This is a genomic window from bacterium (assembly GCA_035370465.1).
GTDB lineage: Bacteria > Ratteibacteria > UBA8468 > B48-G9 > JAFGKM01 > JAGGVW01.
The window spans coordinates 12939-69189 of sequence record DAOOVW010000002.1; the positions used below are offsets into that span (position 1 = coordinate 12939).

Below are 56251 nucleotides of genomic sequence, written 5' to 3' on the forward strand. Positions count from 1 at the left end.
CAGAGAGAAATGCAGAGTTTTCTCTTAAAGTGATTGAAAAAAAAGACCCTGAAGAAAATGTAGGAATATTTGTAAATAAAAATGGAAAAAATGCAGTAATAGAATATATTGATTTCCCTGATGAGTTAAAAAAGAAAAAGGATAAAAACGGCAATTTAGTTTTTAATGCGGGAAGTATTGGTATTCACTATATATCTATTGATTTTATTGAAAAATTAAATAAAATTGGTTTTCCTCTTCCATATCATAAAGCAATAAAAAAAATAAATTCAATTTATGGAGAAGTTGAGGGAATTAAATTTGAGACATTTATTTTTGATGCAATTCCATTTGCAGAAAGAGTTTCATGTGTATTAACAGATAGAGAAGAAGAATTTGCTCCTTTGAAAAATAAAGAAGGAGTTGATTCTCCCGAAGAAGTAAAAAAAGCAATATCAAATCAGGGAAAAAAATATTTGAGATATGCAGGGATAAATGTCCCGGATGAAATATTAGTTGAAATCAGTCCGCTTTTTGCAATTGATAAAGAAGAAGTCAAAGAAAAAATACAAAAAATTAAAATAAACACAAAAGAAAAATTTATCTACCTTGAATAATTGTAAAAAGGGCAACTTTAAAAAATTAAAGGGTCTTACCTTTTTGTCCCGTCTGTTTTTCTATTTCAAGTAATTTTTTCCCATATTCAAAACCATCAATAACAGAAGGGTCATCACTCCTTATAGTCCTACTTTTAACTCTGTTTTTATTGTAAAAATCTCTCTCTTTAATAGTTTTTAAAAACCTGTTTTCAAAGTCGTCAAAACTTTCTCCATAAATGTGATATGAATCAGAAATATCTGTATATTGTCCTACTTCAACTTTTTCCCCTGTTTTTTCTGATATTTTATCTGCAATATATTTTTGTAGACATGTTAAACCAAAAATATTCATAAAAGCAGCCCTATATGCATCTCTTGAACGCCAATGACTGCTCATAATTAGATATTTTTTATTTTTAATATTTAAAATTCTACACCATATTCTTTGTAAACAAGGTGGGTCATAGGTAAAAACATCATAAAAAGGAATCCATGTAATTGCCTGCGCCCTTCTTGAATAATTACTTGTTGAAAGTTTTTCAATTATATATTCAATTTGATTTATTTTTTTATTATAATTTTCTTCTGGTAAATGGTAATTAAAAAGGCGGTCATGATATGTATATGTCCACTTATTTTCTTTTGGGTCTATCCAATGGTCATGAATTCCATTAACAACTTCCTGTCTATATTTTTCAAGGTCTTCAAAACCACCAGGGAAACCTAAATGAATTCTTGGTTCTGAAAATGGGTCTTTTATTACCATTATCATTGTACAATCTTTACTGGGTTGGTCATAATTCCTATCATATTCTGTTTTAATTTCAATTCCTTTTTCCCAAACAGCAAGAACACTTTTTTCCCATACAGAAGAAATATTTGCTCCCTCAATTTTTATAACAGGTACCATATTTTCTCCCATTTTATTCCTTATCTATTTAATGTCTTTTTACACAATAATTACCTAATCTTGTCCAGTATATCCACACACTCCTTCTCTTGGTGAATTAACGACTGGTAGAAAATTTTCATATCCACCTTCACATTCGTGTTTTTCAGCACATTTCTTACAAAAATACCCTTTATTAAGGTCAATACAGTAGGGACATACCAATGTTGCTTTTGCTCCACAAATACAACATGTTTTTGAAGGCATCTCATTTCTTGCTATTAACTTAATTTTTTTAATTTTTTCCTTATAATTTAATGAACTTATAACTTTTAAAGAAAGATGTGTAGTAGAACCAAAATCATATAAATAGATAAATTCTAATCCTGTAGATAAAATTTTGCCTACTTGAATATCCATATACAACTCTTTATGTTCTTCTGATGGTTCTATATCCATCCCATCTGAAAAAAATTCAAAATCCATAATTCTAAATAAACTTAAATGTCCACAACATTCAACCCAGATATTTCTTATAAAACTATCAAGGTCGGCAAGAGTGGAATTAAACGGAATTAAAATATGTAGCCAATAATCATATAAATGATGTCCTTCAATTATTAAATGAAATAGACATGGTTTTTGAGAAACTGGCGTTTCAATAAATCCCCTTTTTATCAAGCAGGTTTTAAGATGATTTGTCATTTCTTTTTTGCTATAAATTTTACCACATAAAAAACATTTTCCCTTTGATATTTCTCTTTTCATATTTTCCTCTTTTATAAAGAATTAATTTTTCTTAATAGAATATCAGGAGAATTTAATTTTAATATTCTTGTTGTATTATAACATACTAAAATAAAAAATATCATAAAATTTTTCTTTTTGAGCTTTTCAATTAAATTATCGTATGAATATTTATTGATAATATCAAAAAAGATATAATATTAAAATGGAAAAAAATGTAAAAGAAAAGATTGATGAACTTGTAAAATTGTTAAATTATTATAACTATAAATATTATGTTGAGAATAATCCAGTTGTAAGTGATTATGAATATGACCAACTTTATCATCAACTTATAGAACTTGAGAAAAAATATCCTCAATTTGTAAGACATGACTCTCCAACTCAACGAGTAGGCGGACAACCTCTAAAAGAATTTAAAACAATAGAACATAAAGTTCCAATGTTAAGCATTGATAATACATATTCAGCAGAAGAACTTATTGAATTTGATAAAAGAGTAAAAAAGATGGGAGAAGTTGAAGAAATTGATTATGTAGTTGAATTAAAATATGATGGTGTTGCTGTATCTTTGATTTATGAAAATGGAAAATTTGTTTTGGGAGCAAGTAGAGGTGATGGATATAGAGGTGATGATATAACAGAAAATTTAAAAACAGTTAAAACATTACCCTTACAAATTCCTTATAAAAAACCATTAGAAGTTAGGGGTGAAGTTTATATGAGGAAAGATGATTTTCAACGACTTAATGAAGAAAGAGAAAAAAGTGAAGAACCACTTTTTGCTAATCCAAGGAATGCTACTGCTGGTTCTTTAAAACTTCTTGACCCAAAGGAAGTTGCAAAAAGAAATTTGCAATTATTTGCATATCAGGGTATTTTAGAAAATGGGTATGAAACGCACTGGGATACAATGATGTTTTTAAAAAAAATTACATTCCCAGTAAGTCCTTATATGAAGCATGCAAAAAATATAGAAGAAGTAATTGACTATTGCAATGAGTGGCAGGATAAAAGATTTTCACTTCCTTATAATATTGACGGAATGGTAGTAAAAGTTAATTCTTTAAAATTACAAAAGAAACTTGGCACTACAACTAAAAGCCCAAGATGGGTTGTTGCATATAAATTTCCAGCAGAACAGGTTACTACTATATTAAAAGATGTTATTGTTCAGGTTGGTAGAACTGGCACACTCACTCCTGTTGCAATTTTAGAGCCAGTTCAAATAAGTGGAACAACTGTTTCAAGAGCAACTTTACATAATTTTGATGAAATAAAGAGATTGGGATTGAAAATAGGGGATAGAGTTTTTGTTGAGAAGGGGGGAGAAATAATTCCAAATATTGTTAAAGCAATTCCTGAATTAAGAGATGGAGATGAAAAAGATATCCCTGTTCCTACACATTGCCCTGTGTGTGGAAGTCCTGTTATTAAGGAAACAGGAGAAGTAGCAATAAGATGCCCAAATGTTAGATGTCTTGCACAGGTAAAAGAGAGAATAATCCATTTTGCATCAAAAAATGCTATGGATATAGAAGGACTTGGAGAAAAATGGGTTAACATTTTTGTTGATAATGGACTTCTTTCTGATTATGGAGATATTTATTACTTAAAATATGAAGATATTATAAAATTAGAGAGAATGGGGGATAGGTCAGTTAAAAATCTTTTAAAAGCAATAGAAGAAAGTAAAAGCAGACCATTTTCAAGATTGATTTTTGCATTAGGAATAAGACATATTGGTACTCATGCAAGTGAAATTTTAGCAGAAAATTTTTCTTCAATTGATGAACTTTCAAAAGGTACTGTTGACCAATTTTGTTCAATTCCAGAAATAGGACCTACTATGGCAGAAAGTATTGTTGAATTTTTTAAAAATAAAGAAAACTTAAAAGTTATAGAGAAGTTGAAAAAAGCAGGAGTAAAAACATCAAGGGAAAAAAAGGAGGTAGAAAAAAAGAATATTTTATCAGGACTTACTTTTGTAGTAACTGGAACATTAAAAAACTATACAAGAGATGAAATAACAAATTATATAAAAGAACTTGGCGGTAATGTCTCTTCATCTGTTTCAAGGAAAACTGATTATATTATTTATGGAGAAGAACCTGGCTCAAAATTACAAAAGGGACAAGAATTAAAAATAAAACTTTTAACTGAAGATGAATTTCAAGAATTAGTTAAAAACCTCCTTACAAAAAAATGATAAAAGATATTCCTATTTCTAAATTAAAAGATGAATTTTTATCATATCTTTATTTAGAAAAAAACCTTTCTGAAAATACAATTTCTTCATATAAAAATGATATAGAAAAATTTACTACCTTTTTAAGAGAAAAAAAATATAGATTAAAAGAAATTGATTTCTCAAAATTTACTGAATTTCTTTTACACCTGAAAAAAAAGAATTTATCTGTTTCATCAATTATAAGGATAATCTCATCAATCAGGAATTTTTATAAATTTCTATATGCAAGAGGAATTATAAATGACTATTTATTTATTGAAACACCAAAGTCAGAAAGGGACTTGCCAGAAGTTTTATCTAATGAGGAAATAGAAAAATTACTTTCTACAACAGAAAATTCAAAGAAATATAAAAGAAATATAGCAATCCTTGAACTTCTTTATGGGGCTGGTATTCGGGTCTCAGAACTTGTGAATTTAAAAATTGATGATATAAATTTTAATCAAAAATTTATGAGAATAAAAGGGAAAGGCAACAGAGAAAGAATTGCATTTCTTAATACAGTTGCTCTACAAAGAATTAATGATTATCTTCCTGAAAGACAACAAACTAAAAAAGGTAATCTTTCGCCATATCTTTTTGTTAATAATAGAGGAAATAAACTATCAAGACAGTTTATATGGAAAATAGTAAAAAAATATAGTTCACTTGCAAATTTGAATAAAAATATAAAACCACATACTCTTCGTCATTCTTTTGCAACACATTTACTTGAAAGTGGTCTGGATTTAAGAATTGTGCAAGAACTTTTAGGGCATAAAAATTTATCTACAACAGAAATTTATACTCATATTGATAGAAGACAAATAAAGAAAATATACAAAAAATATCATCCTCGTGCATAACCATATTGACAAATTTTTTTTATGATTTATTATATATAAAAAAGGTAACTATAAACATTAAAAAAATTATAAAAAGGAGGCAAAAGTGGCTGCATTAATTGGAGGTATTGTAGCGATTATTGTGGGAATTTTACTTGCAGGACCAGGACCTCTTGGGCAAGCAACTTTATGGTTTATTGGTGGTGGAATTGTTGTTTTTCTTGTATTGGGTGGAATAATAGCGATTGCTGCTGGAATAAGTGACATAAAAGATAAGATTGAAGAGGAAAAAGAAAAGAAAAAAGAAAAAGAGGAAAAGAAAGAGGAGGAGAAAAAAGAAGGAGAAATAGCATCTGGAAGTGAAGAGAAAAAAGAATAAGTATAAAATAGAAATATGCCCCGATTTGTTTTTTACAGATCGGGGCTTTTTTATAAGAATGTTCAGTTAATGTATTAGTTTAAAACAAAAGGTCAATATATAAAAAACATCACCTACACCAAAAAACTTAATAAATTTGTTATTTTGCATAACAAGTTTTTAGAGGATAAAAAAAGGCCGGGGTGGAAGATAAATTTTAATTACAAAGAACAAAACAAATAGAATAATAAAGAAAAAGTTCTTCCACATTGGGTTGGTTGTACTATTGCAATACAATATTTCGCACCAACCTTTTTGAAATAAGTAAGTATTTTACTTCATAAAGAAAAACAAAAAAATTACTATTTGAAAAAAGGAGATGAAATGAGTAAAAAGGAAATAAGAGAAAATTATTTAGAAAATGTTATTGGAAAATTAAAATCAGTTGAAAAACACCAGGTAAATAATTTCCGTAAAGCAGGAGAAATGATTGCAGATGCTTATCAACAAGATAAATTAGTGCATGTTTACGGTGGTGGTGGGCATACATGTTTAATGGTATGCGAAATGTTTTTTCGTGCAGGTGGTTTAGCAAATATTAATCCAATTATGGGACATGATATATCACCATTTTGCCAAGCATTAAAATATTTAGAAGTAGAACGAACAACAGGTTATGGTAGATGTTTAATAAAGTATTATAGAGTTCAAAAAGATGATATTCTTATTATTTTTCATAACATAGGAGCAAATCCAACAACAATAGATGCAGCAGACGAAGCAAAAATAATTGGTGCGAAAATTATTGCTGTTTCTTCAAATAACTGGCGAGAAAAATTACCAAAAAATCATCATATCAGGCATCCTAATAAAAAGCATCTTTTTGATTATGCTGACCTTTGTATTGACGATGAAAATCCCTATGGTGATGCTGATTATTATATTGAAGGATTTAATGTGCCAATAGGTCCAACATCCACAATAATTGATGCCTATATTGCACATAGAATTGTAATAGAAACAGTAAAGTCCCTTATTTCACGAAAAATAGAGCCACCTATTTTTCGCAGTGCAAATCTTCCAGAAGGTGATGAGTATAATTCTAAATTAATTGAAAGATATCGTAATAGAGTTAAGGATTTATAATTACAAAAAAATAAGGATAAAAAATGCAAAAAAATATAGAAAAAAATAAAAATAGTAAAACTCCTGCACAAAAATTTTTGGATTTAATTCGTAAAGATATTATAGAAATTCAAAATGATAAAGAGAGATTGATAGAAATGGCTGAAGAGATGTCAGATTCACTTTTAAAGGGAGGGAATATTTTTGCTCCACCTGTAAATAAAGCATGGACATCAGAATTTAGTGGAAGAGCAGGAGGATTGATGTGTCTTAAAGGAAAGGCAAATCACTCAAAGGATATAGCGTTTTTTGCATTACCTGACCCTCGCAATTGGGAGCCTCAAAAAGATAAAGTGCTAAAAACATTACTGAAAGGTAAAGCAAAACTTTTCGTAATAGGAAGAAAAGAAGATTTAGGAGATATAAAAATAAATAGGCAGTTCGCTGGTTTTACAGGTGGTGTTAGAGCAGATATAGGAATGTATAGATACAAAAACTTTAATCCTTTTGCTTCAACAAGAGAGTTTAAAATTTTTGTTAGAGGATGGATAACAACAGGTGAGATGATATGCGCATGTATTCGTAAAGGGAAAATGCCAATTATCTATATGAGTGTCTGGTTTGAAGGAGCAATACCTCGCAATAGTAGTTTTACATATACTGATTTTTCAAATTATTATGAACCATCTTTAACCAAACCAATTGTTCCTTTAGAAGTTTTTCATAAAAATCGTTATATTCCTCCTTTACCACCAGGATATGCTACTACTGAATTTCTCCAAATAGTAAAAATGTTAATTGATAAAATTGATAATCAAGCAGATCAAATTTCCAGAATAGGACAATGTCTTGCAGAAGCAAAACAAAAGGGAAAAAAAATTCATGTTGTTGCTGCTGGACATTGCTATCCAGGAATATTAGAATTACCAGATGATAATTCATATCCTTTAACATGGGGAGTTTCAAGAGCAGATTTAAAATATGCTGTTCCTTCTGATTTAAAAGATGGTGATGTAGCATTACATTTTGGTTATGGTCCAACAAGTATTTCTGATGCAAAAAAAATTCTGAAACGAGGAGTGAAACTAATTCATACATCTCCATATGGTCGGCGAATAGGTATACCAGAAAATGAAAATTTTTTATGGTTTGACCTCCCATGGAGACCTGGCGATGCTGTCATTGATATACCAGGATACAGTGTCCGTATGTTACCAAGTAGTAGTACTGCACACTCAATTGCTTATAATGCAATTCTTTGTGAAATGGCAGAAGTAATGGGATGGCAGTAATATATAGTAATTTAATATTAAGAAATTTTTAGATATTGTAATAAAACTAACTATTTTAATACTATATTAAATATTTTCCCTTTTACATATACTTTCTTTATAATTTCTTTGTTTTCAACCCACTTAGAAAATTTTTTATCGTTAATAATTTTTTCAAAAAGTTCTTTTTCATCTATTACTGTTGGAACATTTATTGTTCCCCTTAATTTTCCATTTATTTGAACAGGGACTGTAATTATATCTTCCTTTTCTGTTGTTTCTTTATATTCAGGCCATTTTTGATAATAAATAAATTCTTTTTCACCGTTTCTTTCCCATAATTCTTCGCTTATATGAGGGGCAAATGGCGAAATAATCTTTATAAAATTTTTCCATGTCTCTACAATTATTTTTTTAGAAGCACTTTTTTCTGATATTATTTTGCTGAAAAAATTTAAAAACTCCATTATTTTTGCAATTCCCGTATTGAAATGGAAATCATTTTCAATATCTTCTGTCACTCCTTTTATTGTTTTATTTATTGCAATTTCTACTTCATTGTTTTTTTCATTTTTCTCACCTTCATAATTTTTAATTTCATTGTTTATCCTCCAAACTCTGTTGATAAATCTCCAGCATCCTTCGATTCCTTTTTCACTCCATTCTAAGTCAAGTTCAGGAGGTGCAGCAAAAAGTATAAATAATCTTAAAGTATCAACTCCATATTTTTTAATAATATCTGTTGGGTCAACAACATTTCCTTTTGATTTTGACATTTTACTTCCATCTTTAACAACCATTCCCTGGCAGAGTAAATTTTCAAATGGTTCCTCAAAATTAATATATCCAATGTCTTTTAAAACCTTCACAAAAAATCTACTATAAAGAAGATGTAAAATAGCATGTTCTATCCCACCAATATATTGGTCTACCGGCATCCAGTAATTTACTTCCTCTTTATCAAATGGTTTATCTTCTATTTTTTCGGAAGCATATCTTAAAAAATACCAGGAAGAATCAACAAAAGTGTCCATTGTATCTGTTTCCCTTTCACTTTCTTGCCCACAAATAGGACACTTACATTTTACAAATTCAGGAATATTTTTTAGTGGTGATTCTCCCTTTCCCGTAATTTCAATATTTTCTGGTAATTTAACAGGAAGTTGTTCTTCTGGAACAGAAACAGTTCCACATTTTTTACAGTATATTATTGGAATTGGAGTTCCCCAGTATCTTTGTCTTGAAATACACCAGTCCCTTAATTTATAGTTTACTGTTTTTTTCCCTTTCCCTTTATTTTTAAGAAATTCTATTATTTTTTCTTTTGCTTTTTCACTTTCCTGTCCATCAAATGTTCCAGAATTAACCAATATCCCTTCTCCTTCATATGCATTTTCTAAATTTTCTGGTAAATTTTGCCAATCAGGGTTTTTTATAACAATTTTAATTGGGATATTATATTTTTTTGCGAACTCAAAATCTCTCTCATCATGAGCAGGTACTGCCATAATTGCTCCTGTTCCATATTCCATTAAAACATAATTTCCCAGCCAGATAGGAATTTTCTCTCCATTAACAGGGTTAATTCCATAAATTTCTGTATCAATTCCTTCTTTTTCTGTTTTTGAGGCATCAATAACTTTTATTCTCTGTTTCTTTGTTCTTTCTACAAAATTTTGTATTTCACTACTATTTTTTGATTTTTGAATTAATTTTTTAACCACAGGGTGAAAAGGAGAAACAACAAGGTAAGTGCAACCAAATAATGTGTCAGGTCTTGTTGTAAAAATAGTTAAATTTTCACCTAATTGAGGTATATCAAATTCAACTTCACCGCCAGTGCTTTTTCCTATCCAATTTTTCTGCATTGTAATTACTCTCTCAGGCCAGTTTTTTATCCCAGAAAAATCAAGCAATCTTTCAGCATAATCAGTAATCTTTATAAACCATTGTTCAAAATTTTTCTGTTCAACTAAACTACCACATCTCCAACATTTATCATCCACTACCTGTTCATTTGCAAGAACTGTCTGACATGATGGACACCAATTAGCAGGTGCCTGTTTTTTATATGCTAAATTTCTCTTAAAAAATTGGATAAAAAAATATTGATTCCATTTATAATATTCAGGAGAACATGTTATTACTTCTCTTTCCCAGCAGTATGAAATACCAAGTTTTTTCAATTGTTGTCTGATAGTATTAATATTTTTATATGTCCATTCCCATGGTTGAATTTTGTGTTTTATTGCAGCATTTTCAGCAGGTAGACCAAAAGCATCATATCCAATCGGATGCAATATATTAAATCCATTCATAACTTTATATCTTGCAACTACATCCCCAATTGTATAGTTTCTAACATGTCCCATATGAATCTGGGCAGAAGTGTATGGAAACATTTCAAGAATATAAAATTTTTTATTATCCTTTTGGAATTTTGCCTTAAATAAATTATTTTCTTCCCATTTTCTTTGCCATTTTTCCTCAATATTTTCATAGTCATATTTTTCCATATTTTTCTCCAATTCTCACTCACAGCATTTTGAAGTTTTTGTTTTGAATATTATGTATTATTTATATGTTAATAGAATATAACCCAAATTACTATTTTTTTCAATTTATTTTACATTTATTACATAAAAGGTATAATAAAAAAAATTTAAAGCCAAAAAAGGAGGGTATTGTGAAAATTGCAATTCAAATAGGACTCTTGCCGGGGAATACTCTTGAAGAAAAATTTTATAAAGCAAAAGAGATTGGATTTGAGGGTATTGAAGTATATGGAAGGGATTTACTTAATGATGAAAAAATTGTTGAGAAATATAAAAATTTGTCAAAGGAAATGGGTATCCAAATTTCTTCTATATGTGCCGGCTATAGAAAATTTCTTCTTGACCCAACACATGAGGAAAGACAACAATCAAGAAACGAAATAAAAAAATTGTTAGAATTTGGAAATTACCTTGGAGTTGTTGGGCTTATTCTTGTTCCAGTTTTTGGTTCACCTAAAATAACTGACCTATCTCCATACAAAAATGCATTTGAACTTGAAAAAGAACTTTTAATTTCTCAATTACCAGAATTAGTAGAAAAGGCAGAAAAAGAAAAATGTGCGCTTTTACTTGAACCACTTAATAGATATGAGACACATTTTATGAATCGTATTGAACAGGGAATTGAATTATGCAAAAGAATTAAAAGTGAATATTTAAAAACAATGGCTGATTTTTTTCATATGAGTATTGAAGAAGTTGATATAGCAAGGGCAATTAAAAAAGGTGGAAAACTTATTTCACATGTCCATTTAGCAGATAGTAATAGAATTTTGCCGGGGATGGGACATACTGACTTCAAAAAAGGGTTTAAGGCATTGAAGAAAATTGGATATGATAAATTCTTGGCACTTGAATGCGGAGTTCCTGAACCAAAAAAAGAAAATTTGGACAGATGTTTCCATTATTTAAAAAATATAATTGAAACTATATAAAAAAGGAGAAAAAAATGAAAAAATTAAAGGTTGGTATAATTGGGACTGGTGGTATTGCTCAGGTTTCTCATATTCCTAACTTTCAGAAAATTGAAGATGTAGAGGTTAGTGCAATTTCAGATATAAATAAGGAAAAATTAAATTATGTAGCAGAAAAATTTAATATCCCAAAAACATTTACAGACTGGGAGAAGATGCTTGAAGAAGATATTGATGCTGTTGTTATTTGTTCACCTAATTCTTTCCATTCAATTCAGTCAATTAAAGCAATGGAAAAAGGAAAACATGTTTTATGTGAAAAGCCAATATGTTTAAGTGTGGAAGAAGCAGAGAAAATTTTTGATACTGTTGATAAAACAGGAAAAGTTTTTATGGGCGCTTTCCCAAGAAGATTTTTAGGAGAAACAATTGTCTTGAAAAAAATGATTGATAATGGGGACTTTGGTGAGATTTATTATTTAAAAGCAAGTTATTTAAGAAGGAGAGGTATTCCTGGACTTGGAACATGGTTCACAAATAAAAAACTTGCTGGTGGTGGTCCTATGATGGATGTTGGGGTTCATGTGATTGATATGGTTCTTTATCTTGCTAATTTAACTGACCCGAAAATTATTATTGGGACAACATTTGAGAAATTTAAAGATAAAGCAGTAGATGGTGGTTGGCCTCCAATTGAAACAAGAAAAGGAGAAAAGGTAACTAATAAAATGGATGTAGAAGACCTATCTTGTGGTTTTGTTAAATTTTCAAATGGAGCAACACTTTTTGTAGAAGCAAGTTGGGCGGGAAATTCAGAAACGGGACTGAAAGCAAGTTTGTTTGGCACAAAAAATGGTGCACAATTGCCTGACCCTGAAAATAAAGAAAATCCGGTAAGAATATATTCTGAAATTGATGGAATTATTTCTGATATTACTCCTCAAATACCAATATTAGACCCATATCTTGAAGAGGCAAAACATTTTATTGAATGCATAAAAGAAAATAAATCCCCTATTACTAAAAAGGAAGAAATAATAAGTGTTGTTAAAATAATTGAAGGTATTTATAAGTCATCTGAAACAGGTAAGGCAATAATTTATTAAATATCAGATGGCTTTTTAACTTTTTATTAAACACAATTCTCTTCTTTTACTGAAAATTGTTTTTTTTTAAATGAAAAAAGGGATTGAAGAAAAAGTAATTAAAAAGAGTACTGGGGTTCCAATACTTATAAGAGAGGATATTGAGTATTTAGATAAAGGACATTCTGTTTTTCTTGCATATCACCAAGAAGTTGAAATTCATATAATAAAAGAAGGAAAAGGGTTTTATCTCATTCAAAATAAAAAATATATTTTTGATAAAAATACTGCAATAATTATTTATCCTGACCAGCAACATCTTCATAATATTTATCCACCTTATAGTATTAAAAAAATTTCTCTTTATTTCAATCCCGGCATTTTAAAAAAAATTAATTTTGACATAAATTCTTTACCACATTTAATAAAAATACCTGGTAAAAACATAGCAAAAATTCAATTAGTTGTTGATTTGATGAAAAATGAAATATCTGAGAAGAAAAAATTTTGCGAAGATACAACATATTCTTTACTCAATTTTATTCTTAATTTATTGAAAAGGTGGAAATACGAAAAAGAAATTCCTTATAAGCAAGCAGATCCACTAATTGATAAATTAATAGAATATTTAAATGAAAATTATTATAAGGATATTGACATTTTACATCTTTCAAAAATATTTTATAAGTCAGAAAGTTATCTTTCACACATATTTAAGAAATTTACAGGTATAGGAATAAAAGAATATATTATTCAAAAAAGAATTCTTGAATCAAAAAAAATTCTTGAAAATCAAAATGACATTAAAATTACAAAAGTTGGAGAGAAAGTTGGTTTTTCTTCATTTCCACTTTTCTATCGTGCTTTTAAAAAAATAACAGGTATCTCTCCTTCTTCATATAGGGACATTTTTTTAAAAGCAGAAAATAATATAAAGACAGCAGAAAATATAATTTAATTTTAATTCTTTTAATGTATAATTAACTTACTGAGGGAAAAAATGGAGAAAAAATTTAGTTGGTATGTAAGTGGTTGTCATGAAGCATATGCTTATCTTTCTGGATTAAAACTTGATGAAATTTATAAAGATTATTTTTCTTGTGCAAAAGCATTTGAGGTAGGTAGAAAAAAAATTAAAGAAATATTTGGGGAGCAGGTAGTAGTTGGTTCTCCTTCCTGTGCTCCAATTTCTTATGGTCATATAATATGTTTGGGAGTTCCTGTAAGTTTTCCAGAGGACTCGGAACCAGGTGTAAGGCCAATTTATAAAAATATTGATGAAGGTATTGACGCATTAAAAAAAGATGTTGATTTTAGCAAAAATGAATTATTTAAACATTATTTAGGTATGTGGGAATATTTAAAAAATAAGTTTCCTGATGAAAAAGTTTATTTTTCTGGATTTGGATGGGAAGGTCCAATAACAACAGCAGTTCTTTTAAGAGGAACTGATTTTTATATGGATATTTTTGATTGTCCAGAAAAAGTCAAAAATTTTCTTTCTCTTGTAACAGAGAGTGTTATAAAATTCGTTTATTTCACAAGAAACATAAATAATGAGCCACCAATAAATTCTGAAAGTAGTGGGTTAGCCGATGACCTTTCAAGTTTAATTTCCCCTTCTTTATGGGATGAATTTGTAATTCCTTATTGGGAAAGATATTATAGTGGTTTAACCACTGGAAAAAGAACAATACATGTTGAAAACTTAAAACCAGAGCATCTTCCTTACCTTAAAAAAGTAAATATCTCTTATTATGACCCTTCTGTATCTCCTGCTTTAAGTCCAAAAATAATAAAAGAAAAAATAGATATACCATTTGAATGGCGACTCCCTTCATTTCAATTAAGAGATATGAAAAAAGGAGATGTAAGAAAATGGATTTATGAAATGATAAAGGAAGGGGCAGATACATTATTTCATATTATAGGGAAAGAATGTTGTTTAGGTAATAATCCTGATAAAGTAAAGGAATTCATTAAAACATGTAAAGAAATAGAAAAAGGAGAAGATTATGGGAAAATTAGCAATTGAAGGTGGAAAGCCGGTAAGAGAAAAACCAATGCCAGGAAGAATTATGTTTGGTGAAGAGGAAAAAAAGGTAGTTATGGAACTTATTGAAGGTGGGATAAAAGGAACAACAGAAAAATTTCTTGATAGATATGCAGGAGAAAATGTTAATAAATATGAAGAAGAATTTGCAAAATTTTTTGGTATGAAATTTGCAACAGCAGTAAGTTCAGGAACAGCAGCAGTTCATTCTGCAATCGCGTCTCTTGATTTAGAGCCAGGAAGTGAAATTATAACAAGTCCAATAACAGATCCTGGAACAGTCATGCCTATTTTATTTCAAGGGCTTATACCTATTTTTGCTGATGTTGATTTTGATACATTGAACATAACATCTGAAACAATTGAAAAAGTTATTACAAAAAAAACAAAGGGTATAATTCCAGTTCATTTAGCAGGAGTTCCATGCCAGATAGACAAAATAATGAAGTTAGGTAAAAAATATAAATTGAAAGTTATTGAAGATTGTGCACAAGCACATTTTTCAATTTATAAAAATAAATATGTAGGGACTTTTGGTGATATAGGTGTTTTTTCTTTAATGAGTGGAAAACATATGACAAGTGGAGGACAGGGTGGGATGGTTATAACTAACAATGAAAAATATTATTGGAATGCAAAAAGGTTTGCTGATAGAGGAAAACCATTTGGGATAAAAAATCCAAAAGGAAATATTTCTATTGGTTTAAATTATAGAATGACAGAATTAGAAGGTGCCATTGGGAGGGTCCAGTTAAAAAAGATAAAGGTAGTTGCAGAAAAACGATACAAAATAGTTGAGAAATTAAGAGATGGTTTTTCATCTTTCAAAACATTTTCTTTATGGAAAAAGCCCGATGAAAGCAAACCAAATTATTGGTTTTGCTTTGTTTGTGTTGATGATAAAAAATTAAAAGTTGATAAATGGAAAACAGCAGAAGCACTAAGAGCAGAGGGTATGCCAGTAGGTGCTCATTATGTTATTCCCATGTACGAAAATCCATTTATTAAAAATAGGAAAACATTTGGGAATAGCAGTTATCCGTTTAATCCATTTAATCCAAATATTAAGTATAAATGTCCTGTTGCAGAAAAAACATTAAATTCACATATAACTTTATACATACATGAATGTTTTACAGATAAAGAAATTGAAGATATATTAAAGGCATTTGATAAAGTTGAAAGTGCCTATCTAAAATAGGAGGAAAAAATGATATTTCACATGTTTAGAGTTGATTATCCTGATAATTGGGATAAATTAAAAGAATTAAATTTAGAAAAATTGGCAAAAATTAAGAAAGAGTTATACAAAGTAGATATTGAGTGGGTTGTTGGTTCATTTGGAACATTTCCTGGACAGGGATATATGGTAAGTTTTAATACACCATATTTTGAGAAGTATCCTGGACTTGGTGATTTTGATTATATAAGAGAATATCTCCCTTACGCAAAAAAATATGGAATAAAATTGGTATCTTATTTAAATCTTCACTGGTTTTCTTATGAATTTGCTTCAAAACATTATGATTGGCAACAAATAACTTATGATGGGAAAATTTATGGGGAAAAATATCCTTTATATGGAAATGGAACTACATTTTGTATAAACTCTCCTTTTAGGGAATGGGCGTTAAAGATGATGGAAGAAGTTATGAAAACAGGAATAGATGGTGTTTTTCTTGATGGTCCTGGAATTTTTCCTGAAAGTTGTTATTGCGAGTATTGTAGAAAAAAATTTAAAGAAGAAACCGGCCATGACTTACCTGAATGGGAAAATTGGTCTGACCCCATCTGGAAGGAATTTTTACTTTTTAGAAAAAAGTCGTTTTTAAAGTTTATGGAAGATGCAAAGAAAGTTGTAAAAAGAATAAACAAAGATGGGATTATTTTTATAAATTCTTCACATCTTCCTGAATGGGGAATTCCAAGATATATTGGGGAACTTGAACAATATCAGGATTTTAACCTCTCTGAGGCATTTTATCATTTAGGGAGTGTTAGAGATTACTTTTTTTATTATTTTGTTGCAAAATACCTAAAAGTGAGTGAAAAACCATCTTCTGCTGCAATGCATCATGCTGCTGGTATCTGGCATTGGATACCTCTTTATCCCCAAGAAGTAAAAATGAGTATAAGTCAAAATTTATGTGTTAAAAATTGTTTATGGACTGCTGTTTTAAATGGAAATGATATTGAAAATCCAGAGTACTGGCAACCAATAAAAGAAGTAATGGAAAAAGTTGAGGATAAAAAGGAAATTTTTGATAAAGGCAAAACTTATGCACCAGTTGGATTATATGTTTCTTCTTCCACCGTTTATTTTTATATTTCAGAAATTAAAGGAATATACACAGAAGAAGAAAAGGTAAAAGAAGAAAATCTTGTTTTAAAAAGAGAGAAAGAAGTTAAGAAAGATAAGAAACATAAATGTGATGATATAACATATAAAGAATTGAGTGGATTTTTTGAAGTACTTGTTCGTTCCCATATACCATTTAAAATAATAAATGAGAATATCCTTGAAGAAAATCTCAAAAAATTAGATGTTTTAATTTTACCAAATACTACCTGTCTTTCAGAAAAAGAAATTTCTTTAATTAATGATTTTGTGAAGAAAGGCGGAAAATTAATAATGAGTTTTGAAAGTGGATGGTATGATGAATATGGAAACAAAAGAGAAAAAAATCCATTTATTGATTTTGAAATAGAAGATAATTTTCCTTTAAGAAACGCAGAGCAATATTGTATATTTGAGGTAGAAACAGGAAAATATAAAAAAGGAAGATTAGTTCCAAGACCTTCTTATTCATTAAAGATAAAAACAAAAGAGAAAGTAATTCTCTCATTTATAAAACCATCAAAAGGGACATATTCCTATTGTATAGAGAAGTCAGATTATCCAGCAATTATTAAAAAAATCGAAGGGAAAGGAAAGATAATTTATTTTTCTAATCTTCCTGGAGAATTTTATAATTCATTTCATCCTCTTGAATGGGAAAATATAATAAGTGAAATAATAAAAGAGAAAATTGAATTTGAAATAAAAGTTGATGCTCCTTCAACTACAATAACTGAATTTTATAAAGATAGTGATAACTGGATAATACATATTGTTAATTCAACAGGTGATATGAAAAGACCTGTTTCAGAAATTATTCCTGTTGATGTAAAAATAGAAATAAAAGGTAAATTTGAACTTTCTGAAAGAGTTTTTGAAGATGGAAATTTAAAAATTGAAAAGGAAAAAGACAAAACAAATATAACACTTGAAGGCATTTCTCTTTATGAAATTATTTATTTAAGGAGAGCAGAATGAAAGTATATATAATGACTGATTTAGAAGGAGTTGCAGGAGTAGTTGATTTTGAAAGTCAAACATATAACACAGGAAAGTATTATGAAATAGCAAAAGGACTATTAACAGAAGAAGTAAATTCCTGTTGTGATGGATTAGTAGAGGTAGGGGTTGATGAAATTTTTGTTAGTGATGGTCATGGGTCTGGGGGAATATTGCCTGAAAAAATACACCGAGAGGCAAAACTTTTACATGGAAGACCTCTTCCGAAATTTTGGGAAATTGATAAAAAATGGGATTGTATTTTTCTACTATCTCACCATAGTATGCATGGAACCAAAAATGGAAATTTAAATCATACATATTCAAGCAGGTCAATAGTAAAAATGGAATTAAATGGAGAAAAAATAGGAGAAATAGGAATTGGAGTATATCTTGCTGGTTGGTTTAATATACCGGTGGTTTTTATCAGTGGAGATGAAGCAGCATGTGAAGAGGCAGGAAAATATGTTCCTAATATAGAAAAAGCAATTGTAAAGTGGGGAATTACCAGAACTTCTGCAATTTCACTTTCTCCAATAAAAGCAAGAGAAATAATAAAAGAAAAAGCAAAAAAGGCAATAGAAAAAATTGATAAAATAAAACCAGTAAAATTTGAGGGAGAATGTGAACTTCTTATTGAATTTATTTCTACTTCTGATGCTTTTGGTTTTGTGAAAAGACCTTTTTTTGAAAAAGTTAATGAAACAACAGTAAAAGTTAAAGGTAAAAACTTTCTTGAACTTTTTGAAAGGTATTTTTATTAAGTGGATATAAAAATGTAATAAAGACAAATGGAAAAATGAAATTAGATTAATTAGAAATAGAAAGCTATCTTACAACACTTATAATAATAGAGAATTGAATCAGTGATAAAAATTCCAGATGAGATGATACGATAAAAGTCAAAAAGTGGTGAATACTCTGGGATAAGTAGTAAAATAAAAAGAAATCCTGGAGTAGATAGGTTATAAGTGAATTTTTCCTTGGGGCGAAAAAAAGGACCTCGTAAAGGAGATTAACAGGCACCTATAACTGAATATTCACTACAGGATATTAGAGCCTGAATAGGAGGATGGTGTTCACCAAGATATATCTCTACTCCGAAGGATAACAAAAAATGCAGGACAGAATGGGAAGATATATCGGAGTGGATTTGCATAAGAGGAGTTTTGCAGTATGTTATAGAAGTAAGGCAGGGGAGATAGAAGAGAAAGAGTATAGTATGACGGAGGCAGGGATAGAGGAATTCAAAAAGAGGATAAAGAAGACAGATGAAGTAGGTGTAGAAGCGACGAGGAATACAGGATATTTTATAGGAGAGATAGAGAATAGTGTAGGTAGTATAAAAGTAATAAATCCGACACAATTTAAAATAATAGCCAACTCAGTAAAAAAAACAGACAAAATATCTGCCAAGACAATAGCGAAGTATTTAAGTAAGGGGTTAATTCCGGAGGTAAGGATGAGAAGCAAAGAGCAGATGGAGACACTGGGTTTAATAGGGACGAGGGACAAATTGGTGAAATTAAGAACATCATTGAAGAACAAGATACACAATATATTAAATGCTAATGGGATAATCACCAAGAAAGAGATGTTCAGTTCAGATAAAGGGTTGGATAAGATATTAGAGATAGATTTAGATGAAGGATATTTATTTGAATTAAGATTGATAGTAGAACAGCTACATCATTTAAACGAGACAATAAAGACCATAGACAAGGAATTAGCCAAGAGAGGGAAGAAAATGAAGGGGTTTAAGAATATAACATCAATGACAGGAATAAGTAATACATCAGGGACAATTTTATTAAGTGTGATAGGAGAGAAAAATGATTTTGAAAGAGATAAGAAGTTATCAGCATTTTTATGGTTAGTTCCGATGGTATATGCATCAGGGGATACAGTTCGCTATGGTATGATAACTAAAATGGGTAATAAGATAGGGAGAACAACAGTGGTACAATCAACATTGGTAGCAATAAAATATAATGAGTATTTAAGGAATTTTTATTTAAGGTTGAAAGCGAAGAAAGGGAGTGGTAAAGCAATAATAGCAACAGCAAGGAAGTATTTAACAATAATTTATAAAACACTGAGATATAATTTAGTTTTTGAGGATATTAATCATTTTAAGTTAGCAGAAAGTAGTTAAAAAATAACTTGTTGGAGTAGAGTTTTTTGACTCTTAACATAGGAAGATAAGATGGAATGGTGGAAAAAAGAACCTTTAAGAGTAATTGAAATTGCACATGGATATGAAATTAATGAAAAAATGAAGGTGTTAAAAGAATTGAATGCAAATATGGAGCACCTTACAAGATACAATGCTTCGGAGTTGTTTCCATCAGAAGAATTTAGTCTTCATAGTGGAATTTTATTAAAACCTGATGATTTTGATAAATACTTAAAAGAAGCACATACAATTGGAGTAAAAGTAGTATTTTATTATAATGTTCATGCTGTAAATATTCAATATGCTAAAAAACGGCCTGATTGGCAACAGATTTGTGAAGATGGAAAGGCAATTGATAATGTATATGAAACATATTCTTCTTTTTGTGTGAATAGTGGTTGGAGAAATGAAGTATTTGAAATGTTAAAGAAAATTTGTAAATTTGGATTTGATGGAATTTTTTATGATGGTCCGATATTTTTTGCTAATACTTGTTATTGCGAGAGTTGTAAAAGATTATTTAAGGGAAAATATGGTTATCAATTGCCACAAAAGACATCCTTAAGTAAAGATAGAGAAAATTCTCAATGGAAAGATATAATTGAATTCCAGTCAGATGCTATTGAGAGATTTTTAGAAGATTCAAATAATGTAATAAAAAGTGTAAATCCATCAGTTCTTTTCTATATGAACTGCAATACTCTTGCTCCAACATGGCCAACAGGAAGGAATAATAGAAAAATAATAAGAAAAACAGATATTCTTGGTGCAGAAGGCGGATTTTTATATTATGGGTTAAATGAACCAATTTATAAACCAGGTGCAACTGCAAAATTTCTAAATTCTCAGGCATATGGAAAACCAGCAGTAGTATTTTGTGCAGGGAAACAATGTCCCTGGAATTTTTCTATTTTACCAAAAGGAGAAATTACACTTTTTTATACTCAAACAATAACTCATGGAGCAAATGTCTGGCTTGCTTTATGTGTAGATGAAGATGTAAGAAAATATAAACAACAGGTAAATATAATAAAAAGATTTAATAAATTTATAAAAGAAAATCCATCCCCATTTATTGATAATACAAGTTCATGTGCAAAAACACTTTTAATTTTTCCTCAAAGGAGTTTAGATTTTTATGAGGGTTCATCAGTTCCATTAACTGATTTTACTAAAGAAATAAAAGGAGAAAAAGCAGGGAATTTAATTGAGGAATTTTATGGCTTTTATGATTCTCTTGTTAGAGTCCATATTCCATTTGATGTTAGTGATGAGGAAGGGATTTTAAATATTGAAAACGATAAATATGACCTTATAATTTTTCCTAATGCTGTATCTCTGGCTGATAAAGAAGTTGAAAAAATAGAAGGTTTTGTAAAAGATGGCGGTAATATAATATCTTCATTTGAAACATCCTCACATAATTATGGTAAGAGATTAGAAAAATTTAAACTTGGCAAAATTTTAGGTATAGATGACATTGGTAAGATATTTGGTCCATTAAGGTGGGATTCTATTTTTATAGATGGAAAAATTATTTTCTCTCCCGAATATGGAATTGAAATAAAAACAAAAGGGAAAATAATTTCTTATTTTGCAAAGCCCTTACCTGGCTCTTATTCAAAAAGACCAGAAATTTCAGAAATTCCATTTATAGTTGAAAATAAATATGGGAAAGGTAAATCAATTTATTTTGCAGGAACAATTGGCTCTTCAATATATAAATATCATTTTCCTGAATATTATAAACTCCTTTCAAGTTTTTATAATTCATTAAGTAGAAAAATTTTAGAAATAGAAAATGCACCAACTTCTTTGGAAATTTCAATAAGAGAGAATGAAAAGTTTTATTATATCTACTTTATAAATTTCACATCTGAAATGAAAAGACCAATAGAGGAAATAATGCCTATAAGAGATATAAAAGTTAAATTTTTTACAAATTCAAAAATTGGAGATGTTTATTCTTTATGGAATAAAGAAAAACTTACTTTTAAAAAAGCAAAAGGAAAGATAATTTTTAATATACCAATAATTAAAGAATATGAAATAATTAGGGTAAAAAAGGAGGAAAAATGATTGATTTTCATACACATATTGGTAAATGTTTTTATGGAAGGAAAATACTTACTGGGAAAAAATTAGTTAAGAAAATGGATGAATTAGGAATTGAGAAGTCGGTTATATTGCCTATTGAAAATCCAGAAGAAACGCAATGGTATTCTACAACTGATTATATTTTAAGGGTCTCTAAAAGATATAAGGAAAGATTAATTCCTTTTTGTAATGTTGACCCAAGGAGAGGAATGAATAATGGAGAAGACCCATATATTGGAAAAATGATTGAAGAATATGTAAAAAAGGGATGTAATGGATTTGGAGAAGTTCTTGCAAATTTGGAGTTTAATGACAAAAGGATGAAGTATATTTATAGAATTTGTGGTGAGTTAAAACTACCAGTTCTTTTTCATTTAGGTGGAGTTCCAGGGAAGTCAACAATTGGTTTAACTGATAAACTTGGACTACCATTTATGGAAGAAGTGTTAAGTGAATTTCCAGAAACACTTTTTATTGCACATGGTCCTGGCTGGTGGGCAGAAATTTCCTCAGATGTAAAAGAAAAAGATAGAGATGGATATCCAAAAGGAAAAATTGAGAAAGCAGGAAAGGTCTGCTATTTACTTGAAAATTATCCCAATATCTATGCTGACTTATCTGCTGGCAGTGCATATAATGCATTAACGAGAGATAATGACTTTGGAATTGAGTTTTTAAAAAAACATTATAGAAAACTTCTATTTGCAACTGATTATCTATCTGTTGGTCAGGAACTTGAAATTGTAGATTATATGAAAAATGTGAAAATTCCAGAAGAAATTAAAAAAATGGTCACAAAAGAAAATGCAAAAAAGATTTTGAAAATGGAGGGATGAAATGGAAAAATTGGCAATTTTGGGAGGAGAGAAAGCAGTAAAAAATGAGAATGAAGAAATTTTTAAATGGCCCATAGTTAATAAAGAAATGGAAGATAAGGTATTAGATGTTTTAAGGGCAGGAAAAATGTCAGAAACAGATATAACAATGGAATTTGAAAAAGAATATGCAAATTGGTATGGGATGAAATATGCATTAGGGACAAATAATGGAACTGCTGCTTTACATTGTGCATTTTATGGAATTAGGATTGGTCCAGGAGATGAGGTTATATGTCCATCAGTTACCTATTGGGCTTCATGTATACCTGTCTTATCACTTGGAGGAACAGTTGTTTTTGCAGATATTGACCCGGAAACATTAAGCGTTGACCCTGATGATATAGAAAGAAAAATTAGTGAGAAAACAAAATGTATAATTGTTGTTCATTATTGTGGGTATCCAGCAGATATGGATAGAATTATGAAAATAGCAGAGAAATATAAATTAAAAGTTGTTGAAGATTGTTCTCACTCACATGGTTCCTTATATAAAGGGAAATTAACAGGGACATTTGGTGATGTATCTGCTTTTTCAATAATGAGTGGAAAGGCATTTGCAGTTGGAGAAGGTGGGATAATGCTAACAAATAACAGAGAAATTTATGAAAGAGGGATTGTTTTTGGACATTATGAAAGACATAATGAATTAACAATTGACTATTTAAAAGATGGAGCAGGGCTTCCGTGGGGTGGTTATAAATATAGGATGCATCAGATGTCATCAGCGGTTGGTCTTGTTCAAATAAAAAAATATAAAAAGGAGATGGAAGAAATAGATAAAGCAATGAATTATTTTTGGGATTTACTTGAAGGAGTTGCTGGTATCAGAGCATTAAGACCGCTAAAAAATTCCTCTCTTACGATGGGTGGTTGGTATTCTGCAAAGGGAAAATATTATAGTGAAGAATTAGGTGGGTTATCTATTACAAAATTTTGTGAAGCAGCGAGAGCCGAAGGAGTACCTTTAAGTCCTGGATGTAATAAACCATTACATACTCATCCTGTTTTTCAAAACATAGATATTTATAATGAAGGTAAACCAACAATAATATCAAAAGCAGCAAGAGATGTAAGAAAATTATATAAATCACTGCCTATATCAGAAGGTATAAATAAAAAAGTATTTTCAGTTCCATGGTTTAAAAAATTTGTACCTGAAATTATTGAACAATATGCTTATGGAATAAAAAAAGTTGTAAGTAATTATAAGGAATTGTTGAAATATGATGAAGGGGACCCGGAAGAAATTGGTGGATGGAGTTTAACATTCCATAGGTAATTTATAATACAAGTTGAAAAAACACAAATAAAAAAGGAAAAAGTAGCAGGATAAGAAGATAAAAAATAAGTCATTAGGATGTTGTTATGGAGTGCTTGCTACTGAAATATAAGATGCTTAGGTAGTGTCAAAAATAGATGAAAAAGAGATGAAAGAGAAAAAACACTCTTCAAATCCCCCTCAATCCCCGTTGTGCCTATTGAAATACATTACAGCACCAACTCTGTGTGCTAAACTTTGCAACTTTAGTCAGTTTACTAAAGGGGGAAGTAATGAGGGAAATACTCCTTCCCTTTATAAGGGAAGGAGGGCTCGCCCGTAGGGCTATGCCCGAGGGGATGGATTTCAACTTTTCACATTTCACCTGTCTTTGTGAGAAAATGTAAGGTGAATTTGGGGAGATAATTTTGGCAATACCCAAATAAAAAGCAGGAGAGAAAAAATGAAAATATATATAATGACTGATTTGGAAGGAGTTGCAGGAGTACTTGATTTTGATAATTGGTGTAGTCCTGAAAGTAGATATTATGAGGTAGCAAAAGAGTTTCTAACAATGGAAGTAAATTCAGCAGTTGAAGGATTTTTTGAAGGAGGAATAAAAGAAATAGTTGTTGCTGATGGGCATGGTCCAGGTGGAATAAATCCAAAACTTCTTGATAAAAGAGTAAAACTTTTAAGAGGATGGCAAAAGTGGCCATTATTATTGGATAAGTCGTATGATTTTGTTGCTTTTGTGGGACAACATGCTAAATCAAGAACAGAATTTGCTCATATAGCACATACACAAAGTTTTTCATATTTTGAAATGAGAATAAATGATATAGCAATTGGAGAATTTGGGCAATTTTCTATGTGTGCAAGTGAATTGGGAGTAAGGACAATATTTGCATCAGGAGATAAAGCATTATGTAAAGAAGCAGAAGAACTTATTCCTGGAATTGTGACTATCACTGTAAAAGAAGGAACTACACCAGGAAAAGGTGATGAGTGTCCAAGAGAAGCATATCGCAGAAGAAATAATGCTGCTATTCATTTACATTCAGAGAAAGCAAGAGAATTAATAAAAAAAACAGCGTATAAAGCAATAAAAAAAGCAATTGAATATCCGGACTGGGGAATTATTCCGTTAAAAGCCCCTTTTAAAAGAGTTGTTATATTTAGACCAGACCAAGATTTTGGTAAAAGAATATCAATAGAGGAACATTCAAGTAGTGTTATAGAGGTAATGAACATGCCTTATAACCCAAAAAACTATGATGAAATTTAATAAAATAAATGGAATATTTTGAAAAAATATTAGAAAACGCTTTATTTTTATTAATAGTAATAAATCCTGTAAGTAAAATTTTAATAATAAATTCATTAATAGACGAAGGAAAACAATTTATAAAAAATATTTCAGTTAAGTCATCTTATACAGGACTGATAATTCTTATAATTTTTGCAGTTGGAGGTAATTTTATTTTAAGAAATATTTTTAGAATAAACATTTATTCCCTTCAAATAGCAGGGGGAATTATACTTTTTCTCTTTGGACTAAATGCCTTATTAAAAGGGGGATTTGGAATAGATGAGACAAAAGATACAGAAGAAATTGCAATGATTACTCTTGCTTCAATGATAGCAGGACCAGGGACAATAACTGCAACTATTTCTTTATCTGCTGTTTATGGAGTAATTTCAGTATGTATTTCAATTATTCTGGCTGTCTTTATAAATTTTATTTTGATGATATATTCAATTGAAATAGGAAAGTTATTAGGAAAAAATTTATTAGGTCCACTTGTAAGATTAACTGGTTTTTTTATCTCAAGTATTGGAATGAATATGGCTTTTACTGGAATTAAGGAATTTTTAAAATAAAAAGAAGCATCAAAACTTTTGAAAGGAGATTAAAATGGAAGAATTATTATGTGGTATAAGTAAAGTAGATATAACTCCACCGGTTGGATATTATCTTCAAGGTCATTCAGGTAGAAATAAGCCATCTAAAAAAGTCCATGACCCTTTATATTTAAAATTAGTTTGTCTTTCCGATAAGAAAACGACATTATATATTTTAAGTTCAGACCTTATTGGTTTTTCTGAAGAATTCGTCCATAATACAAGGGAAGAATTAAAAAATAAGTTAAAAATATCTCCTGAAAATTTTCTTTTTACTTCATCTCATACACATACAGGGCCATTTATTGAAAGCACTTATGGGGGTAAAGATAAAGTTGACCCTGACTACTTAAAAATTTTGCAGAAAAAAATAGTCGGTGCTGCCATTGAATCAAGAGGAAATATGGAAAAAGTAAATGTAAGGGTAGGAAAAGGCAAGGTTAATATTGGCATTGTTAACAGAAGGAAAAAAACAAAAAAAGGTGTATATATGATGCCAAATTTTGAAGGTCCAATTGATGAAGATGTCTCAGTAATAAAATTTGAGAAAAAAGATGGAACTTCAAAAGTAATTTTATTTAACTATACATGTCATCCAACAACTTTATCAACTAAAATATATGAAATTTCTGCAGATTATCCAGGTGTAGCACAAAGGGAAATTGAAAAATCTTATTCGGGCTGTCTTGCTATGTTCACAAATGGATGTTGTGGAGATGTCAGACCTGCTCTTGTTGAAAATGGTCAATTTATAGGGGGAAATTTTGAAGATATTGAAAGAATGGGAAAAATTTTATTTGGAGAGGTTATAAAAGTTAGCGAAAAAAGTATATCACTAAAAGAGGTTAAATTGAATAGTAAAATTGTTAACTTTAAATTTCAACTTGAAGATAAATTAATACCTAAAAATATAAAACATCTTGAAGAGATTGTTCAAAGTTATAAAAAACAATTTTCATATTTTGGACCTGATATAATAGAGGAGTGGAAAGAAGATATGAGAGGAAGAATTGAAAAGGGAGAAAAATTAAATAATTACATTGAAGGTTATTTACAATTTATCAAAATTGGGGATATTTTTATTTTAGGATTACCAGGAGAAATTATGGTAGAAATAGGAATTAAATTGAAAGAAAAAATAGGGAAAAATCTTATTATATTTGGCTATTCAAATGGGCTAATAGGTTATGTTCCAACTGCAAATGGAATAAAAGAAGGTGGATATGAAGCAGGGTCTTTCCTTTATCATAAATATCCAGCACCTTATTCAGAAAAAATGGAGAGCGATTTAATAAATGAAGTAATAAATCAGTTTAAGAAATTTTGAAAATTCAGATAATATTATCCAATTACAATAGTTAAAAATATAAGTGCATAGAATGGAAAGAAAGGGCATTGCTTTTCTGCAAAAAAAACATAATAAATTGTTTGGGAAAAATAAGTCATATCTTATAAAAGTGCCATTAAGAATATCCCCTCTTGGTGCTCATATTGACCATCAATTAGGAATTGTTTCCGGGATGACTATTGATAAATATATATTTTTTTTATTTAGCAAAAACAATAGTAAGAATGTTAAAATTTATAGTGAAAATTATAATGACTTTGTTGAATTTTCAATAAATAAAAATTTTAAAAAAGAAAATAGATGGTCCGATTATATAAAAGGTGCTGCTCATATTCTTAAAGAAAAATTTAGAATCAAAAACGGTATAAATGGAGTTGTTTATGGAGAAATATCAACAGGTGGTTTAAGTTCCTCCGCTGCAACCGGGATTTCTTATCTTCTTGCACTTGAAAAAGTTAATGAAATTGTAGTTGATAAAACAGAAAATATCTCATTGATGCAAAAAATAGAAAATGAATTTATCGGATTAAATAATGGAATTTTAGACCAATCAGTTATACTATTAAATTCCTTACATCCGCAATCTCTAATTTTTATTGACTGCAAATCTGGAAAATATAGGAATGTAATTCCAAAGAAGAAATTTGACTTTCAAATACTTATTGTCCACTCAGGGGTTAATAGAACCCTTTTAAATACAAACTATAATGAAAGAGTTAGTGAGTGTGAAGAAGCAGGAAAAATACTTTTAAAATTTGCAGGTAAAAAAATAAAAAAAAATATAAAATTAAGGGATGTTAAAAAAGAATATTTTGAAAAATTTAAAGATAAATTACCCGAAAACTTAAAGAAAAGGGCAACACATTTTTATTCAGAAATTGAAAGAGTTAAAAAAGGAGTTAAATACTGGGAGAAAGGAGAAATAGAGAAATTTGGCAAATTAATGAAAATGTCTGGTGAAAGTTCAATAAAAAATTATGAGTGTGGAATACCCGAAACAATCCAATTACATGACATTTTAAACTCTATTCCAGAAATTTATGGAGCAAGATTTAGTGGTGCTGGATTTGGTGGGAGTTGTATAGCATTAACAAAAGGTAATATTGAAAGGGAACAAATAATTGTGAACATTGAAAAAAAATATATACCAAAATTTCCTGAGTTAAAAGATAAATACAAGATATTTTTTACTAATCACGGGAGAAAACCAGAAATATTTGAATTATAATATAATTACTCCATCCATATTAACTTTGTTTTACTTCTTTTTTGTATAATTGGTCAATATCAGGAACTTTACCATTTTTTAGTTTGTATAACACTTCCCCTGCTTTTTCAACTACAAGTATTCCTTCATTTTCCCTGTTTTTATAATTTTCTCTGTCCAGAGTATCAGGATTAATATATCCCAAATTTATTTTCCGGCATATTTCTTCACTTATTCCTGTTGCAAGAATTACTTCAATTCTCGGTTTTTCAATTCCATCTATAAAAGTCCCTATTCCTTTAACATGTGTTGAATGAGCAAGAATACAACCAGGATAATTTTTAAATTTCTCCCATTGTTTTAGAAAATAATCTCTTGTATGATAACCAACTTCTTCTAAATATTTTCCGTGAGTATATGACACAACATTTATATGAGGAGCAAAAATAATAAGTTTTCCTCCATCAGCAACAACTGGTTCAAGTTTATACATACATTTTCCTGCTGTCCATATATCATCATACATAGGTGGTGCAACTGAAATTACCATATTAAATGGCATATCAACATATTTTATATTTATTTTTGAAGAAAGTTGTGCTGCTTTTTCCCAGTCATCTGTATCACCAGCAAAAACACCGTAAATTAAGTTTTCATTTACTACATAGTTTATTAAATGAACTTTTTTATTTATAAATGAAGCTGCAATATTTATTACATCTCGGACAGGTGTTTTTATTACTCCATTTATTTTAGGATTTGTTATTAAAGCTCCTAACCAGTGGAATTTATGTAAAAATTCAGGACCGCAAATTCCTGGAAAAAAATACTTATAACCACCTGAAAAACCAACAACTTCATGGGGAAAAACAGGACCGGAAATAATTATTTCATCATATTGAAAGATTTTTCTATTTATTCTAACAGGAATATTTTCATTTAAAAGGGTGCTTATATATTCTCCCATCTGTTGTTTATTTATTATACCGATTTCTTCAAGTGCCTCTGAATTATTCCACTGGTGCTGGAAAATTTCTGTTTCTTCATTTCCTTTTATATCTAAAAATTCTCTTATTTTTTCATCAGACATTTCTGGATGTGTTCCAAGTGCAATCATAAAATCAATTTTTTTTACTTTCTTTTTTAGAATATCTAAAATTGAATGAAAAAAAAGAGCAGTTGGTCCTGACCTTGTTGTATCAGGAATTATCACAAGGACCTTTTTATTAGAAAAATCATTTTCTTTTGTTAAATAATTTTCCAAAATTTTTCTTATTTCCTCTTCACTAATTATTCTATTTACCTCTCCTTTACCTGTTCCCATATCTACCTCGTTTTTATTTAATATGGTACTTCCAAAAATCTCGTCTTATTTGCAATGTTTTGTGGTTAATCTTTGGGCGGATATAAAAATCCCCCTCACTCCCGTTGTACTATCTGAAGGACAATAACACACCAACTCTGCTTTGCTAATCATCCCCTCTTTTGTCGGGCTGTCAAAGGGGGAACATTTGTCTCCTTCCTTTATAAAAGGAAGGTGGGGATGGATTTCCTGTAATTTCCTTAAATCCCCCTCTCTCCCCGTTGTGCTATCTGGAAAATCTCCCCTAACCCCTCTTTACGAAAGAGGGGTGTATTTTGGAATAACGCACCAACTCTGCTTTTCTACCCTTTGCTTCTTTAGTCGGTTTGTTAAAGAGGAAATACACCTTCCCTTAAGAGAAGGAATGCTCGCCCGTAAGCTCCTCGCTTTTAGCTACGCATCCTAATTTATTTAGTTATTTCTTTTTCAGGTCTTCCTGGTAATAACCACTCAGTATGAAATTCCCTTATTTTTCCATTTTCTGTTTCTAATATCTCAGGACTTTCTTCTCCGCCAATTTTAAAATATCCATGTGCTCCAAAGTAATCTCTCTGTAAAGCAGTTACCTGACAGGCAAACATAATTGGTGAAGTTAATTGTAAAATATAATCATAGGAATTTGCCAATCCTAATGCAGGAACTCCGACTTTATGAGAAATTTCAACCAACTTTCCAAGTTTCCATAAATTCTTTTTAATAAAATCAGAAAATTTACTGTGTGCAATCAAATTTAAAAGTTCAGGATTCTCTAAATATGCCTTTGTAATTTCATCAAGAAATTGTGCTCTTATAATGCATCCTGCTCTCCATATTTTTGCTATTTCTCCTAAATTTAAGTTGAATTTATAAAACTCAGATGCAGATTTAAGAAGTGCAAAACCCTGAGCATATGAAGAAATTTTACCTATATAAAGTGCATCATGAGCAATATCAATAATATCTTCCTTTTTCTCATTTAGTTCTTCTCTGATATTAAGAGGTAGAATTTTACTCATTTTCAATCTTAAATCTTTTTCCCCAGACATTTCTCTTGAAAACACAGCAGAAGATATTGTTGGAACAGGAACAAGTAATTCCAATGCACTTTGAACTGTCCATGTTCCAGTCCCTTTCATTCTTGTAATATCTGCCACAATATCAACAAGATATACTCCTTCGTTTCTTTTATCTTTTTCTTTCAAAAGGTCCGATGTAATTTCTATAAGATAAGATGATAATATATCATTTTTGTTATTCCACTTTTCCATAATTTCACCAATTTCTTCGCCTTTCATACATAAAGCATTTTTAAAAAACCAGCAAACTTCTCCAATAAGTTGCATATCTCCATATTCAATTCCATTATGTGTCATTTTTACAAAATGCCCTGCTCCACCAGGACCAATAAAAGATACACATGGAGAACCATCATACGCTTTTGCTGAAATATCAGAAAACATTTTTTCAATAAGTTGATATGCTTCTTTTGAACCACCTGGCATAATAGAAGGACCTTTTAAAGCCCCTTCCTCTCCACCAGAAACACCAGTTCCGATAAATAAAATTCCTTTTTCTGTTAAATATTCATATCTCCTGATAGTATCTTTAAAATATGAATTTCCACCATCAATTATAATATCTCCCTTTTCAAGAAATGGAATAAGTTTTTCAATAAAATCATCAACTGGTTTTCCTTCTTTTACCATCATCATTATTTTTTTAGGTTTTTTCAATAGTCCAACAAAATCCTTTATTTCATATGCTGGAATAATTTTTTTCCCTTTTGCCTGTGTTTCCACAAAATTTTTTGTTTTCTCTCCTGTTCTATTATAAACAGCAACAGTATAACCCTTATCTTCAAAATTAAGGGCAAGATTTTTACCCATAACCTCCATTCCAATTATTCCAATATCACATTTTTCCATTTTCATCTCCTTTTATTTTAATTTTTAATGGACATTTTACCTTCAAAATCAAATTTTTCAAGTTTATTAATTCCTGATGGTCTTGGATTTATTTCAAGAAAAACAGGAATGACTTTCCCCTCTTTAAATTCAAGTAAGAAGTCAATTCCCATAAAATTCAGTAATTCCTTTAATTTATAATTGAAAGCATAATAAACATTTAATACATCTTTTTTTATTAAATCAATATCATAACTTGTAAGAATTAATCTTTTGTATTCCTCTTTTTCCCTGTAAAAAACTTTTAAAAAAATATCTTTAAAACGAATAATTTTCCCCTCTTTTTCAACAGAAGTAATTGGTAAATTATCATTTGCTATTTCAACAAATCCATAGTCAGTCATAATTTCGTTATTAAATTTCCATAAAAGGACTCTAAAAACAATTTGTCTATATCCTTTTTCTTTTTCATTATAAAAAAAAACATTCCCTCTTTCTTCTTTTATAATTACTGACTGGCCCTGTAAAATTGTAAAAATTGTTTCAAGAACATTTTTTTTATTTTCAAAAAAATATTTACTTGTGAAAAAATATGTTTCTCTTCCTTCTGTTCCCCAATTCGGCTGTATATAAAAATTTTCAATTCTATTTTTAATAAGAAATTCTTTCAGGATTTTTTCAATTTCCCCTCTTTTTTCCCATTCCAGTAAAATACATTTAGGAACATTTATTCTATTTTTTTCTAATTTTTTTATAGTGTAATATTTATTATCTGCTTTCAGAGAAGAAGAAAAAGGATTCAATTGAAATATATTATTTTTTTTTAAAAAAGCAGAAATTTTTTTATGAACTTTTATTTCTTCTTTAGCAATAAGACTTAAAACTAAAACTTTTTCAAATTTAGGAGAGAATTTTAAAAGTACTTTTTCTACAATAAAATTATTGCTCATTTTTAAAATCTCTCTTTCAAAATTTTCTTTTGAATCCCATTTAATTCCATAAAACTCAATATTTCCCTTTCCCTTAAGACATTCAATATTAAAAAATAAGATAATTTTCTTTATATATTCTTCATCAGATTGATAAATTATTCCTATCTTTTTCACTTTCTTATTTTGACTCTAATCTTTCTTTATAAATTTTCGCTCTTTCTCCTAATGACTTAAATATTATAAAGACCCCCTCCCCTTTTCTTTCTGGCGGCAATTGGTCATTATGTGGTCTCCATAAACCTGCTCCTGGATTTGGTTCAATTTTATAAACAACAAGGGATGGTATTTCATTGCCTCTTTTGTCATATAATTTTCTTTTTTCTCCTTTTTCATTAAATAGAGGAATTGATAAAACCTTTTTATTTTTATCAACTCTTTTTATCTCTTTCATATTACTATCAAATATTTTTATCTTAGTTGGATTACCTTTTTCATCATATAGAGGTATAAGTTTTTCTTCTTTTTCATCAAAAATATATTTTAAATTATCATCTTCATCTATAAGAAAAACAGGCATATAATCCCCCATTTCATAAGGAATATCATTTATTTTAAAACCGGTTAAATCAGAGAAAATTTCATCATACTTTACTTTTGACATAAATTCTGGATAAATTTTTAAATATTCATTTAAAACATATTTCCAATTCTTTTTTAAATATTTTCTTTGGGATTCCATACTTGAAAATGCTGCTTTTGTTATTTGTATCCTCATGTCGTTTCTATATTTTGGATTAATAATATCATCAGTATATTCAAAAAGTAGACCGCCCTGTCCAACATTGGCAATACCTTGAGTACTTATAACAGTTATATGATGCGAAATTTTATAGTCACTTTTTTCAAAAACAAGAATCTGCCTGAAATATGAATACAATGGTGTCTGTGGTTCTCTATCAAGTAATACAGGAACCCCAATTCTTGCAAATCTTTCAACAAGTTTTTCTAAAAATTCTTTTGAATATAATTGCCTTACTCTTGATTCAAGTACCTGCTGAATTACAACATTATCTGTTTTAGAAATTTCAAAAGTTAATTCTACCAATTTATCTATATTTTCTTCAATATATTTCCCATTTTCTTTTACTGGAAGTATAAGTGATTTTCTTCCTCCTGATTCTTTTTCTGGTTTTACAATCAATGCATCATATTTTCTTGCCAATTTGTATATTTTTTCTTTAATTTTATTCTTTGACTTACCTCCATACTTTTCAGTATCTTTTATATACCAGTTTTCCTGCTCAGGTGTTTTAACCCCAGAACCTTTTAACATTTTGGGAAGTTCACATTTAAGGTGAGTTGCTGCTTCCCATATTAATGGCTGGATTATTGGTATTCTGTAAGTATCTATTTCAGACCTTAATGGATGAGTAAAATGGAAAAAAATTCCATGAAGTGTAATTACCCCTTTAAATGTTCCAAAGACCAGTCCATTTTCATTTTCACCAAATTTTTTATATTTCTCTCTGAGTTTTTTTATGTCATTTTGGTTTGGATAGAACATACCTTCTCTTATTGTAAGAACTTTTTTATCTTCTTTTAATTCAGGAATAGGAAATGAAGTTAAGAAAAGATTTATATTGGCATTTGTTGAAAGGATTGGTCCTTGTTGTAAAGCAACAGGAACCGTTGTATTGCCATAGGGATATATTATCCCAAGATTAACTCTTTCAGATACAGATAAGTCAGCAGGGTCAATCTGCATAATTATTTCTGGGTATCCAAAACCCTCATATTTTAAAACAACACTATCTCTTAGACGAACATAATGAAACCAAAAATCCTCGTCTTTATTCTCCCCTCTTATTCCAATCCCATAAATATTTTTATCAAAATTTCCAAGATATAAATCAGTATAATCAGAAGAAAATTTCTTCATAGATGTTTTTTCAGATATAAGAGACCTTAAATATGTATATAGATACCTATGATATTGACAGGCAAGTTGAAATTTCTTATCTCTTGGAATTTTTTCAAAAGTTGAGGACCTTTCTTTTGAATAATGGTAAGGGAGAGAATCAAAAATATGATTATTTACTGTTAAATCAAAAAATTTAGATATTTCAGTATTAAATTCCTCATCTGAATTGAGATTAATTGTTTTTTCAATTAAAAGTGAAATATCAATAAGTTCAAGTCCAGCACAGATTTCATTGTAAAATTCATAATTTCCTGTCTTTACATCAGCGGAACTGGCAAGATTTGTAACAAGAGATAAATAGTTTTTATCAGTTATCACATTTTCTGAAAATAAATTATTTATATCCTGTAATAAATTTTTCCCATTAAAAGATACAATCTCTTTATTAAGAAATTCAAGATATAATTTTGAAATCCGCAGATATTTTCCGAAATCATAGGGAGAAATAGTATTTGTCCCTTTTCCTATAATTTCTTTCGCCTTTCCATATATAAGAGAAAGATTTTTAGGATAATTTTCTATTACCTTTTCTACATCAAGGAAACCTCTTTTCTTTTCTCTTATGCATTTTACTCTTTCAATTTCTTTTTTTCTTTCTTCCCACCTTGCAAGTCCCTCAACTTTTTCTTCAACTGCTTTTAGAGAACCAGCAAGTCCTGTACTTATCTCTCTATACTTATATTGTTTAGGTGGATGATAAATAGACCTTAAAAAGTTGTTAACAATAAAATCTATTTCTTTTTGTCCATAACTTTCTTTACCTGAAACACCAAATAATTTTTTTAATTTTATTCTATATTTTTCTCTTAATTCTGAAATTTCTTCTTTTTCTAATTTCCCATTTATAATATAACTTCCTCCATAAATTATCCATTTCCCAAAATCAAATTCATTTAGTTTTATACCTTTTGAAATTTTTGCAAAAGTATCAGTTATATATCTATCTCTCAAATTCCATACGCCTAAATTTTTTGCATCTCTTTCCTCTCTTAAAACATCGTCAAATTTTCTTTCAATAAGAATATTCTTTTTTATTCTATTTAAAACCTCTCCTGCTTTTTCTTTGTTCTCATTTAATATAGCAGTTAAAAATTCCTCACTTAAACTTTTCTCATCATTTAATTGGTTTTTCCATTTTTCAATTGTTTCTTTTCCTATTCCAAGACAACCATAAACAACTTTTTCTTCAAGTGCAAAAAGTTCTTTTACTTTCCTTCTGCAGTTCGGATAATTAAAAGCAAATGTAGGTCTTCTTGCCCCAGAAGTTCCGTCTGCAAAAACCAACCCACTATTTGGCCTTCCTTTTTTCATCAAATAAAGCATCTTTGGTAAATTATCAACTAATTCTAATAGTTCCGGGTCAGGTATCCCCAGGTCAATGAAATCAATACCTTGAATTGCCTCTTCATATGAAGAAAAAGGTCCTCTTTTGTCAATAACAAGAAGATGGATTTTCCCTTCAAGGTCTTTTATTATTTTTTCTTTTTCTTTCTCTGTTCTATCCTTTATTCCTATCCACCTTTTTAAATTTCCTCCATATACAAGGCAATTTGTCCTTATAATATTTTCATCAATTCCAATATTTAATAAGTAATTCTCAACTTCATTTTTTATTTGTTCAAGTCCTGAATTAGGCACATGATTTAGAATATCTGAGCCAGTGCAACTGCCAACAATTCTAATATCAGCAGGTGGAATAAAATCTTTGAACATCTCTTTAATTATTTCTCTTCCTTCCGGGTCAATATCAAGAAGTATATGATTATCTGCAACATTAGAATATATTTCAAGTTTTCTGCTTCCTGCACTGAACCTCACATCAGAGACAGGTATCAATTTCCCATCTTTTTTCTCCCCTTCTTTATAATTTGCTGTCATAACGCCTATCAATTCACTGTCATCAACTAAATATGGATTTTTCTTCCTTGCCTGATGTATAAGTTGATAAATAAGTTTAACTTTTCTAAAAGGACCTGTTCTATTTATTTCTTCTAAACCCTGTGCTTTTTTGTTAACCCAGTAAGTAAATTTATATTCAAGTTCTTTTTCTTTATTTTCAATAAGCCCCATTTTCCCAAGTATCTTTGCAATTTGTGGTAATCTTGAAAGACAGATGGGCTTTCCAATTATTCCAAAATATTCAGGATATTTTTTGAAAAGATAAGAAGTTGCTTTTTCTTCCCATTCTAATTCAGAAGTAATTTCTGCTCGCCAACCAAGAACTTCTCGCAAATCTTTTATTATATGTTCCTGAATTTTTTCTGGTATTCCAAATGAAGATAATATCTGAGAAGATATTTCTCTATCAACACATGCTATAATTATTGCATAAAGAAGACTGAATTCCTTAGGAACACAAAAACCTCCATATGTTTCACCTGCTGGTAAGACCTTTCTATCACCTCTTGCATTCCATTGATTTCTGAAAAATTCAAAATCGCCCATTCCCAGTGTATCAAGATTTATACTGCCTGCTAATGAAAGATAATAGACACCACCTCTTGAAAAGAAATTTTCCCCTACTTTTAAAAATTCAGTTACTCTTGTAGAAGGAACAACAGTTGGACCTGCAATATTATAAAGGCGATATAATTCTTTCCCAGAATTTGCAGAAATATCATCTATACCACCTACCCATTTAGGAATATCTCTTACTGAAAAAACTTCTTTTGCTCCAAGGTCCACTCTGCTTGGAGTATAAAGTAAGTTATATCTTTTAAAAGGGCCTTCTGCTTCATATCTAAAAAGTGGATTTGAAAGTTCACTTATTAAATTTTCTTCAACAATAACTTCTTTTTGAGCATTAATAGTTGAATATGTTGGATTGAGATAATTTTTAAGAAACTCTTTTGTTTCTTTTTCTAGATTGAAATTTCTAATCATATCTTCTCTTGTTTTCTTTAAAATTTTCAGATTCTCTTCTTCCTTTATATCAATTAAATTTATATTTTCCAGACATTTTAAAACGCATTCTGGTTCTTTTACTTTAAAATCTTTTCTATTTAAATTTTCACCCTCTTTTTGCAACAGAATTATTATTTTTGATACTTCTTTTCCTATTTCTGGATAAGAAAAAAGACATTTTAATATTCCCTGTTCTCCTTCTCCTAACTTGTAAATTTCCCCTTCAAGATTGTTTTCTTTAATTATTTTTTCACCTATTTTTATTATATTTTGTCTCCATATTTCCATTTTTCCTTTTACTTTTTCTTCAAGTTTGTGTCTTCTTATAATATTGAATAAAAGCATACTTTCCTCAAGCCAGTTTTTTACATTAAGTTCGCTTTCACCCGGTCCAAGAGTAGTTAAAATATGAATAGAAGGAAGATTCCTTTTTGGATAATCTACAAGCGATAAATATTTCTCATGGAGTTCCAGAATACAATGTTCTTCAAGGAATTTTTCAAGTTGATTTTTTAATGATTTAATGCCTTTATAATTTTTCAAAAATTCTTTTACCAGATTACCTTTTTCCACTTCATTTATAGCAAGTGTTAATCCTTCAAATCTTAGCAGTTTCTCTCTTTCACATATTTCAGATATCTGCCTAATCATATTCTCATATGATTTTTCAATGAGTGCAGAAATATAGGCAATTTCCTTCTTTTTATTTCTTGTTCTTTCAATTAATTGTTTTTCATCCTTAAAATTTATCTTTAAAATTTTGGAGAGAATATTTCTTGCAAGAAAAACATTTTCTGTAAGCATAACCTCTTCTATATTTAATGCCCAGTTTTCAGCATTTGTTCTGTACATTTCCTCAAGAATATTTCTCTGAACCCATGCAGTGAACTTATAAGAACCATTTTCAGGTATTATTTGATATGTTGCATATGCAGGAAGTGCTTCTATCCAGTCATCACAAATTCTAAGCCAGTCCTTCATATCAGGTGTTACATAAATGTTTTCCCCCCCATTTGCAAGTAAATTTTCAATTTCAGGGTCCTCCCCAAAAAAAGGGTCAAGTAATTCATTTAAAAGTCCCATATATATTGCATCTATTGGAAAAACCCTCTGGAAAAATATCATATAAATAGGTGTTCTTGATGGAAATTTGTTTAATTCATTTTCAAATTTTTTTATTTCAACTCTGATATTGTCAAAAACTTTTCTATCCTGCATCATAAATTCTGCATTCTCATCAAATTTCTGGACAAGTTGAAATTCATAATTTCTTAATGTATCTTTTAAGTTTTTCAATCCACATTTTATCTGTGCAATAGAGACATCATTTTCTCCTGTTAAATTATCAAGAAATTGTATATCACTTTCTATTGGTAAAAAACTAATTTTTGACTTTGAAATTATTCTTCTTATTTTTTCTAAAAGGAGAGTTATTACATTTGAAGAGAGCAATTTTGAATTTGCTAAAAGTAAAGCATCAATATAAAAAGCACGACTGAATCTTCCACATACAATTCTTCTTCCCGATTCTTTTCTATCTAAAGCAATTTTCTCACAACATTCTCTGTCTTGTTTTTCATCATATGTTTCTCTTATTGCTTCATAAATCTGGCTTCTTAAATTTTCAAGGTCTTTTACTGTCTCTATAACATATTTAACTTTTTCTCTATTATAAGGCAAACCAAAGTTTTTTCTTGACAAAAGTAGCGCACACAATTTTTTTCTCTTTATTACATCTTTTTCTTTTTCCCCTTCCTCAAGAAAATTTATATACCATTGCCCATTTTTTTCCTTACTGAATATTTTTATTATTTTATTCCTTTGAGATGGAGAAAATTTTTCATAAATTGAAATGTAAGATAAAAGAACTTCCTTTTTCCCTTCTGCCTTCAAATTTTTAATAAATTTTCCTATTTTCATTTTATATAAATTCTGCACCGCTTGAAGAATTACAAATAAAAGATGATTCTGGTAAGTTTCTTTTATGGTAATACTTTTTATTTAGAATTTCAAGTGTTTTTTCTGCTTCTTTTTCTTCAACTAAAACTAAAACACATCCCCCAAGCCCTGCTCCTGTTAATTTTGCTCCTTTTACTCCATTGATTTTTTTAGTAGTATCTACAATAAAATCTAATTCTGGAGTGCTACATCTATATCCACCTGGCTGGTTATAGATTTTTGCCTCTTCTTTTCCTTTTTTTAAATCAGATATTAACTTTAAAAGATACTTATCTGTTACTCTATAATCCCATTTTTCTATTTTATTATTGTCTAAATGTTTTACAACTCTATCACCGTCATGTGAAATAAACATTAACTTCCCAAATTTTTCTATTTCATTGTTTTTTAAAAAATATTCACATATCCTTGCTCTTTCACATTCACTTATTCCATACATCAAAATATCTCTTAATCTATAACCTTTTTCAGGAGGTATATGCGTCTCAAATAGTACTCCAAGATTTTCTTCAGGCAATAATTTACAAATTTCTTCTCTTTTAGAAATTTCAGGAATTGAAAGCAAAATTTTATATACATTTTCCTCACTTTTGAGTATTTCTGGATTTACATCTCTTAAATGCACCAATTTGTTCTTTAATTCAGGAAAATTTTTCTTTATTAACTTAAAGCCTATTTCATAAGATGCTATTCTTTCATTAAATATATTTTTAGCATCTGTAGATTTTTTTGCTTCTATTAGTGAGTTACAACATATTACTTTATAATTTTCAGGAAAGGGTAGATATTTACTTGTAAAAGGGAAAAATCTTAAATGGACTATCTGCCCCTTTTTACCAAAAATCATTGCTGCATGGTCTCCACTTCCACCTCTTGTACCTACATACCATTCTGCTTCTCCACACATTTCAACAAGTTTTTCTTTTTCAATATCTATATTATTAATTTTACAGGCACAAAGCATTGTTGCCACAACTAAAGCAGAAGATGAACTTAAACCTGCCCCGATAGGAATTTCACCATAATAGAAAAGATTAAACCCTTTTAACGGAATTTCAGGAAATTTATTTTGAAGATATAAAATAGGTGCCTTTACATAATTTATCCAATCACCAGGAGTAATTTTAATTTTCCTTATAAAATCAATCCAGTTAATCTTTTTGGCTGGTAATTCATTTTTTATATCAAATTCTCTTGGTGGATATTTTTCGCTTTCTAAATTATAGGAAATTACTTTACTATCATTTCTCTTTCCTGCTACACAAAACAGTTCTTTGTCAATAGTTAAGTAATTTGTATAACCCCCTCTATGGTCAATATGCGTACCTAAAAGGTTAATTCTTGCAGGAACTTTCAGAATATCAATATCCTCATCATTAAACTTCTTGATGTATGACGCAATAAGTTTCTTTAAGCATTCATTATTTTCAATCCCGTTTAACTTTTTTGATGCTATCATTTAGACACCTGAAAAAGCATTAAAACCACCATCTATTGGGACAACAATTCCTGTCACAAATTTTGATGCATTTGAAGATAGATATATACAAATACCTATCAGTTCATCAGGATTTCCCATCCTTCCCATTGGTGTATGTGAAATTATTGTTTTTCCTCTTGGTGAAAGGTTTCCATTTTCATCTAAAAGTAAATATCTATTCTGCTGAGTAAGAAAAAAACCAGGTGCAATAGCATTAACTCTTAGATTTTTGTTATATTCAAAAGCAAAATGTGCTGCAAGCCATTGTGTAAAATTACTTACTGCTGCTTTTGCAGCAGAATAACCAGGAATTTTTGTTAAAGGCCTGAAAGCATTCATTGATGATATATTTATAATTGAACCTCCCTCTTTATTCTTTACCATTTCTTTCCCAAATACCTGTGCTGGTAAAATTGCTCCACCAAAAAGGTTAAGAATAAGAACCTTTTCAAGAGCAGAAAGAGGTAGGTCAAAAAAGGATAAGTCATCTGATGTTGTTGCCTCTTTCATATTTCCACCTGCTGCATTAACAAGAACATCAATCCTGCCATATTTATCAATTACTTTTTTACATGTTTTTTCAATTTCATCTTTCTTCAAAACATCAATATACATACTATCTACTTCAATCCCTTCTTTCTTGAATTCTTCTCTTTTTTCCTCAAATCCTTTAATATCACAAATAATAACCTTTGCTCCACTTTTTGAAAAACCTTTTGCAATTTCTCCACCAAGAATGCCACATCCACCTGGTATTACAACAACTTTGTTTTCTACTGAAAATAATTTTTCTACAAATTTCATTTTCTTCTCCTTTTTATATAACTGCGGGGGTTGAACTTTTGTTTTAATTACTAAAATTATTTTAAACCCTATTTTTTTTGATATCAAATTTTTTTCACAAGCAAAAAAGTAACTTATTTATTTTTTCTTCTGTTGATAATTTTCTATTATTATATCTCCAAATATTGGTGATAAATAAAGATGCCTTTTTCTTCACAACTTTATCCTTTTATAAAATTATTTTTTATGTATCTCAAAGGTAGTTCCTGTTGTTAAGTCAGATACAACGGTCCCCGGTAAAAATTCAATTTTTGTTTCTTCTTCTGAAATAGCTTTCCCTACTGAAATCTCCTCTACTTTCCAAATATTTTTTATCAATCCTTCAGGAGTCTTTCCTTCTGTTATCATCTTCATCGGAAACCAACAATCCTTACATACTTCTTTGTAGTCAAAGAATTCAACAGTATCTTCAATTTTGTTGTTCACGGTTCTTTCTATTAACACTGGACAGAATCCTATATCTTGTCCTAACCAAATGTTATAGCAAATGTCTCCTTCGCTTATTTTTACTAACCAACATTTATGTCCATCTATAACTTTTTGTTCTCTTGTAACTTTCCCTTTTTCTAAAGCATCATAAAGGAAATAAGAATTCTTCAAAAAAATTGGGCAATATGTCGTCTCTAATTTTATACCACTTAAGATCGGCCCCAATCCCATATCAATCTCACCGAATTTCTTATCACTTTGGGAAATGCTAATTTCCTTCCGAGTGCCAGAATTTCTTTCATACTTTCCTTTATATGTAAATTTCAATTCTTTTCCTTCAAAATGTTTGGTTTCCATAAAAAAACAATTTGGAGTTCGAACATACTGGGATATTATTTCCGAATTTTCTTTTTCGACATCTGTCAGAATTGTAATTTGACATTTCACTTTTAAAGCAGGATAACTCAAATTTTCTTGATTTTTCAAAGATGCCTTTATAAATTCTATAGTTGGAATTTCTTCTGCTTGTAATATACTTCCTGTTAAACCACAAATTATTAAAAACATTAAAACCAATTTTATATTTAATTTTTTTAACATATTTTTTTTCTCCTCGTATATCAGTTCTTTTCAGGCACAGTAAAAGAAATCCCTGTCCTTTCATCATAAACTTGTGTGCCAGGTGGAAAAGTTAAATTAAATTCTTCATCTTTTATCCCTTGGTTAACTTTTATATTAGAATATACCATTTTACCTTCTGCACTGATTTTTTTGGAAGAAGGATCATACCATTTTATAGAAACTCCTCCTGGGAACCATATATCTTTGTCTATACTAAATTTTTCAAAATTAATAGGACCTACACTTATTATTAAATCTTCCTGTCTGTATATTTCAATTTTTTTAGGCAAAAAACCTTCTTCCACAGAGAACCATATTTTATATCCTAAATAGGAATAATCATCCTTGCCATATCCTTTGAACTCTTTAAATCCAAAACTTGGAACTTCTACTACAAAACATTTACTCCCAGCAAAATATTCAGAATTAGATAGTATTTTTAATTTTTCATTTTGGAGAATTTCTTCCAAAGTAATACCCACAGGCCACAGATGAAATAGAATGGATGAAGGAACCCAAGTCGGTCTAATTTTTAGTTGAATATAATAAGGTGAATATCCCATAGTAACTGATGCAATTTTACCTTTCTCAAAGTTTATTATATAAGTGTTTTCAGGAGTGTAAATATAAATAATTTCATTTATATTTTTTGATTCATCCACTGCTTTAAGAAAAACTTTTTCTTTGCCATCTTTATAAAACCATTTTCCGCTTTTTATTTCCTTGCTATTTTTATAAGTTAGTTCAAATTCTACCGATGCATCTTGTATAAGAGACAGGTTATACCTAATTCCTTGTAAAACAAATTCTAATTCATCTTTTGGCTCACAAAATACAAAGTTAGTTTTGGTAATACAAGCATTTTGTAATACAAATACCAATATACTCAGAAAAATAATTTTTTTTATTTTGTCCATTTTCCCTCCTATGTTAAAAGAGGGTACTGCCAAAATTGGCTAATTAAATTCACTCCTCACTTTCTCACAAAGACAAATGAAATGTGAAAAGTGAGATGTGAGAAGTAGAAATCCCGTAAGCGTAACTTATCGCTTCGGCGTAGGGATGGTCTGTAAGCAAAACTCTAAACCCTTCTGTGTAAGACAATCCACCCCTGCCCTCCTCCTCTACTAAAACATTGGCGGACATGTTTTTTAAAGGAGGGAGAGTATTTTCCCCCTTTAGTAAACCGACTAAAGTTGCAAAGTTTAGCACACAGAGTTGGTGCTGTAATGTATTTCAATAGGCACAACGGGGATGAAGGAGGATTTTGAGAGGGATCTAACAAGCACAACGGGGTAGGGAGATTTTTATTTTTCATCTCTCTTTTATCTATTTTTTGACACTACCTGGGTCACAACCATAACATTTACTTTTAAAAAGATGTCCCGGACAACTAAAGTAATTATTTATATGATACCATTCTGTGAATCCTTCCAAAAATGTTTTCACTACAGTATTATATACCCCTTCTGGATATTTTTTTAAATACTCTTCCCATATTTTCTTTGCTTGTTCTTGACTTTTGTTTTCTTTATACATCATCCATAAAAAATAACAATTTTCTCATTTGTTCCCTTTTATATTATTTCTTTTCAGGCACGGTAAATATAGTATTAGTTATCCTATCATATACATTCATTCCAGGTTGAAATTCAGGTTCAAAAATTTTGTCAGAAATTTCGTTATTTACTTTTATGTTCGTATATTCTATTTCTACAACTGCATTTTTTTCTCCTTTAATATCAGTATATCCAATAAATTTTTGTGGAAACCATATATCACCTATTTTTGTATATGATATTATAGAAACTATTGTTGTAGTGGAACCTATTTTTGTTTCTATTTTTGCTGATAAAAAATTCTCTTCTGAAATCCAAAATGTATAGTCGATGTTTTTATAATCAGAAGGACGGTAAACCAAAGGATAACATTTTTGGTTATTAACATATTCAACCTTTTTCAATTCTATCTTCCCGGAAGAAAAAATTTTTTTTAACAGATACACCTGGCCAAAAATGAAAAAGTACAGAAGAAGGAGGAGTAACAGAATATATACCTAAATTTTGTATTCCAACAGGAGTAATCAGTATTTGTTTATCTTGTATTTCTACATATTTTTCTCCATCACAATAAATTTTGCCTTGTCCTTTTTCATATGTTTTCTTAATGTACTCTACAACTTCTTTGCCTCTCTTATATTTCCAGAAACAGTTATATGTTTCTTTTTTTTCTTTTGTGTATGGAACTTTTTCATAGTCCTCCTTTTTAAAAAACCCTGATTTTGAAACAGAGGGAGGATGTTCATACCATTTCTGTTCTTGTTTTATTGTATAATTGCACTCTCCTGATCGAATCATCTCAACAGCATATTCCCACCCTTTTAAAACAAACTCTTTTTTACTATTCTCTTGGCACCATCCTATGTTATTAGACAAAATATACCCTATCGGCACTATCCACATAACTATTTTTATTATTTTTGACATTTTAAGTGTCCTTTTTATCTTAATTCTTTTTATTTTGGCATTGTGGTGCATAACCGCAAGAAGGATAGTCTTTACTTAAAATAACTTATATAACTGCGGGGGTTGAACTTTTGTTTACCCCCCGCAGTTGAATTTAGGTTAAAAGGAAAAATCAGGGTGTGTAAAAGAAATTAGTTTTTTTGTATTTCCACATAAAACCCATAAATAATAAATTTGAAACTTTGGAGCAACTGCAACTGGATGATAGCCCTTAGGTATTGTAATAACTTCATCATTTTTCACTACAAATATATTATCCTCTGTTTCATCAAATATCCTCATAACTCCAAAGCCACTTTTAGGCTTTATCTTAAAGAAATATAGTTCTTCAAGTTTTGTTTCAACTGGTGGATTATCTTTATCGTGTTTGTGTGGGGGATAACTTGACCAGTTTCCAGGGTCATTTATTGTTTCTCCAAGCAGTAATCTCTCAGAAGAAGATTCCTCAGTTAATATATCTGTTATATTTCTAAAATATACTTCTTCCCCTACCCTTCTGAACTTAACATTTTTTTTATCAATAAATAAAGGAGTTCCTTTTCCCGTTGCTAAACAACTTAATACACAAATCTCTGTCTTGCCTATAAATTCAATTCTATATTCAAGAAAGGGAGGAAGATAAACTGCAACAGGTGGTTCATCAAAAACATTTGTTCTTTTCATTTTTCCAAATAATTTATTTTCTAAAAAGAAATTGCAGTTTCCTTCAGTTATAACAAAAACTGTTTCATTTTTCTTTGTATTATCTTTAAATATTTCACCCTCTGAAAATCGAATTATCCCACAATTTAAAAACTCTAAATCACTTGTTTCAGGTGTAATTATTTGTTGATAACCTTCAATTTTTTCAATTTTATAATGTTGTGCCACCTTATCCCTCCTTGTATTTTTCTTTTATATAAAATACCATTTAATCTAAACTATTTCAATTGAATAATACCCATTTAATTGATAAGTTGCTTCTATCAATATTCTGCCTTTTTGAGTTAAAGAATTGAATAAATTATTTTTAAAAATAAATTCATGAAATTCTGGATGAACTTTTACTTTTATTCTCTTTTCACCTTTTCTAAAAAGTAAATTATAGATATTTTCTTCTAATTCAATAAAAATCATATTAAAATTTTTTACATAGCCAGTTGCTTTACATATTTGACACTCATCATAAAAAAACTCCTTTAAACTTATTCCTGTCCTTTTTCTACTCATTTCAATTAATCCTAAGGATGAAAGAGAAAGCAATTTAACTTTTTCATCTCCAAGAAATTTTTTAAAGTTTTCAAAAATTTTCTTTTTCTTCTCCTGTCCTTTTATATCTATAAAATCAATTATTATAAGACCTGAAAGATTTCTTACCCTTATTTGCCTTGGAATTTCCATTGCTGCTTCAATATCTGTATTATAAATTGTCTCTGAATAACTTTTACTTTCAAAACTTCCTGTGTTAACATCAATTGCTGTTAAAGTACTTCCTTCTTCAATAAGTAAATAACCACCTGATGGTAAATAAGCTTTCTCATTGAGAAAATTCAATATTTTTTTGTTCAAATCAAATTTTTCAAATAGAGGGATATCATAATTATAAAACTTTAGTTTCCTTATAAATTCAGGACACCATTTTTTTATATACACTTTAATATCATTATAAAATTTTTCTCCTTCAACTATTATTTCTTCTGTCTTTTCATTTACGAAATCTCTTATTATTCTTGTATGTAACGGTAACTCTTGCCAGAGTGAATATGGAGCATGAAATTTTTTGTCTAATTTTTTTATTCTTTTCCACTCATTATATAAATATTTTGCTTCGTTAACAATGTATCTGGCATCTTTGTTTTCAGCATATGTTCTTATAATAAAACCATCATTTGATGGAATATATTTCTTTACCAGTGTCATTAATCTATTTCTTTCTTTTTTATCTTTTATTTTTTTAGAAATTGTTTTTATTTTTGAATCAGGAATAAAAACGAGATACTTACCTGGTAGTGTAATCCTTGTTGTAAGTTTCATCCCTTTTAATTCCTTTCCCGGTTTAGTAACCTGAACTATTATATTTTCTCCTTCTTTATGAGTTTTTGTTTCAGGTAATAACTGACGAAAATTTTCTTCTCCAAAATATACTTCTTTATCTCCAAAATGCAAAAAACCATTTTCTCTTTTTCCTATGTTAATAAAACTTGCATTAAGTCCCTTATGAATTTTTTCTATTTTCCCTTTATATATATTTCCAACAAAAATATCAGAAGGAATTTTATCAACAAAAAAATATTCAATCTGGTTATTTTCAACCAATACAACCCTTATAAAATAAGAATCACCTGTTATAATTACTTTCATATATTATGTTCCTTATTATTCTTTTTTGATTTCCAACTATTTCTAACAACTTTTTATGAGAAAAACCATTTATCTTTATAATAATTTCAAAAAAATTTTCACTTTTATTTATTTCTCCCAATTCTTTCAGTTTTTCTAAATCCAATTCATCTTTTTCAATTTTATAGACAGCCATTAAAGTTATTACTCCTAAGGAGTGGTTTTCTAAAGGAATCCAGAAACAATCTTTAAATAAAACGCCTTCTACAAGAAATTGATTTATATTTTTTAAAAATTCATTTTCATTTATTTTTTCATCAAAATAAATATCCATAATCTCATTCTCACCTTCAATATATACCGGTAGGGGAGGACCAAAACTTAATTTTGGATGTGGATTAAAACCTTCTGTATATTTTAAAGGTAAATTGGTTCTTCTTAAACACCTCTCAATATGTCTTAATAAATTTTTACTTGATATATACTTTGAAATACCCATTTTTTCATAAATAACTCTTAACCTATAAACATCCTTTGACATAAATTTCCTCTATATTATGAAGAACACCACCATAAACACTTGGTTTTAAATTACCAAACTTATTTCTTACTGCATAAATTACAAGTGGATTTACAGTATGAATAAGGGGTAATTGCTGCTGAACGATTTCCTGCCATCTATCGTAAATGACTTTTCTTTTATTTTCATTAAGTTCTTTTGCTCCTTCATCAAATAAAACATCAATTTCTTTTTCCCACTCCTCAAGAATTTTTTTCTGTCCCATATTCCACAGATGAAGTTGTCCATAACTCATCCATACATTTTTAGAAAAATGTGGTTCTATTCCTCCTGTAAAACCAATTATTACACCTTCCCAATCATTTGTAACATTTAATTTTGTAACAAGTGTATTAAACTCAACTGGCAGAAGATTAACATTCATACCCAATTTTTCAAGGTCATTAATTATAACATTTCCAATCTGGATTCTTTCAAAATTATCACTATTAGTTAATATAGTAAATCTAATCTGGTTATTCTCATTATCAAAAAGTTTTGTCTGTTTGTAGTGGAAACCACCTTTTAGAAGATATTGTCTTGCCTTTGATAGGTTATATTCATAATCAGGTAAATTTTTATTATAATAAAATCCACATGTGGAAGTCATTGGTCCTACCTGTGGAACTGCAAGTCCATTGAAAACATTTTTTATAATGTTTTTTTTATCAATAGAATGTGCAATTGCTTTTCTGAAATATAAATTTTTAAACCATTTAATTTTGTAATTATCAATTGGTGAAAAAACATTCTGATTAAAGGAGAGAAAATTTGAACTAAGTGAAGGTCCTATCTCATAAATTGTAAAATTTTCTTTATTTTGATATGGTTCTAAAACAGAAAAATCCTGCCCTCTTATTGAAATTATATCAATATCTCCTGTCCTGAATTTGAGAATTGTCATATTAGGGTCAGGTATAATAAGAAAAATAATTTTGGGGATATAAGGTAATCTATTCCCTTTCTCATCTTTTTTCCAATATTTCTCATTTTTTTCAAGTATTACCCATTCTCCTGGTCTATACTCTTTCATTTTGTAAGGTCCTGTTCCAATAATATTATTTACTTTTTCATTAACTCCCCATGTACTTGTTATCGTCCCATTTAAAACATTTTTTTCAAGTATATGTTTTGGGAAAATTTCTTGTGTCATTAATTTTAAGAAAGGAGCAAACTTTTCTGGAAGTTGGAATTCAACAGTATAATCATCAACTTTCTTTACATTTATCTTTTTCCCATCAACTGTGAGAACATCTTTGCTACTTGTAGGAATACTTTCATTATAAATCAAGTCATTATATGTAAAAATAACATCATCTGCTGAAAATTTTTCTCCATCATTCCAGTAAACATCATCTCTTAAATAAAAAATCCATTTTTTCCCACTTTTATCTATTTGCCATTTATATGCTAAAGATGGTTTTACTTCCAATGTTACACCATCCATTTCAACAAGCCCTTCAAATATAAAAGTTGTAATATTAGTTGTGCTTGTTTCTTTTGCAATAATAGGATTAAATGACTTTGGGTCAGAGGTAGTTGATAGAGTTATTTGATTTATATCTTTCTGAGTTTGATAAGTTGAACAACCTGAAAATAAAAGTAAAACAAAAATAAAAAATTTTTTCATTTTATAAACTCTTCCATATCTGCCAAAAGTTCATCCATAGATGAATACCTTAAATTCAAATCTGGATTTATTGCTTTCTCTATTATCTTTTTTAACTTATCTGGTATTGGCAAATCATAAGAAATTATTGGTGTTTTCCCAGTGTTTTTTTTATTTGCCCTAATATTTATTCTTTTTAAATAATCTTCATCATTATATCCTTCAATTTGCAGTTTACTTGTAATAACTTCATCAATTGTAACACCAAAACTATAAATATCTGATTGAAATGTCGCATTACCTTCTTCCTGTTCGGGAGCAACATAGGAGATAATTCCAAATTTTGTAACCGTTCCTCCTTTTGGAAAAATATCTTTTCTCCATAGTTTTCCTGGTAATTTTGCAATACCAAAATCAGTAATTTTAACAATCTCCAAATTCTTTGACACCAGAATATTATCTGGTTTAATATCTTTATGAATAATATTATGTTGGTGAATATAACTTAATCCTTTACCTGCTTTATAACAAATTTTTATTATTGTTTCGAATGGAAATTTTTCTCTTTCATATAATATTTCTTTTAGATTTTTCCCATCAACATATTCCATTATCATTGCATAATATCTATTAAATCTCCCGAAATTGAAAACTTTTACAATATTTGGATGGTCAAGTTGCATAGCAATTTCCGCTTCTCTTTCAAATTGACTTATTAGTTTTGATTTTTCAAAAATTCCCGCTTTTAAGTTGAGTATTTTAATAGCAACAGGATTACCATAGGGAGGATGGGCAAGAAACGAATATGCTTTATATACCTTTGTGTATCTTCCTCCTCCAATTACTTCTCCTAAACAATATCCTCCAAAATTTTTATCTCGCATTTTCTTCTTTTTCCTTTGTATTAAGTTTCCTGTTTAAATTTCAGAGCAAGTAGTGAAAAAAAACCTTCTCACTTTTCTTGTGCTTACTAATCTTTTTTATAAAATCCTCCTTCATCCCCGTTGTGTCTATTGAAATACATTACGGCACCAACTCTGTGTGCTAAACTTTGCAACTTCAGTCGGTTTGCAAAGGGGGAAGTATGTCTCCTTCCTTTGAAAAAGGAAGGTTGGGATGGATTTCTCTTTTTTACACTTTCAATTCGCTACTTTTCGGTCAACACAGTTGACTGAGTATTTATATCCCATTTAAATCAGGTAAGTCCAGAGAAACTAATTCAATATCATCAACATTTTTTATATCTTTTTCAAGGTCAACAATTGCTATTTTCCTTTCAACACCATATTCAGAAGATGTAAAAATTGTTAAACACCTTTTATCAAACATAACTTCTTTTGCCTTAGGGTCATGACTTCTTATTAAAACATTCTTTTTTAATTTGCCCATAACTTTTTCAAAATAATCCTTACCAAGTTTAGGTCTTCCTAAAAAACTACCCAGCAATTCTCCTTTTTTTTCAACAAAATCTCCCCATAACATTATAAACCATTTTTTTCCTCCAACTTCAATATTCTCAATATCTAATAATTTTTCAACATCTGGAATTGCTGCATGAACTCCAATTAAATTATTACCTGTAACACACCACGGTAATTTGAGAAATATCTCTTTATAATGATTAAATTCTTCTGGTGAAAGTGCCTCCCAGAAATTAGAAGGAGAGCACTCACAAATAGGATACACCTCATGATTTCCAGCAAGCAAAATTAAATTATCATATTTTTCTCTTTTTTCTAACAAATAATCAATATTTTCTTTTGACCTTTTTCCTCTATCAACATAATCACCAAGGAAAACAACATAATAGTTATTTTTATAGAGAAAATTTTTTAAAATAACTTTTGATGCAATAATATCGCCATGAGTATCACCAACAAAAACACATTTTCCTTTGTCAGGTAAGGTAATTACTCTTTCCATTTGAATATTATTGGCTGGCAGGAGGGATTTTATTCTCTGTTTTTTCTACCTGTTGCTTTAATATACTTTTATTTGTTAATTTGCCCGGAGTAACAGCAAGAATTAAGGAAGAGACAATAAAAATTATTGCTAAAATAGTTGTAATTCTATTTAAAATAGTAGGCGTCTCTGCCCCAAAAACAGTTTCCATTCCTCCACCACCAAAAATATTAGCCATAGAAGAACCTTTGCCACTTTGTATCAAAACAAAAAACATTAAAAGAAGACAGACAATAATATGAAAAACTAAAAGAAAAGTGTACATTTTTTCTCCCTTTTAATCAACTCAAATTTTTTTATAATTATTTCTCTTTCCCCCTTCCCTTCCTCTCCCTTAAAGAAAAATTTCTTATACTTTATAATTAATAATTCTTAAAAATTTATCAATATCTAAACTTGCTCCACCAACCAAAACACCGTCAATATCTTTTTCCTTCATTAAATCATCTATATTATCAGGACTTACACTCCCTCCATAAATAACTCTTATTAAATCTGCAATTTCCTGATTATAATTTTCTCCAATCCATTTTCTTATAAAAGTATGAACTTCTTCTGCTTGTTGTGGAGTTGCATTTTTCCCAGTTCCAATTGCCCAGACAGGTTCATATGCGATTGTCAGTTGTTCAATATATTCAAAATCAGATAGACATTTTTCCAGTTGTTTTTTAATAATATCAAATGTTTTATTGCTTTCTCTTTCTTCTAATTTTTCACCAATACACAGAATTGGTTTTAGTTTATATTGAATAACTTTTTTAACTTTTTTATTTATAATTTCATCTATTTCACCAAAAATATTTCTCCTTTCTGAATGTCCACAAATAACATACTCAACACCTATATCTTTCAGCATCAAAGGAGAAATTTCTCCTGTAAAAGCACCTTTCTCTTCATAAAAAACATTCTGAGCCCCTAAAAGTAATGAGGAATTTCTAATAATATCAGAAATGGGATATAGAGATGTAAAAGGAGGACAAATAAGAATTTCTCTATCATTATAATTTCCAATATTCTTAATTAAATTCGTCACAAATTCAATTGATTCAGAAGGTGTTTTATTCATTTTCCAATTTCCTGCTATTAATGTTTTTCTCATTTAAAAACTCCTATTTTTTTAATACATCAATTCCAGGGAGAGTACCTTTTTCTAAAAATTCAAGAGAAGCACCACCACCGGTAGAAATATGAGAAATCTTATCTGCAACACCTGCCTTATTAACAGCAGCAATTGAATCCCCTCCTCCTATAACAGAAAATGCATTTGAATTTGCCACTGCTTTTGCTATTTCAATTGTCCCTTTTGCAAATTTATCAATTTCAAATATTCCCATAGGTCCATTCCAGAAAATTGTTTTTGCCCTATTGACACAATCAGTATATTCTTCAATTGCCTGTGGTCCTATATCAACTCCAATCCATCCCTGAGGAATAGTTCCTCTTTCGGTAATTAACACTTCTGCATCAGGAGAAATTTTATTTACAATAATATGGTCAAGTGGAGTATGAAACTCCAAGTGCCTTTTATTTACTTCTTTTATAATTTCTTTTGCAAGAGGTATTGCTTCTTCATCAACTTTTGAACTACCTATTTCCCAGTGTTTTGCCTTTATAAATGTATAAGCCATAACTCCACCTGTAATTAGAGTGTCAACTTTATCAATCAAATTTTTTATCATTCCTATTTTATCAACAACTTTTGCTCCCCCAATAATTAAAAGAAAGGGCTTTTCGGGATTTGATAAAAGTTTTGATAAGGCATCAACCTCCTTTTTAATTAGAAAACCAGCAGCAGTGTCTTTACAATACTTTGTTATCTGATAAATTGAAGCATGCTCTCTATGACAGGCAGCGAAAGCATCATTAACATATGCATCAGCAAGTGAAGCAAGTTGTTTTGCAAATTCATCATTTCCTTCTTCTTCTTCTTTGTGAAATCTTAAATTTTCTAAAAGTAATACATCTCCTTTTTTTAAATTTTCAACTACTTTTTTTACTTCATCACCAACACAATCAGGAACAAATTTAACTTCTTTATTTAGTAATTCACTTAATCTTTCTGCAACAGGCCTTAAACTCATTTCAGGAACAACTTTTCCTTTTGGTCTGCCCAAATGAGAAGATATAATTAAAATAGCACCCTGTGAAAGAAGATAATTTATTGTAGGTAATGAGGCAGTTATTCTTGTATCATCAGTTATCCTGCCATTTTCAATAGGTACATTAAAATCAACTCTCAAAAAAACTTTTTTACCGCTATAATTTTGTTCTTCTATCGTCTTAATTTCCATTTTACCTCCTTCTTACTGTAAAGGTTCTGCCAAAATTGGTTAATTAAATTCACTCCCCACTTTCTCACAAAGACAAATGAAATGTGAAAAGTGAAAATCCATCCCCTCGGGCATAGCCCTACGGGCGAGCCCACCTTCCTTTATAAAAGGAAGGAGTATCTTCCCCCTTTCACAAACCGACTAAAGTTGCTTACCTTGTTTCTCAGAGTTGGTGCGTTATCGTTTCCCAGATAGCACAACGGGACTTAGGGGGATTTATAATTAAAATCCATCCCGGCCTTCCCTTAGTAAGGGAAGGAGTATTTCCCTCATTACTTCCCCCTTTAGTAAACCGACTAAAGTTGCAAAGTTTAGCACACAGAGTTGGTGCCGTAATGTATTTCAATAGGCACAACGGGGATTGAGGGGAATTTGAAGAGGGATTGTTCTACACAGGCAGTTTAAAATATAGCATACGAACCATCCCTACGCCGAAGCGATAAGTTATGCTTACGGGATTTTTATTTTTCATCTTTCTTTCATCTAAGTTTTTGACACTACCACTGTAAACATTCATTTCTCTACCTGTATAGAAAAATTTTTATATCCCCTTCTTTCTTATCCTAAATCTCCGTTCCTCCCCTGTTATAAATAGGGAATCTTTGCTCTCTTTATAAATTCCCTTTTTCAACCATAAATTTCAAAAGGTCAACAACTCTGCAACTATATCCCCATTCATTATCATACCAGCCAAGAACTTTTACCATATTTCCAATTATATATGTCAAAGGTGCATCATAAATTGAAGAATATGGGTTCTTAACAAAGTCCTTAGAAACAAGTTCATCTTCTGAATATTTCAAAATTCCTTTTAAATATGTTTCTGCTGCTTCTTTAAAAGCAGTATTTACTGTTTGTATATCAACTTCTTTTTCAAGTTCAGCAACAAAATCAACAATAGAAACAGTTGGAGTAGGAACTCTTATTGCAAGCCCATTCATTTTTCCATTTAATTTTGGTATAACTTTCCCAATTGCTTTTGCTGCCCCGGTTGTTGTAGGAATCATAGAAAGTGCCGCAGCCCTTGCCCTTCTTAAATCCTTATGTGGCAGGTCTAAAATTCTCTGGTCATTTGTATATGAATGTATTGTAGTCATAAGTCCTTTTACAACGCCAAAATTATCATCAAGGACTTTTACAAGAGGAGCAAGACAATTTGTTGTACATGAAGCATTTGATATTATTGTATGATTTTTAGGGTCATACATATTTTCATTTACTCCCATAACTATTGTTAAATCTTCACCCTTTGCAGGGGCAGTAATTACAACTTTTTTTGCACCACCAACAAGATGAAATGATGCTTTTTCTTTATCTGTAAAAAGTCCTGTTGATTCAACAACAATATCAACCCCAATATCTTTCCATGGCAATTTTGAAGGGTCTTTTTCAGCAAAAACTATATATTCTTTTCCATCAATTACTAATTTGTTATCTTTTCCTTCAACAGTACCAGGATAAATCCCATAATTTGAGTCGTATTTAAAAAGATATGCAAGTGTCTTTGCATCAGTAATATCGTTAAAAGCAACAAAATCTATTTCAGGAAAACTCTTTTCAAGAGCACTTCTCAAAACCAGTCTTCCTATTCTACCAAATCCATTTATTCCAACTTTCACCGCCATAATTTCCTCCTTTTTAATTTATTTTTATATTTTGTTTATTTTAACACTAAATTTTTTAATTGTAAATACAA

At 29.5% G+C, this 56251-nt stretch carries 45 protein-coding genes; 21 read left to right on the forward strand and 24 right to left on the reverse strand.

From position 1 onward, the window contains the following. The coding region (locus tag PLW95_00475) for a UTP--glucose-1-phosphate uridylyltransferase (protein ID HOV21143.1) at positions 1 to 596 on the forward strand (596 nt) is incomplete at its 5' end. 25 nt (positions 597 to 621) lie between these two features. Here the strand turns inward: PLW95_00475 and PLW95_00480 are convergent. Both PLW95_00480 and PLW95_00485 read right to left on the reverse strand, forming a co-directional pair. Next, a complete protein-coding gene (locus PLW95_00480; GenBank protein ID HOV21144.1) occupies positions 622 to 1488 on the reverse strand; it encodes a thymidylate synthase in 867 nt (288 codons plus the stop codon). Positions 1489 to 1542: 54 nt separating this feature from the next. Beyond that, positions 1543 to 2235, reverse strand: a complete 693-nt coding sequence (locus tag PLW95_00485) for a hypothetical protein (GenBank protein HOV21145.1) — start codon at positions 2233 to 2235, stop codon at positions 1543 to 1545. A 184-nt stretch (positions 2236 to 2419) separates the two neighbouring features. Here PLW95_00485 and ligA point away from each other — a divergent pair, with 184 nt between their 5' ends. The 5 genes from ligA (at position 2420) to PLW95_00510 (ending at position 8064) form a co-directional block, all read left to right on the forward strand. Then, positions 2420 to 4423, forward strand: coding sequence for an NAD-dependent DNA ligase LigA (ligA, locus tag PLW95_00490; GenBank protein ID HOV21146.1), 2004 nt, complete (start codon positions 2420 to 2422; stop codon positions 4421 to 4423). After that, positions 4420 to 5310, forward strand: coding sequence for a site-specific tyrosine recombinase XerD (gene xerD / locus PLW95_00495; protein ID HOV21147.1), 891 nt, complete (start codon positions 4420 to 4422; stop codon positions 5308 to 5310). Before ligA ends, xerD begins: the two co-directional genes overlap by 4 nt. An 85-nt stretch (positions 5311 to 5395) precedes the next feature. Continuing rightward, positions 5396 to 5668, forward strand: coding sequence for a hypothetical protein (locus PLW95_00500; protein ID HOV21148.1), 273 nt, complete (start codon positions 5396 to 5398; stop codon positions 5666 to 5668). A 363-nt stretch (positions 5669 to 6031) separates the two neighbouring features. Further along, on the forward strand, positions 6032 to 6793 hold the full coding sequence (locus tag PLW95_00505) for a sugar isomerase domain-containing protein (protein ID HOV21149.1): 762 nt from the start codon (positions 6032 to 6034) through the stop codon (positions 6791 to 6793). 23 nt (positions 6794 to 6816) lie between these two features. Continuing rightward, positions 6817 to 8064, forward strand: a complete 1248-nt coding sequence (locus PLW95_00510) for a hypothetical protein (GenBank protein HOV21150.1) — start codon at positions 6817 to 6819, stop codon at positions 8062 to 8064. A 50-nt stretch (positions 8065 to 8114) separates the two neighbouring features. Here the strand turns inward: PLW95_00510 and leuS are convergent, their stop codons facing one another. Further along, positions 8115 to 10559, reverse strand: coding sequence for a leucine--tRNA ligase (gene leuS / locus PLW95_00515; protein ID HOV21151.1), 2445 nt, complete (start codon positions 10557 to 10559; stop codon positions 8115 to 8117). Between the two features lie 170 nt (positions 10560 to 10729). Here leuS and PLW95_00520 point away from each other — a divergent pair, with 170 nt between their 5' ends. The 15 genes from PLW95_00520 to PLW95_00590 all read left to right on the forward strand — a co-directional run bounded on the left by PLW95_00520 (position 10730) and on the right by PLW95_00590 (position 28877). Beyond that, positions 10730 to 11533 carry a sugar phosphate isomerase/epimerase family protein gene (locus tag PLW95_00520; protein HOV21152.1) on the forward strand — a complete coding sequence of 268 codons (804 nt, stop codon included), beginning with the start codon at positions 10730 to 10732 and terminating at the stop codon, positions 11531 to 11533. Between the two features lie 14 nt (positions 11534 to 11547). Further along, positions 11548 to 12618, forward strand: a complete 1071-nt coding sequence (locus PLW95_00525) for a Gfo/Idh/MocA family oxidoreductase (protein HOV21153.1) — start codon at positions 11548 to 11550, stop codon at positions 12616 to 12618. A 70-nt stretch (positions 12619 to 12688) separates the two neighbouring features. Continuing rightward, positions 12689 to 13555, forward strand: a complete 867-nt coding sequence (locus PLW95_00530; protein HOV21154.1) for an AraC family transcriptional regulator — start codon at positions 12689 to 12691, stop codon at positions 13553 to 13555. 42 nt (positions 13556 to 13597) lie between these two features. Further along, entirely contained in the window at positions 13598 to 14632 is a 1035-nt protein-coding gene (locus PLW95_00535; protein ID HOV21155.1) for a uroporphyrinogen decarboxylase family protein, read from the forward strand. Continuing rightward, positions 14613 to 15851, forward strand: a complete 1239-nt coding sequence (locus tag PLW95_00540; protein ID HOV21156.1) for a DegT/DnrJ/EryC1/StrS family aminotransferase — start codon at positions 14613 to 14615, stop codon at positions 15849 to 15851. Before PLW95_00535 ends, PLW95_00540 begins: the two co-directional genes overlap by 20 nt. A 9-nt stretch (positions 15852 to 15860) precedes the next feature. After that, positions 15861 to 17966, forward strand: coding sequence for a beta-galactosidase trimerization domain-containing protein (locus tag PLW95_00545; protein HOV21157.1), 2106 nt, complete (start codon positions 15861 to 15863; stop codon positions 17964 to 17966). After that, positions 17963 to 18751, forward strand: a complete 789-nt coding sequence (locus PLW95_00550) for a M55 family metallopeptidase (GenBank protein ID HOV21158.1) — start codon at positions 17963 to 17965, stop codon at positions 18749 to 18751. The genes PLW95_00545 and PLW95_00550 overlap by 4 nt, the downstream gene beginning before the upstream one ends. Positions 18752 to 19116: 365 nt before the next feature. Beyond that, positions 19117 to 20142, forward strand: coding sequence for an IS110 family transposase (locus PLW95_00555; protein ID HOV21159.1), 1026 nt, complete (start codon positions 19117 to 19119; stop codon positions 20140 to 20142). Between the two features lie 51 nt (positions 20143 to 20193). Further along, entirely contained in the window at positions 20194 to 22242 is a 2049-nt protein-coding gene (locus tag PLW95_00560) for a beta-galactosidase trimerization domain-containing protein (protein ID HOV21160.1), read from the forward strand. Continuing rightward, a complete protein-coding gene (locus PLW95_00565; GenBank protein HOV21161.1) occupies positions 22239 to 23096 on the forward strand; it encodes an amidohydrolase family protein in 858 nt (285 codons plus the stop codon). Before PLW95_00560 ends, PLW95_00565 begins: the two co-directional genes overlap by 4 nt. 1 nt (position 23097) lies before the next feature. Next, a complete protein-coding gene (locus PLW95_00570) occupies positions 23098 to 24417 on the forward strand; it encodes a DegT/DnrJ/EryC1/StrS family aminotransferase (GenBank protein ID HOV21162.1) in 1320 nt (439 codons plus the stop codon). Between the two features lie 442 nt (positions 24418 to 24859). Then, complete coding sequence (locus tag PLW95_00575; protein HOV21163.1) at positions 24860 to 25684, forward strand: M55 family metallopeptidase; 825 nt, start codon at positions 24860 to 24862, stop codon at positions 25682 to 25684. A gap of 8 nt (positions 25685 to 25692) precedes the next feature. Continuing rightward, the gene (locus tag PLW95_00580; protein HOV21164.1) at positions 25693 to 26280 is read left to right on the forward strand and encodes a MarC family protein; all 588 of its coding nucleotides are present in this window, start codon (positions 25693 to 25695) and stop codon (positions 26278 to 26280) included. A 34-nt stretch (positions 26281 to 26314) separates the two neighbouring features. Further along, positions 26315 to 27628, forward strand: coding sequence for a neutral/alkaline non-lysosomal ceramidase N-terminal domain-containing protein (locus tag PLW95_00585; GenBank protein HOV21165.1), 1314 nt, complete (start codon positions 26315 to 26317; stop codon positions 27626 to 27628). A 52-nt stretch (positions 27629 to 27680) separates the two neighbouring features. After that, positions 27681 to 28877: a galactokinase family protein gene (locus PLW95_00590; GenBank protein ID HOV21166.1), complete on the forward strand. Its 1197-nt coding sequence runs from the start codon at positions 27681 to 27683 to the stop codon at positions 28875 to 28877. A 19-nt stretch (positions 28878 to 28896) separates the two neighbouring features. On the opposite strand, the gene PLW95_00595 is transcribed toward PLW95_00590, so the two are convergent. The 21 genes from PLW95_00595 to gap all read right to left on the reverse strand — a co-directional run bounded on the left by PLW95_00595 (position 28897) and on the right by gap (position 56180). Then, positions 28897 to 30180, reverse strand: a complete 1284-nt coding sequence (locus tag PLW95_00595) for a lactate racemase domain-containing protein (GenBank protein HOV21167.1) — start codon at positions 30178 to 30180, stop codon at positions 28897 to 28899. A 446-nt stretch (positions 30181 to 30626) separates the two neighbouring features. Next, positions 30627 to 32123, reverse strand: a complete 1497-nt coding sequence (gndA, locus tag PLW95_00600; protein HOV21168.1) for an NADP-dependent phosphogluconate dehydrogenase — start codon at positions 32121 to 32123, stop codon at positions 30627 to 30629. A 17-nt stretch (positions 32124 to 32140) separates the two neighbouring features. Further along, positions 32141 to 33208, reverse strand: coding sequence for a hypothetical protein (locus PLW95_00605; protein ID HOV21169.1), 1068 nt, complete (start codon positions 33206 to 33208; stop codon positions 32141 to 32143). A 4-nt stretch (positions 33209 to 33212) separates the two neighbouring features. Then, on the reverse strand, positions 33213 to 39839 hold the full coding sequence (locus PLW95_00610) for a hypothetical protein (GenBank protein ID HOV21170.1): 6627 nt from the start codon (positions 39837 to 39839) through the stop codon (positions 33213 to 33215). A 1-nt stretch (position 39840) separates the two neighbouring features. Beyond that, positions 39841 to 41337 carry a galactokinase family protein gene (locus tag PLW95_00615; GenBank protein HOV21171.1) on the reverse strand — a complete coding sequence of 499 codons (1497 nt, stop codon included), beginning with the start codon at positions 41335 to 41337 and terminating at the stop codon, positions 39841 to 39843. Continuing rightward, complete coding sequence (locus tag PLW95_00620; GenBank protein HOV21172.1) at positions 41338 to 42162, reverse strand: SDR family oxidoreductase; 825 nt, start codon at positions 42160 to 42162, stop codon at positions 41338 to 41340. Between the two features lie 216 nt (positions 42163 to 42378). Then, positions 42379 to 43230, reverse strand: a complete 852-nt coding sequence (locus tag PLW95_00625) for a hypothetical protein (GenBank protein HOV21173.1) — start codon at positions 43228 to 43230, stop codon at positions 42379 to 42381. 20 nt (positions 43231 to 43250) lie between these two features. Then, entirely contained in the window at positions 43251 to 44168 is a 918-nt protein-coding gene (locus PLW95_00630) for a hypothetical protein (protein HOV21174.1), read from the reverse strand. 412 nt (positions 44169 to 44580) lie between these two features. Then, the gene (locus PLW95_00635; protein HOV21175.1) at positions 44581 to 44793 is read right to left on the reverse strand and encodes a hypothetical protein; all 213 of its coding nucleotides are present in this window, start codon (positions 44791 to 44793) and stop codon (positions 44581 to 44583) included. Between the two features lie 40 nt (positions 44794 to 44833). After that, positions 44834 to 45214 carry an outer membrane lipoprotein-sorting protein gene (locus PLW95_00640; protein HOV21176.1) on the reverse strand — a complete coding sequence of 127 codons (381 nt, stop codon included), beginning with the start codon at positions 45212 to 45214 and terminating at the stop codon, positions 44834 to 44836. Beyond that, positions 45201 to 45737 (reverse strand): hypothetical protein, encoded by a 537-nt coding sequence (locus tag PLW95_00645; GenBank protein HOV21177.1) that lies wholly within the window; start codon positions 45735 to 45737, stop codon positions 45201 to 45203. The genes PLW95_00640 and PLW95_00645 overlap by 14 nt, the downstream gene beginning before the upstream one ends. Positions 45738 to 45875: 138 nt before the next feature. Beyond that, positions 45876 to 46646 carry a 5-deoxy-glucuronate isomerase gene (locus PLW95_00650; GenBank protein ID HOV21178.1) on the reverse strand — a complete coding sequence of 257 codons (771 nt, stop codon included), beginning with the start codon at positions 46644 to 46646 and terminating at the stop codon, positions 45876 to 45878. Positions 46647 to 46691: 45 nt separating this feature from the next. Further along, positions 46692 to 48116, reverse strand: coding sequence for an Rne/Rng family ribonuclease (locus PLW95_00655; GenBank protein ID HOV21179.1), 1425 nt, complete (start codon positions 48114 to 48116; stop codon positions 46692 to 46694). Beyond that, positions 48094 to 48636, reverse strand: coding sequence for a TIGR03936 family radical SAM-associated protein (locus PLW95_00660; GenBank protein HOV21180.1), 543 nt, complete (start codon positions 48634 to 48636; stop codon positions 48094 to 48096). The genes PLW95_00655 and PLW95_00660 overlap by 23 nt, the downstream gene beginning before the upstream one ends. Further along, positions 48617 to 50284, reverse strand: coding sequence for an ABC transporter substrate-binding protein (locus tag PLW95_00665; protein HOV21181.1), 1668 nt, complete (start codon positions 50282 to 50284; stop codon positions 48617 to 48619). The genes PLW95_00660 and PLW95_00665 overlap by 20 nt, the downstream gene beginning before the upstream one ends. Beyond that, positions 50281 to 51147, reverse strand: a complete 867-nt coding sequence (locus PLW95_00670) for a serine/threonine-protein kinase (GenBank protein ID HOV21182.1) — start codon at positions 51145 to 51147, stop codon at positions 50281 to 50283. Before PLW95_00670 ends, PLW95_00665 begins: the two co-directional genes overlap by 4 nt. 295 nt (positions 51148 to 51442) lie before the next feature. Continuing rightward, entirely contained in the window at positions 51443 to 52186 is a 744-nt protein-coding gene (locus PLW95_00675) for a metallophosphoesterase family protein (GenBank protein HOV21183.1), read from the reverse strand. Between the two features lie 7 nt (positions 52187 to 52193). After that, positions 52194 to 52490 (reverse strand): preprotein translocase subunit SecG, encoded by a 297-nt coding sequence (secG, locus tag PLW95_00680; GenBank protein ID HOV21184.1) that lies wholly within the window; start codon positions 52488 to 52490, stop codon positions 52194 to 52196. Between the two features lie 84 nt (positions 52491 to 52574). Continuing rightward, positions 52575 to 53324, reverse strand: a complete 750-nt coding sequence (gene tpiA / locus PLW95_00685) for a triose-phosphate isomerase (GenBank protein HOV21185.1) — start codon at positions 53322 to 53324, stop codon at positions 52575 to 52577. Positions 53325 to 53334: 10 nt separating this feature from the next. Next, positions 53335 to 54516, reverse strand: a complete 1182-nt coding sequence (locus PLW95_00690) for a phosphoglycerate kinase (protein ID HOV21186.1) — start codon at positions 54514 to 54516, stop codon at positions 53335 to 53337. 650 nt (positions 54517 to 55166) lie between these two features. Further along, on the reverse strand, positions 55167 to 56180 hold the full coding sequence (gap, locus tag PLW95_00695; GenBank protein ID HOV21187.1) for a type I glyceraldehyde-3-phosphate dehydrogenase: 1014 nt from the start codon (positions 56178 to 56180) through the stop codon (positions 55167 to 55169). Positions 56181 to 56251 lie beyond the last annotated feature (71 nt).

What these genes read in the sequence shown, in the direction of transcription:
- PLW95_00635 (HOV21175.1), bottom strand. Translation starts at nt 44,793, where the DNA reads ATGATGTATAAAGAAAACAAAAGTCAAGAACAAGCAAAGAAAATATGG.
- PLW95_00485 (HOV21145.1), bottom strand. Translation starts at nt 2,235, where the DNA reads ATGAAAAGAGAAATATCAAAGGGAAAATGTTTTTTATGTGGTAAAATT.
- secG (HOV21184.1), bottom strand. Translation starts at nt 52,490, where the DNA reads ATGTACACTTTTCTTTTAGTTTTTCATATTATTGTCTGTCTTCTTTTA.
- PLW95_00620 (HOV21172.1), bottom strand. Translation starts at nt 42,162, where the DNA reads ATGAAATTTGTAGAAAAATTATTTTCAGTAGAAAACAAAGTTGTTGTA.
- PLW95_00660 (HOV21180.1), bottom strand. Translation starts at nt 48,636, where the DNA reads ATGTCAAAGGATGTTTATAGGTTAAGAGTTATTTATGAAAAAATGGGT.
- PLW95_00590 (HOV21166.1), top strand. Translation starts at nt 27,681, where the DNA reads ATGGAAAGAAAGGGCATTGCTTTTCTGCAAAAAAAACATAATAAATTG.
- PLW95_00645 (HOV21177.1), bottom strand. Translation starts at nt 45,737, where the DNA reads ATGTCAAAAATAATAAAAATAGTTATGTGGATAGTGCCGATAGGGTAT.
- PLW95_00615 (HOV21171.1), bottom strand. Translation starts at nt 41,337, where the DNA reads ATGATAGCATCAAAAAAGTTAAACGGGATTGAAAATAATGAATGCTTA.
- gap (HOV21187.1), bottom strand. Translation starts at nt 56,180, where the DNA reads ATGGCGGTGAAAGTTGGAATAAATGGATTTGGTAGAATAGGAAGACTG.
- leuS (HOV21151.1), bottom strand. Translation starts at nt 10,559, where the DNA reads ATGGAAAAATATGACTATGAAAATATTGAGGAAAAATGGCAAAGAAAA.
- PLW95_00510 (HOV21150.1), top strand. Translation starts at nt 6,817, where the DNA reads ATGCAAAAAAATATAGAAAAAAATAAAAATAGTAAAACTCCTGCACAA.
- ligA (HOV21146.1), top strand. Translation starts at nt 2,420, where the DNA reads ATGGAAAAAAATGTAAAAGAAAAGATTGATGAACTTGTAAAATTGTTA.
- tpiA (HOV21185.1), bottom strand. Translation starts at nt 53,324, where the DNA reads ATGAGAAAAACATTAATAGCAGGAAATTGGAAAATGAATAAAACACCT.
- PLW95_00575 (HOV21163.1), top strand. Translation starts at nt 24,860, where the DNA reads ATGAAAATATATATAATGACTGATTTGGAAGGAGTTGCAGGAGTACTT.
- PLW95_00565 (HOV21161.1), top strand. Translation starts at nt 22,239, where the DNA reads ATGATTGATTTTCATACACATATTGGTAAATGTTTTTATGGAAGGAAA.
- PLW95_00655 (HOV21179.1), bottom strand. Translation starts at nt 48,116, where the DNA reads ATGAAAGTAATTATAACAGGTGATTCTTATTTTATAAGGGTTGTATTG.
- PLW95_00580 (HOV21164.1), top strand. Translation starts at nt 25,693, where the DNA reads ATGGAATATTTTGAAAAAATATTAGAAAACGCTTTATTTTTATTAATA.
- PLW95_00595 (HOV21167.1), bottom strand. Translation starts at nt 30,180, where the DNA reads ATGGGAACAGGTAAAGGAGAGGTAAATAGAATAATTAGTGAAGAGGAA.
- PLW95_00525 (HOV21153.1), top strand. Translation starts at nt 11,548, where the DNA reads ATGAAAAAATTAAAGGTTGGTATAATTGGGACTGGTGGTATTGCTCAG.
- PLW95_00610 (HOV21170.1), bottom strand. Translation starts at nt 39,839, where the DNA reads ATGAAAATAGGAAAATTTATTAAAAATTTGAAGGCAGAAGGGAAAAAG.
- PLW95_00545 (HOV21157.1), top strand. Translation starts at nt 15,861, where the DNA reads ATGATATTTCACATGTTTAGAGTTGATTATCCTGATAATTGGGATAAA.
- PLW95_00665 (HOV21181.1), bottom strand. Translation starts at nt 50,284, where the DNA reads ATGAAAAAATTTTTTATTTTTGTTTTACTTTTATTTTCAGGTTGTTCA.
- PLW95_00540 (HOV21156.1), top strand. Translation starts at nt 14,613, where the DNA reads ATGGGAAAATTAGCAATTGAAGGTGGAAAGCCGGTAAGAGAAAAACCA.
- PLW95_00560 (HOV21160.1), top strand. Translation starts at nt 20,194, where the DNA reads ATGGAATGGTGGAAAAAAGAACCTTTAAGAGTAATTGAAATTGCACAT.
- xerD (HOV21147.1), top strand. Translation starts at nt 4,420, where the DNA reads ATGATAAAAGATATTCCTATTTCTAAATTAAAAGATGAATTTTTATCA.
- PLW95_00690 (HOV21186.1), bottom strand. Translation starts at nt 54,516, where the DNA reads ATGGAAATTAAGACGATAGAAGAACAAAATTATAGCGGTAAAAAAGTT.
- PLW95_00550 (HOV21158.1), top strand. Translation starts at nt 17,963, where the DNA reads ATGAAAGTATATATAATGACTGATTTAGAAGGAGTTGCAGGAGTAGTT.
- PLW95_00530 (HOV21154.1), top strand. Translation starts at nt 12,689, where the DNA reads ATGAAAAAAGGGATTGAAGAAAAAGTAATTAAAAAGAGTACTGGGGTT.
- PLW95_00675 (HOV21183.1), bottom strand. Translation starts at nt 52,186, where the DNA reads ATGGAAAGAGTAATTACCTTACCTGACAAAGGAAAATGTGTTTTTGTT.
- PLW95_00585 (HOV21165.1), top strand. Translation starts at nt 26,315, where the DNA reads ATGGAAGAATTATTATGTGGTATAAGTAAAGTAGATATAACTCCACCG.
- PLW95_00555 (HOV21159.1), top strand. Translation starts at nt 19,117, where the DNA reads ATGGGAAGATATATCGGAGTGGATTTGCATAAGAGGAGTTTTGCAGTA.
- PLW95_00535 (HOV21155.1), top strand. Translation starts at nt 13,598, where the DNA reads ATGGAGAAAAAATTTAGTTGGTATGTAAGTGGTTGTCATGAAGCATAT.
- PLW95_00670 (HOV21182.1), bottom strand. Translation starts at nt 51,147, where the DNA reads ATGCGAGATAAAAATTTTGGAGGATATTGTTTAGGAGAAGTAATTGGA.
- PLW95_00630 (HOV21174.1), bottom strand. Translation starts at nt 44,168, where the DNA reads ATGGACAAAATAAAAAAAATTATTTTTCTGAGTATATTGGTATTTGTA.
- PLW95_00625 (HOV21173.1), bottom strand. Translation starts at nt 43,230, where the DNA reads ATGTTAAAAAAATTAAATATAAAATTGGTTTTAATGTTTTTAATAATT.
- gndA (HOV21168.1), bottom strand. Translation starts at nt 32,123, where the DNA reads ATGGAAAAATGTGATATTGGAATAATTGGAATGGAGGTTATGGGTAAA.
- PLW95_00570 (HOV21162.1), top strand. Translation starts at nt 23,098, where the DNA reads ATGGAAAAATTGGCAATTTTGGGAGGAGAGAAAGCAGTAAAAAATGAG.
- PLW95_00480 (HOV21144.1), bottom strand. Translation starts at nt 1,488, where the DNA reads ATGGTACCTGTTATAAAAATTGAGGGAGCAAATATTTCTTCTGTATGG.
- PLW95_00505 (HOV21149.1), top strand. Translation starts at nt 6,032, where the DNA reads ATGAGTAAAAAGGAAATAAGAGAAAATTATTTAGAAAATGTTATTGGA.